48 protein-coding genes and 3 pseudogenes (2 of these 51 cut by a window edge) are annotated in these 57,671 nt (G+C 66.0%); 19 read left to right on the top strand and 32 right to left on the bottom strand.

Going from position 1 to position 57,671, the window contains the following annotated elements; translation table 11 throughout:
- From C6A86_RS15400 to C6A86_RS15380, 5 genes are all read right to left on the bottom strand, one after another.
- Positions 1–335 carry the 5' end (the start) of an acyl-CoA dehydrogenase family protein gene (locus C6A86_RS15400; protein WP_105363558.1) on the bottom strand. The gene continues 832 nt to the left of window position 1, outside the view, so only the first 335 of its 1,167 coding nucleotides appear in the window; it begins with the start codon at positions 333–335; its stop codon lies off the left edge, out of view.
- Positions 320–1,105, bottom strand: a complete 786-nt coding sequence (locus tag C6A86_RS15395) for a crotonase/enoyl-CoA hydratase family protein (protein ID WP_105363557.1) — start codon at positions 1,103–1,105, stop codon at positions 320–322. The genes C6A86_RS15400 and C6A86_RS15395 overlap by 16 nt, the downstream gene beginning before the upstream one ends.
- Positions 1,106–1,145: 40 nt before the next feature.
- Positions 1,146–2,567 (bottom strand): aldehyde dehydrogenase family protein, encoded by a 1,422-nt coding sequence (locus C6A86_RS15390; RefSeq protein ID WP_105363556.1) that lies wholly within the window; start codon positions 2,565–2,567, stop codon positions 1,146–1,148.
- A 24-nt stretch (positions 2,568–2,591) separates the two neighbouring features.
- Positions 2,592–3,710: a zinc-binding dehydrogenase gene (locus C6A86_RS15385; protein WP_105363555.1), complete on the bottom strand. Its 1,119-nt coding sequence runs from the start codon at positions 3,708–3,710 to the stop codon at positions 2,592–2,594.
- Positions 3,711–3,873: 163 nt separating this feature from the next.
- Positions 3,874–5,457, bottom strand: a complete 1,584-nt coding sequence (locus C6A86_RS15380; protein WP_105363554.1) for an acyl-CoA synthetase — start codon at positions 5,455–5,457, stop codon at positions 3,874–3,876.
- 118 nt (positions 5,458–5,575) lie between these two features.
- On the opposite strand from C6A86_RS15380, the gene C6A86_RS15375 reads away from it, so the two are divergent.
- Together C6A86_RS15375 and C6A86_RS15370 are read left to right on the top strand one after the other, a co-directional pair.
- Positions 5,576–7,495: an NAD(P)/FAD-dependent oxidoreductase gene (locus C6A86_RS15375; protein ID WP_105363553.1), complete on the top strand. Its 1,920-nt coding sequence runs from the start codon at positions 5,576–5,578 to the stop codon at positions 7,493–7,495.
- Complete coding sequence (locus C6A86_RS15370; protein WP_105363552.1) at positions 7,492–8,379, top strand: SDR family NAD(P)-dependent oxidoreductase; 888 nt, start codon at positions 7,492–7,494, stop codon at positions 8,377–8,379. The genes C6A86_RS15375 and C6A86_RS15370 overlap by 4 nt, the downstream gene beginning before the upstream one ends.
- Before the next feature lie 11 nt (positions 8,380–8,390).
- Here C6A86_RS15370 and C6A86_RS15365 read toward each other — a convergent pair whose 3' ends face one another.
- Together C6A86_RS15365 and C6A86_RS15360 are read right to left on the bottom strand one after the other, a co-directional pair.
- Entirely contained in the window at positions 8,391–9,020 is a 630-nt protein-coding gene (locus C6A86_RS15365; RefSeq protein ID WP_105363551.1) for a Dabb family protein, read from the bottom strand.
- Positions 9,013–9,360 carry a hypothetical protein gene (locus C6A86_RS15360; RefSeq protein ID WP_105363550.1) on the bottom strand — a complete coding sequence of 116 codons (348 nt, stop codon included), beginning with the start codon at positions 9,358–9,360 and terminating at the stop codon, positions 9,013–9,015. Before C6A86_RS15360 ends, C6A86_RS15365 begins: the two co-directional genes overlap by 8 nt.
- Positions 9,361–9,460: 100 nt before the next feature.
- On the opposite strand from C6A86_RS15360, the gene C6A86_RS15355 reads away from it, so the two are divergent.
- Positions 9,461–10,696, top strand: a complete 1,236-nt coding sequence (locus C6A86_RS15355) for an NADH:flavin oxidoreductase (protein WP_105363561.1) — start codon at positions 9,461–9,463, stop codon at positions 10,694–10,696.
- Here C6A86_RS15355 and C6A86_RS15350 read toward each other — a convergent pair.
- The 6 genes and pseudogenes from C6A86_RS15350 to C6A86_RS15325 form a co-directional block, all read right to left on the bottom strand.
- Positions 10,686–11,635, bottom strand: a pseudogene (locus tag C6A86_RS15350) (alpha/beta hydrolase). The gene C6A86_RS15355 and the pseudogene C6A86_RS15350 overlap by 11 nt on opposite strands.
- Positions 11,632–12,513 carry an IclR family transcriptional regulator gene (locus C6A86_RS15345; RefSeq protein ID WP_105363548.1) on the bottom strand — a complete coding sequence of 294 codons (882 nt, stop codon included), beginning with the start codon at positions 12,511–12,513 and terminating at the stop codon, positions 11,632–11,634. Before C6A86_RS15345 ends, C6A86_RS15350 begins: the two are co-directional and overlap by 4 nt.
- Before the next feature lie 207 nt (positions 12,514–12,720).
- The gene (locus tag C6A86_RS15340) at positions 12,721–14,181 is read right to left on the bottom strand and encodes an FAD-dependent oxidoreductase (RefSeq protein ID WP_105363547.1); all 1,461 of its coding nucleotides are present in this window, start codon (positions 14,179–14,181) and stop codon (positions 12,721–12,723) included.
- Positions 14,178–15,086, bottom strand: coding sequence for a biphenyl-2,3-diol 1,2-dioxygenase (gene bphC, locus C6A86_RS15335; RefSeq protein WP_105363546.1), 909 nt, complete (start codon positions 15,084–15,086; stop codon positions 14,178–14,180). Before bphC ends, C6A86_RS15340 begins: the two co-directional genes overlap by 4 nt.
- Before the next feature lie 11 nt (positions 15,087–15,097).
- Positions 15,098–16,279, bottom strand: a complete 1,182-nt coding sequence (locus C6A86_RS15330; protein ID WP_105363545.1) for an acyl-CoA dehydrogenase family protein — start codon at positions 16,277–16,279, stop codon at positions 15,098–15,100.
- An 82-nt stretch (positions 16,280–16,361) separates the two neighbouring features.
- On the bottom strand, positions 16,362–17,423 hold the full coding sequence (locus tag C6A86_RS15325) for a ferredoxin--NADP reductase (protein WP_105363544.1): 1,062 nt from the start codon (positions 17,421–17,423) through the stop codon (positions 16,362–16,364).
- A gap of 167 nt (positions 17,424–17,590) precedes the next feature.
- Here C6A86_RS15325 and C6A86_RS15320 point away from each other — a divergent pair, with 167 nt between their 5' ends.
- Together C6A86_RS15320 and C6A86_RS15315 are read left to right on the top strand one after the other, a co-directional pair.
- Positions 17,591–19,165, top strand: coding sequence for an NAD(P)/FAD-dependent oxidoreductase (locus C6A86_RS15320; RefSeq protein ID WP_233213017.1), 1,575 nt, complete (start codon positions 17,591–17,593; stop codon positions 19,163–19,165).
- A 102-nt stretch (positions 19,166–19,267) separates the two neighbouring features.
- Positions 19,268–20,083 (top strand): SDR family oxidoreductase, encoded by an 816-nt coding sequence (locus tag C6A86_RS15315; protein WP_396835328.1) that lies wholly within the window; start codon positions 19,268–19,270, stop codon positions 20,081–20,083.
- Here the strand turns inward: C6A86_RS15315 and C6A86_RS15310 are convergent.
- Positions 20,073–20,933 (bottom strand): alpha/beta fold hydrolase, encoded by an 861-nt coding sequence (locus C6A86_RS15310; protein WP_105363560.1) that lies wholly within the window; start codon positions 20,931–20,933, stop codon positions 20,073–20,075. The two genes, C6A86_RS15315 and C6A86_RS15310, sit on opposite strands and share 11 nt — an antisense overlap.
- Before the next feature lie 270 nt (positions 20,934–21,203).
- On the opposite strand from C6A86_RS15310, the gene C6A86_RS15305 reads away from it, so the two are divergent.
- A complete protein-coding gene (locus C6A86_RS15305; RefSeq protein ID WP_168143194.1) occupies positions 21,204–22,121 on the top strand; it encodes an acetaldehyde dehydrogenase (acetylating) in 918 nt (305 codons plus the stop codon).
- A complete protein-coding gene (gene dmpG, locus C6A86_RS15300) occupies positions 22,118–23,176 on the top strand; it encodes a 4-hydroxy-2-oxovalerate aldolase (RefSeq protein ID WP_311100730.1) in 1,059 nt (352 codons plus the stop codon). The genes C6A86_RS15305 and dmpG overlap by 4 nt, the downstream gene beginning before the upstream one ends.
- A 2-nt stretch (positions 23,177–23,178) precedes the next feature.
- Here the strand turns inward: dmpG and C6A86_RS15295 are convergent, their stop codons facing one another.
- The gene (locus tag C6A86_RS15295; RefSeq protein WP_158263220.1) at positions 23,179–23,835 is read right to left on the bottom strand and encodes a TetR/AcrR family transcriptional regulator; all 657 of its coding nucleotides are present in this window, start codon (positions 23,833–23,835) and stop codon (positions 23,179–23,181) included.
- Between the two features lie 165 nt (positions 23,836–24,000).
- On the opposite strand from C6A86_RS15295, the gene C6A86_RS15290 reads away from it, so the two are divergent.
- From C6A86_RS15290 to C6A86_RS15280, 3 genes are read left to right on the top strand one after another with little or no spacing between them, the layout of a single operon-like run.
- Positions 24,001–24,483, top strand: a complete 483-nt coding sequence (locus C6A86_RS15290; protein ID WP_233212825.1) for a nuclear transport factor 2 family protein — start codon at positions 24,001–24,003, stop codon at positions 24,481–24,483.
- Entirely contained in the window at positions 24,480–25,943 is a 1,464-nt protein-coding gene (locus C6A86_RS15285) for an NAD(P)H-binding protein (RefSeq protein ID WP_311100728.1), read from the top strand. Before C6A86_RS15290 ends, C6A86_RS15285 begins: the two co-directional genes overlap by 4 nt.
- Positions 25,944–25,956: 13 nt before the next feature.
- Positions 25,957–27,261: an MFS transporter gene (locus tag C6A86_RS15280; RefSeq protein WP_105362671.1), complete on the top strand. Its 1,305-nt coding sequence runs from the start codon at positions 25,957–25,959 to the stop codon at positions 27,259–27,261.
- A gap of 21 nt (positions 27,262–27,282) precedes the next feature.
- Here C6A86_RS15280 and C6A86_RS15275 read toward each other — a convergent pair whose 3' ends face one another.
- The 4 genes from C6A86_RS15275 to C6A86_RS15260 are packed head-to-tail and all read right to left on the bottom strand — an operon-like array spanning position 27,283 to position 31,396.
- Positions 27,283–28,266: an SIS domain-containing protein gene (locus C6A86_RS15275; protein ID WP_105362672.1), complete on the bottom strand. Its 984-nt coding sequence runs from the start codon at positions 28,264–28,266 to the stop codon at positions 27,283–27,285.
- Positions 28,263–29,465, bottom strand: a complete 1,203-nt coding sequence (locus C6A86_RS15270; protein ID WP_105362673.1) for a glucosamine kinase — start codon at positions 29,463–29,465, stop codon at positions 28,263–28,265. Before C6A86_RS15270 ends, C6A86_RS15275 begins: the two co-directional genes overlap by 4 nt.
- 3 nt (positions 29,466–29,468) lie before the next feature.
- Positions 29,469–30,782 carry a glycosyltransferase gene (locus tag C6A86_RS15265; RefSeq protein WP_105362674.1) on the bottom strand — a complete coding sequence of 438 codons (1,314 nt, stop codon included), beginning with the start codon at positions 30,780–30,782 and terminating at the stop codon, positions 29,469–29,471.
- Entirely contained in the window at positions 30,782–31,396 is a 615-nt protein-coding gene (locus tag C6A86_RS15260; RefSeq protein ID WP_233212946.1) for a TetR/AcrR family transcriptional regulator, read from the bottom strand. Before C6A86_RS15260 ends, C6A86_RS15265 begins: the two co-directional genes overlap by 1 nt.
- A 228-nt stretch (positions 31,397–31,624) precedes the next feature.
- Here C6A86_RS15260 and C6A86_RS15255 point away from each other — a divergent pair, with 228 nt between their 5' ends.
- From C6A86_RS15255 to C6A86_RS15245, 3 genes are all read left to right on the top strand, one after another.
- The gene (locus C6A86_RS15255) at positions 31,625–33,013 is read left to right on the top strand and encodes an FAD-binding oxidoreductase (RefSeq protein WP_233212947.1); all 1,389 of its coding nucleotides are present in this window, start codon (positions 31,625–31,627) and stop codon (positions 33,011–33,013) included.
- A 12-nt stretch (positions 33,014–33,025) separates the two neighbouring features.
- Positions 33,026–34,483 carry an aminobutyraldehyde dehydrogenase gene (locus tag C6A86_RS15250; RefSeq protein WP_105362677.1) on the top strand — a complete coding sequence of 486 codons (1,458 nt, stop codon included), beginning with the start codon at positions 33,026–33,028 and terminating at the stop codon, positions 34,481–34,483.
- A gap of 97 nt (positions 34,484–34,580) precedes the next feature.
- Complete coding sequence (locus C6A86_RS15245; protein WP_233212948.1) at positions 34,581–35,963, top strand: APC family permease; 1,383 nt, start codon at positions 34,581–34,583, stop codon at positions 35,961–35,963.
- 111 nt (positions 35,964–36,074) lie between these two features.
- On the opposite strand, the gene C6A86_RS15240 is transcribed toward C6A86_RS15245, so the two are convergent.
- Complete coding sequence (locus C6A86_RS15240) at positions 36,075–36,521, bottom strand: hypothetical protein (RefSeq protein WP_105362678.1); 447 nt, start codon at positions 36,519–36,521, stop codon at positions 36,075–36,077.
- A 344-nt stretch (positions 36,522–36,865) separates the two neighbouring features.
- On the opposite strand from C6A86_RS15240, the gene C6A86_RS15235 reads away from it, so the two are divergent.
- Together C6A86_RS15235 and C6A86_RS15230 are read left to right on the top strand one after the other, a co-directional pair.
- Positions 36,866–38,914 carry an adenylate/guanylate cyclase domain-containing protein gene (locus tag C6A86_RS15235; RefSeq protein WP_311100725.1) on the top strand — a complete coding sequence of 683 codons (2,049 nt, stop codon included), beginning with the start codon at positions 36,866–36,868 and terminating at the stop codon, positions 38,912–38,914.
- Positions 38,911–40,323, top strand: coding sequence for a mechanosensitive ion channel domain-containing protein (locus C6A86_RS15230; protein WP_105362680.1), 1,413 nt, complete (start codon positions 38,911–38,913; stop codon positions 40,321–40,323). Before C6A86_RS15235 ends, C6A86_RS15230 begins: the two co-directional genes overlap by 4 nt.
- A 103-nt stretch (positions 40,324–40,426) precedes the next feature.
- Here the strand turns inward: C6A86_RS15230 and C6A86_RS15225 are convergent, their stop codons facing one another.
- Positions 40,427–41,422: an esterase family protein gene (locus C6A86_RS15225; protein WP_105362681.1), complete on the bottom strand. Its 996-nt coding sequence runs from the start codon at positions 41,420–41,422 to the stop codon at positions 40,427–40,429.
- Positions 41,423–41,745: 323 nt separating this feature from the next.
- On the opposite strand from C6A86_RS15225, the gene C6A86_RS15220 reads away from it, so the two are divergent.
- Positions 41,746–43,077: an NAD(P)/FAD-dependent oxidoreductase gene (locus C6A86_RS15220; RefSeq protein ID WP_311100724.1), complete on the top strand. Its 1,332-nt coding sequence runs from the start codon at positions 41,746–41,748 to the stop codon at positions 43,075–43,077.
- A 10-nt stretch (positions 43,078–43,087) separates the two neighbouring features.
- On the opposite strand, the gene C6A86_RS15215 is transcribed toward C6A86_RS15220, so the two are convergent.
- The 6 genes and pseudogenes from C6A86_RS15215 to C6A86_RS15190 form a co-directional block, all read right to left on the bottom strand.
- Positions 43,088–44,368: an alpha-amylase family glycosyl hydrolase gene (locus tag C6A86_RS15215; RefSeq protein WP_105363345.1), complete on the bottom strand. Its 1,281-nt coding sequence runs from the start codon at positions 44,366–44,368 to the stop codon at positions 43,088–43,090.
- The gene (locus tag C6A86_RS15210; protein WP_105363344.1) at positions 44,365–44,844 is read right to left on the bottom strand and encodes a nucleoside deaminase; all 480 of its coding nucleotides are present in this window, start codon (positions 44,842–44,844) and stop codon (positions 44,365–44,367) included. The genes C6A86_RS15215 and C6A86_RS15210 overlap by 4 nt, the downstream gene beginning before the upstream one ends.
- A gap of 9 nt (positions 44,845–44,853) precedes the next feature.
- Positions 44,854–45,060, bottom strand: coding sequence for a hypothetical protein (locus tag C6A86_RS15205; protein WP_105363343.1), 207 nt, complete (start codon positions 45,058–45,060; stop codon positions 44,854–44,856).
- Positions 45,061–45,194: 134 nt separating this feature from the next.
- Positions 45,195–46,871 (bottom strand): tetratricopeptide repeat protein, encoded by a 1,677-nt coding sequence (locus C6A86_RS15200; protein ID WP_105363342.1) that lies wholly within the window; start codon positions 46,869–46,871, stop codon positions 45,195–45,197.
- Positions 46,828–47,934 (bottom strand): annotated as a pseudogene (locus tag C6A86_RS15195) (hypothetical protein); the annotation flags it as partial. The gene C6A86_RS15200 and the pseudogene C6A86_RS15195, both read right to left, overlap by 44 nt.
- Before the next feature lies 1 nt (position 47,935).
- Positions 47,936–48,526: a TetR/AcrR family transcriptional regulator gene (locus C6A86_RS15190; RefSeq protein ID WP_105363340.1), complete on the bottom strand. Its 591-nt coding sequence runs from the start codon at positions 48,524–48,526 to the stop codon at positions 47,936–47,938.
- A gap of 314 nt (positions 48,527–48,840) precedes the next feature.
- Here C6A86_RS15190 and C6A86_RS15185 point away from each other — a divergent pair.
- A pseudogene (locus C6A86_RS15185) lies at positions 48,841–49,971 on the top strand (IS30 family transposase).
- A gap of 44 nt (positions 49,972–50,015) precedes the next feature.
- On the opposite strand, the gene C6A86_RS15180 reads toward C6A86_RS15185, so the two are convergent.
- The 4 genes from C6A86_RS15180 to C6A86_RS15165 are packed head-to-tail and all read right to left on the bottom strand — an operon-like array spanning position 50,016 to position 54,439.
- Positions 50,016–51,611 (bottom strand): regulator, encoded by a 1,596-nt coding sequence (locus tag C6A86_RS15180; RefSeq protein WP_105363339.1) that lies wholly within the window; start codon positions 51,609–51,611, stop codon positions 50,016–50,018.
- Between the two features lie 12 nt (positions 51,612–51,623).
- Positions 51,624–52,313, bottom strand: a complete 690-nt coding sequence (locus C6A86_RS15175) for a cysteine hydrolase family protein (RefSeq protein ID WP_105363338.1) — start codon at positions 52,311–52,313, stop codon at positions 51,624–51,626.
- Positions 52,310–53,710 (bottom strand): allophanate hydrolase, encoded by a 1,401-nt coding sequence (locus tag C6A86_RS15170; RefSeq protein ID WP_105363337.1) that lies wholly within the window; start codon positions 53,708–53,710, stop codon positions 52,310–52,312. Before C6A86_RS15170 ends, C6A86_RS15175 begins: the two co-directional genes overlap by 4 nt.
- Positions 53,711–53,767: 57 nt before the next feature.
- Positions 53,768–54,439: a GntR family transcriptional regulator gene (locus C6A86_RS15165; RefSeq protein ID WP_199196187.1), complete on the bottom strand. Its 672-nt coding sequence runs from the start codon at positions 54,437–54,439 to the stop codon at positions 53,768–53,770.
- Positions 54,440–54,569: 130 nt separating this feature from the next.
- Here C6A86_RS15165 and C6A86_RS15160 point away from each other — a divergent pair, with 130 nt between their 5' ends.
- Positions 54,570–55,193, top strand: coding sequence for a PaaI family thioesterase (locus C6A86_RS15160; protein ID WP_105363335.1), 624 nt, complete (start codon positions 54,570–54,572; stop codon positions 55,191–55,193).
- Here the strand turns inward: C6A86_RS15160 and C6A86_RS15155 are convergent.
- Entirely contained in the window at positions 55,165–57,183 is a 2,019-nt protein-coding gene (locus C6A86_RS15155) for an FUSC family protein (RefSeq protein ID WP_105363334.1), read from the bottom strand. The two genes, C6A86_RS15160 and C6A86_RS15155, sit on opposite strands and share 29 nt — an antisense overlap.
- A gap of 61 nt (positions 57,184–57,244) precedes the next feature.
- Between C6A86_RS15155 and C6A86_RS15150 the strand changes: the two genes are divergently transcribed.
- Positions 57,245–57,671: the 5' portion of an EthD domain-containing protein gene (locus C6A86_RS15150; protein ID WP_105363333.1), read on the top strand. It continues 284 nt past the right edge of the window; 427 of the gene's 711 nt are visible here — the first part of the coding sequence; it begins with the start codon at positions 57,245–57,247; its stop codon lies beyond the right edge, outside the window.

The raw sequence follows: 57,671 nt of genomic DNA, 5'->3' as shown, positions 1-57,671 counted from the left end.
GACGGCACAATCTGCCGGTCGGCGATCCAGTGCGCTGCCACCGGTGCGCCGGCCGCGAGCAGTTCCTCGGCAACGACGAACCGTTCGACGAATGTCTTTCCGTGGCCGCCGTATTCGGTGGGCACGGTCATGCCCAACCAGCCTCGCTGCGCGAGTGCGGCGGTGAAGTCCTCGTCCCAACCGGACAGCCAGGCGTCTACCGACGGGGTGAAACCCCCGGCGGACAGTTGCTCGGCGACGAACTCGCGGACCTCGGTGCGCAGGGCGGCCGTCGCGGCAGCGTCGGTGGTGGCCGGCGGGAGGAGCCGGCGCAGTGCCGTCACGAGGTCCGCCATTGCGCGATGCGCTCATCGTGCTCGGGGTCGCGATGCGCAAGCGGCTGCATGGCTGCGGCCATGCCGAGGGTCGATTCGAGCATTCCGGTCCGCGATTCCTGCAGGAGTCGCTTGGCCATGCGCAGGGTATGCGACGGGTTCTTCGCGATCCGCGCGGCCAGTTCGCCTGCTGCGGTGAGCAGTTCGTCATGGGAGACGACACGGCTCACCAGCCCCCACTCCAGTGCGGTGCCGGCATCGATGCGGTCCCCGGTCAAGGTCATCTCGGCGGCGCGTTCGTATCCGACCGCGCGCTGGAGAAACCAGGTTCCCCCGTCACCGGGTACCAGGCCGATCTGCACGAAGCTCTCGGCGAAAGAGGCCCGCTCGGAGGCAATTCGGATATCGCACATCGCTGCCAGATCGCAACCTGCTCCGACCGCCGCGCCGTTGACCGCGGCGATGATGGGAACCTCCAGGCGTGCCAATGCCCGCGGGATACGCTGGATTCCGTCGACGTAGGCGTGCCGCTGGGCAATGGGGTCCAGCCCGAACATGCCCTGGCGATCGGCCATCTCCTTGACATTGCCGCCCGCCGAGAAGATCTTGCCCGCCCCGGTCAGGATCACGGCCTTCGCCGTGATCTCGGCATTGGCCGAATCGACAGCCGATTCGAAGGCGGAAATGAACTCCTTGCCGCTGACCGCGTTTCCGGCGTGCGGCAGATCGATCGTCCAGGTCTGCACCGCGCCCGTTGTCGTGACAACCAACGGACTGGGGGTTGTGCTCAAGAGGTGACCTCGCTTCTGTGATCTGGGTGGCGGCCGTGTGTCATGGCATCTGCAGGGATTTCACCTGGAGAAACTCCTCGAAGCCGATGCGCCCGAGTTCGCGACCGACACCTGATTTCTTGTAGCCGCCGAACGGGGCAGCGGGGTTGTACCTACCGCCGTTGATATCGAGTTGCCCGGTCTGCACCTGCCGGGCGAAGGCCACCGCAGTGTCATCGTCGGCGGCCCAGACGGCGCCGGAAAGCCCGTAGGGGGTGCCGTTCGCGATCGCCAGTGCGTCGTCGGTGTCGCGGAACGGAATGACGGCCAGTACCGGTCCGAACACTTCCTCCTGCCCCAGCTCGGAAGTCGGATCGACGTCGGCAAAGACCGTAGGGGCCACGTAGTAGCCGACGTCCGCGACCTTGTCGCCTCCGCCGGTCAGCAGACGGGCACCGTCCCGTCGGGCTCTCTCGACGAAGCCCAGCACGGTCCGGTACTGGCTTTCCGACGCCGACGGGCCGATCCGGGTAGCCGGATCGGTCGGGTCTCCCACGGTGTATCTGGAAACGGCGGCTTCGATGAGTTCGAGGGCCTCGCCGTAGCGAGATTCCGGAACCAGCATGCGCGTCCAGGCCATGCAGGTCTGTCCACCGTTCAGGAATGCGTTACCGACACCGGCCTTCACAGCCGTCTCGAGGTCGGCTCCGTCGAGGATGACGTTGGCAGATTTCCCGCCGAGTTCCAGCGCTACTTTCTTGATGGTCTTGCCGGCGAGTTCGCCGACCCGGCTGCCGACGCCGGTGGAGCCGGTGAAGGAGACGAAGTCGACGTCGGGGTGGGCCGCCATTCTCTCCCCGATCACGCGGCCGGGCCCGGACACCAGATTGACCACACCGGGTGGAAGACCGGAGTCGTGGAGGGTTTCGACGAACTTGAACACCGACAGAGGTGCCTCGTTGCTGGGTTTGAGCACGACGGTGCATCCCGCCGCGATCGCGGGAAGCACCTTTGCCACAACCTGATAGAGCGGGTAGTTCCACGGTGTGATGGCCGCGACGACGCCGTAGGGCTCGCGTGTCACGAGCGAGTTGCCGATGCGTTCGTCGAACTCGAAATGGGCCAGCGCATCGGCGAATGCGCGGGCCACCGCGAGCGGAACCTGAGTCTGCACGGACTGCGCGATCCTGATCGGCGCACCCATCTCGCTGGTGATGGTCTCGGCGATATCGGGGAGGCGCTTCTCCATCGCGGTGATCACCGCGTCGAGGCGCTCGCGACGTTCGCTGACACCGATCAGCGGATCAAATGCCTTCCTGGCGGCGACGACGGCGGCGTCGACATCGGCGTCGGTGCCCGCGGGAACGGTGCCCAGCACCTGCTCGGTCGCGGGGTTGATCACCTCGATGATCTCGGTGCTGCTGGGGGACACCCACTCACCGTCGATGTAGAGCTCGGTCCTGGCGTAATTGTGGTTGCTCATCAACGGCTTTCGGGATAGCAGGGGTCAGGGGACGATGCTCGTGCGGACGTCACGCCTGCCTTCGGCGGCGGCGAAGGCATCGTTAATGTCACTCAGTGGATAGCTGGCCGAGGCGAGCCGGTCGAAGGGGAGCCGGTCCTGATATTGCTCCAGGAATGCCAGCGCACGCGAGAGCACAGCGGGGTCATAGAGCGAGACGCCGACCATGGTCTTGTTGGAGAAGACAAACCGGGATGGATCGAATTCGAAAGTCCTGCCGATGTTGATGTTGCCGATCTCGACGTAGCGCCCGAACTGGCCCAGCAGTTTGAGGCCCTCGTCGATCGCCGAGGGATGCCCGACGACCTCCACCACGACGTCGGCGCCCTGCCCGTCGGTCAGCGTGCGGACGATCTTGGCGCGCTCCTTTTCGGTGGTGACCTCGGTGATGTCGATGACGGCATCGGCTCCGAAAGCGGTCGCCAACTCGAGGCGCTCGCGGACCCCGTCGATGGCGATGACTTTGGCGGCGCCACGGGCCTTGGCCACCGCGACGGCGTACAGCCCCAGAGCGCCGGCACCTTGGACCACGACGTACTCGCCGAGCTGCTGGTTCACCCGTTCCAGTCCATACATCACCTGGGACAGAGCGCAGTTGGCGCCGGCGGCAACATCGTCGGATACCGCATCGGGGACCGTGTACAGCACGGCGCCGGCAGGCAGCACGAAAAAGTCGGCATAACCGCCGACGAAATAGGGGGGCTCGTCGGCGCGACCGAGCATCGCCATCTTGAGGTTCACACACGCATTTCGACGGCCGGCCAGGCAGTTACGGCAGGTATGGCAGCAGAAGAAGTACGGGAACACCACCCGGGAACCGATATCGAGCGCCTTGTTGTCGGAATCGGAGGTCACGCCGGTGCCCATGGCGGCGATCGTCCCGACCATCTCATGTCCGAGCACGGTCGGCAGATGCCCACCCAGCCCGCGGGTCGCGAAGGTGCCGTGCCAGGCGTGGACGTCGGAACCGCAGATGTTGGCGCGGGTGACCTTGATCAGGATCTCGCCTGGACCGATGTCAGACAGGGTGACCGTCTGGATCTCGAACGGCTTGCCGGGCTCGTCGAAACGGGCGATGCGGCCCTTGAACGGGGCTGAAGTCACGGGGCTGAAATCCTCTCGCTCGTTGGCGGTCGAACGCGCGGTCCGCTCTCAGGAGCGCGCGCCGCCGACGTCTCTGCGCACGCTAGTGCCGTGCCGATGCCGGCTGTTCTGTGCTTCCCGCCCAGCGGTCATCACCCGAAGAGGGCCGAATCACATTGAGCTATCAGTCGGATACCGCCATCGAAGGGCTGAACGTGTCCCGCAATACGCGTTTGAGGAGCTTTCCGCTGGGATTCTTCGGTAGCGAGTCCACGAAGAACACCTGCTTGGGTGTCTTGAAACCGGCCAGGTGCGTCCTGCAGTGACTCACCACTTCCGCCTCGGAGAGCTGTCGACCGTCGCGTGCGACCACGGCGGCGACCACCGCTTCCACCCACACGGGATGCGGAAGACCGAATACCGCGACCTCTTCGACCCCGGGGTGGCGGTAGATGACCTCTTCGACCTCCCTGCTGGCGACGTTCTCGCCACCGGTCTTGATCATGTCCTTCTTGCGGTCGACGACATGCAGCAGCCCGTGCTCGTCGTAGTAGCCCAGGTCTCCGGAATGGAACCAGCCGCCGCGGAAGGATTCGGCGGTCTTGGTGTCATCGTCGAGGTAGCCGAGCATCAGATGCGGGCTGCGGTGGGCGATCTCTCCGACGACACCGCAAGCGACTTCGGCATTGTCATCGTCGATGACCGCCGTCTCCACATTGATCACCGGTCGTCCGGCCGAGCCGGCGTGTGCGTCCTGTTCGTCGGGCCCCAGCGCCGACGCCAACGGGCCCATCTCGGTTTGGCCATAGAAGTTCCACAACCTGAGGTTGGGGAGCCGCTCGCGCATTTCGGCCAGTATCTCGATCGGCATCGCCGAGGCCCCGTAGTACCCCTTGCGCAGGCTGGACAGGTCCACCTGGTCGAATACCGGCGAACGCAACAGCGAGATCCACACCGTGGGCGGGGCAAAGTAATTCGTCACGCCGTGCTGTTCGATGCTGCGCAGCACCAGTTCGGGGTCTGCTCTTGGCAAGATGACGCTGGTCGCACCGAGGTAGATGTCGGTGATCAGGAAGTTGTCGAGTTGTGCGCAGTGGTAGAGCGGCAATGAATGGATCTCGATATCGCTGCCCTCCATCGAGCCGGCGATGATCGAGCTGATGTAGTTGCCCATCAGGCTTCGGGTCGAGTGCCTGGCGCCCTTGGGATTCGATTCGGTTCCGCTGGTGTACATCAGTCGGATCAGCTGGTCATCAGCGACGCGCGGGGCGGGCGCCACCGAGGTGGTGAGCAGCCACCGGCCGAAATCGGCCCAGCCGGCAGGGGGAGTCTGACCGGGCTCCACGAACGTGGCCTTCGTCGTGACCTTTCCGGCGCGCTGCATGGCCGCCTCCGCGGTGGGAACGAGGCCCGCCTCGACCACGAAGCCGGTCACCTGGCTGTGCCCGAGAATGTAGGAGATCTCTTCGGCGGTGAGCATGTAATTGATCGGCACGAGGACGACCCCGGCGCGTGCAGTCGCGAACGCGAGGACGGCGTACTGCCAACAGTTGTGCGCCAGCACGGCCACCCGGTCACCGACCCCGAATCCGTTGTCGCTCAGTGCCGCTGTGGTGCGATCGACGAGGTGCTCGAACTCGGCGAACGTCAGGTTCACCTCACCGTCGATGATTGCGGTCTTGTCGGGCTCTCTGCGCGCCGACCGACGCGGAATATCGCCGAGCGCGTGGCTTCTTGCCGAGGCGAGGACGGCGTCCAGATCATTCATGGTCGGACTGTATGTGCGGATTCGCACGCCCGATCGGGTCGCGTCCCGCTCAGTAGAAAGCGGCCCGTCGGATTCGTCACCGGGATCGCATACTCGGGTTCGGAATCAAGGAGGATCGATGACGATCGCTGTGACGGTGGGAGCTGACGAGAAATCAGTGGACCCCGGGGAAATGCGGGACCACCTGCGTAGGGCCGACCCCGGAATCCTGGTGGCGGTACTGGCTCAGCTGACCGGAGACTCGGATGTCGTGGATCGGTTCGCGGCCAGAATCTCCTTCACACCCGATCCCCCCGAGCAGGTGGGTAGCACCGACCCCGACACGCTCGAGACGCTGGTCGACGCCGTTCTGACAGCGATGGAAGTGCCTCGCTCGCCTGACGCGCTGGCGTCCGACGATCCCGGCCTGTTCGCGCGCATCGCGCCGCTGGCGCTGGGTGCCGCGGTGGGCGCCGAGTACATCGGGATGCTGCTGGAGCAGGGTGGTTTTCACCCTTCCCAGCCGATACTGCCCCGCACGGCCAACCTCCCGCAGGGGTTCAAGGTGGTGATCATCGGTGCCGGGATCGCGGGCATGGCGCTCGCCTTGGAGTGCTCAGCGGCCGGTATCGATTACGAGATCATCGATCGTAACGACGAGGTCGGTGGCACCTGGTACACGACCGTCTACCCGGGCATCGGTGTCGATACCCCGTCGGCGTACTACTCGCTGTCCCGTGACATCAACGGTGCCTGGTCGAGCTACTACCCGCAGGGCGCGGAATACCAGCGCTATCTGGAGTCGGTTGCCGACAAGAACGCCCTGCGGGAGCACGCGCGGTTCACCACCGAGGTCGAGGAACTACGGTGGGACGAGAGCCGCGCGATGTGGGAGGTTCGGACCGTCGCCGCCGATGGCACCCGGGACGTGTCCTACGCCAATGTGGTGGTGCCGGCGGCCGGTTACCTCAACCGGCCGCGCTGGCCCGATCTGCCTGGTCGAGAGAACTTCGGCGGGGTGAGCGTTCATTCCGCTGAGTGGGATCCCGAACTGTCGCTTCGGGGAAAGAGAGTCGCGATCATCGGCGCCGGATGTACCGCCGTGCAGATTGTCGACGCATCGGTGGACGAGGTGGAGCACCTCACGGTGTTTCAACGTCAGCCACACTGGGTGGCTCCGCGTAAGCGGCTGAACGACGATGTGCCCGCGCACCGCCGTTGGCTCAATGCCCATGTCCCGTTCTACGCCAACTGGAACAGGCTGAAGTCCTTCTGGGGGGCGGGGGACAACAACTATCCCGTCATCGTGCGGGATCCGCAGTGGGCCGCCGAACACCTGTCGATCTCGCCGGCCAATGACGCGCTGATGCAGATGTGCCTCGACTACATCGACCGTGTCTTCGGTGCGGGTACCGAGCTGGCAGAGAAGGTCACGCCCGACTTCGCCCCGTACGGCAAGCGCATCATTCGGGATCCGGGCGGCTACTACGCAGCGCTGGCGCGCGAACATGTCGACGTCGAGGCCAGCGAGCCGGCCGGCGTCAACGAGCGTGGCATCGTCACCCAGGACGGACGCCAGATCGATCTCGACGTCATCATCTATGCCACCGGATATCACCTCGACTTTCTCTCCACGGTGGATATCGAGGGCCGCAATGGTGTCAAACTCGCCGAGGTGTGGGGCGAGAGCCCCAGCGCGTACCGCGGGGGGCTGGTACCCGGCTTCCCCAACCTGTTCATTTCCTCGGCTCCCAACTACAGCCCCGGGCACGGTGGCGGCCATAATTTCGGCGTCGAGGTGATGGTGCACTATGTGATGGAATGCCTGCAGTTGATGGCGGAGCGCAAGGCCAAGACGCTCGAGGTGACGCCGGCGGCGTTCGCCGAGTACGTCCAACAGATCGACGAGGCGATGCAGAAGACGGTGTGGTGTCACACGCCAACGGCACACACCTATTACCGCTCCGGTGGCCGTATCGTGACGGCGTTCCCATTCCGGTTGATCGAGGTGTGGCAGAGCCACCGCGTGCCGAAGGAAGAGGACCTCAGTCTCCAGTGAGCGGAATTCTCAGCGGTAAAACAGCTTTGGTCACCGGCAGCAGCCGTGGCATCGGCCGCGCGGTGGCGCAACGGCTCGCTGCCGAGGGGGCGACGGTGGCGGTCACAGCGAGGTCCTATCAACCGTCGGTGTCTACGCGGGCGGGCCGGGACGCCGAACTCCCGGGCACCATCGGCGAGACGATCGAGCTGATCGAAGCGGCTGGCGGCACGGCATTCGGCGTTGCGTGTGATCTCGAGAACACCCAGCAGCGCGCCGATCTGGTCGATCGGGTGGTGGAGCGCACCGGGCGGCTCGACATTCTCGTCAACAACGCCGGCTACGCCGACTATTCGATCGTCGAGGACATGCCGATGGACACATTCGATCGCACCATCGAGCACTATGTGCGAACCCCGTTTGTGCTGACCCAGCGGGCGGTGCCGCACATGCGACGCCAGGGCGCGGGGTGGATCGTCAACATCGGTTCGGTGACCGGCCTGCCGCCGGTGCGGCCCTACCGCGAGTACAACAAAAGCTCCGGCGATGTGGTCTATGCATCCATGAAGGCTGCACTGCACAGGTTTACCCAGGGAGTGGCTGCCGAACTTCTGGATGCGAATATCGCCGTCAACGTCGTCGGGCCCTCCAGCGCTGTTCGTACACCCGGTGCGGCGAGCCTCATCCCTGACACCTTCCCGACCGAGCCGGTCGAGTACCTGGCCGAGACGGTGCTGGCGATGTGCCATCTGCCTGCCCATGAACGCACCGGGCTGATCACGTTCAGCTTGCACTACCCGTGGGCGCAGAAGCTGACCGTGCACAGTCTGGACGGGAAGGTGACGCTACCGCCGTTGCAACCTCCGGCGAACACCAACCCGAACATCCTCGCGCTCGGCGTGTAACCGCGACCGCCTCAGCGCAGCACCTGGCCGGGGTCCGCACAGAAACTGTGGCAAACACGTTCGCGGACAATGACTTTGGGGCATTCAGGGTCGAACCACTGGTCGACGACGGCCCAGTGGATCGGGTGCATCAAATAGGCGCCCATGATGCCGTCGGCATCGCTGAACTCCTGTTCGAAGACATGGGTCCATGCCGAGGTGCCGACGACCTGATCGGGTCGACTCAATTGCCAGGCGCTGATCGTGGAGACGTGTCCCGGTAGCCGTTTCAGATCGGCTTCGAAGCGCAACAGCACCTCGGGTTCGATGTCTGACGCTGCGCGCAGCAGCAGGGTGCGGTACACGGTCCCGGCGGGACGGTCGGCGATCACGGAGGGGCGGCCGCGGTAGTTGACCCCGTTGATTCGGGTGATCGCCGGGTCGGCCAGCGCGGCGTCGACGTCGGCGGCGACTGTCATCCACTCATCGCGGTCACGGAATCGCATGTGGAACAGCATATCTCCACCGTTTCGGCTGCCCGCCAAGGTCGGGGACACCACATGTCGGACGGCGGGGCTGTTCTGCGCGATGCGCTCCAGGACGAGTCGCAGACGCTCGCGTTCGCTCTCGGGGACGTCGATGAGGCGGGTGACGTTAAACATCGCAGAGCCTCTCCACGTCGTCGTATGCGGCGGCAGCGCTGCGGTCACGTTCGATGATCAGTTCGTCGAGTTCGTCCCACCATGCACCAAGCCCAGGGTCCGGCCTGCCCTTCCATGTCATCTCCCACCAGGCCTGCGGGCTGGGAAGCGACCAGGTGATGGTGACGGTGTTGGACTCAGAGGCATACCAGATCGGGGGTGAGACAAGAATATTGCGCAGTGACATGCCACGCGCGCGAGCACCCGGGACATAGTCGGCCACATAGGCGTCGATGAACTCACGAGCGCGTCCAGGTTTGGTGACCACCCGATCGATGACGAAAACCTCACCGTTTGGCATGCACGTGAGAGTAGGGATTGGTCTTCGCGCTCACGCCCTCGATCCCGACCATCGGGAGACCACTGTTGACGCGGCCTGATGTGGGGCCGACGGTGTGCTGATGGTTGCTCTCAGCCCGGATCCTTTCAGCCCCGCCCAATTGGGTCCCGTTCAGCTCCGGAACAGGATCGTCAAAGCCGCCACCTCAGAGGGCCGCTCGCCGGACGGTCGGGTCACCCAGGACCTCCTCGATTTCCACCGGATCTTCGCCGAGGGCGGCGTCGGGATGACCACGGTCGCCTACTGCTGCGTCTCGCCCGAGGGCGCCAGCGCTCCGGGACAGATTGTGATGAACAGCGATGCACTTCCCGGCTTGCGTGCGCTCACCGATGCCGTGCACGGCGCGGGCGCGGGGATCTCCGCACAGCTCGGCCACGCCGGTGTCGTCGCGCCGAAGAAACTCACGGGTGTCACTGCGGTCGCGCCGAGCCGATTCGTCAATCCGACCTCGTTCGCCTATTGCCGCGAGATTCGTCGTGACGAGATCGCGGCCGTGATCGATCATTTCGGTGATGCGGCTCAGGTCGCCGTGGCAGCCGGCTTCGATGCCGTCGAACTACATTTCGGCCATTTGTATCTGCCCAGTTCGTTTCTCAGCCCGTTGATCAACCGTCGCAAGGACGAGTACGGCGGTGATATCGACGGCCGGTCGCGATTGGTGCGTGAGATCGCCCAGCGGGTGCGGGAGGTGGTCGGGCGCCGCATCGCGGTGGTCGCCAAGCTGGATATGGATGACGGGTTGCCGGGCAGCATCTGGATCGATGAGGCCCTGCGCACCGTGGCGCTTCTGGACGCCGATGCCACCCTCGACGCCATCGAACTGACGCAGGGATCCTCGGTCTACCGTCCGATGTACCTGTTCCGCGGGGATGTGCCGGTGCGCGAGTTCGCGAAGGTGATGCCGCCGATGATGCGTCCGGGGGTGCGCGTCCTGGGCAAACGTGTGATGGGTAGCTATCCCTACGAGGATCTGTACATGCTTTCTGCGGCGCGGCAGTTCGTGCCGATCATGAAGAACACCAAGCTGATCCTGCTCGGCGGGATCACCAACCGCGATCACGTCGAGACCGGGATGCGAGAGGGTTTCGAGTTCGTCGCGATGGGGCGGGCGCTGCTTCGTGAACCGGATCTGGTCAACAAGATGATGGCCGACGCAGGGGTGCGGAGCCGATGCAACCACAACAACAAGTGCATGGTGACCGTCTTCGCGCGCACGCATTGCGTGCTGGACACCGAGCAGCGCTACGGAGCGGCCGAACCGATGGAACTGCCCGCCAGGAGCGACGTCAGATCGTGACGGTCCGACCGAGGAGTGCCACGACGTCCGCGCTGACGCGTTCGCGTGCCCGCTGACAGATATCGAAGGCGGGCATGGTCATGAAGCCGTGCACGCCGCCCTCGAAATATCGGCACACCGTGGGGACCCCGGCGGACTCCAGTGCTTCGGCGTAGGCGAGACCCTCATCGCGCAGCGGATCGTGACCGGCCACCACCGTGATCGCCGGCGGCAAACCGGACAGATTCTCGGCCGAAAGCGGTGAGGCATAGGGGTTTGTCCGGTCGGTGACGGCAGGCACGTACTGATCCCAATACCATTGCAGCGCGGCGACCGGATTGTAGAACCCCGCACCGAACAACCGATACGACTCGGTGTCGAAGTCCGCCGCGATCACGGGGTAGAGCAGCACCTGGCCGGCCAGTGCCGGCCCGTTGCGGTCGCGCGCCATCAACGCCGTGACGGCGGCCAAATTGCCTCCGGCGCTGTCACCGCCGACGATCACCGCAGCAGGATCGCCGCCCACCTCGTTGATGTGGCCGGCGACCCACGCCGTGGCGGCATACATGTCCTCGGCCGCGGCCGGCCACTGCCCTTCCTCCGAGGCCCGGCGGTAGTGCACCGAGACGACCACGGCAGACATGCTGTTGGCGAATGCACGACAAAGTCCGTCATGGCTGTCCAGATCACAGAACACCCAGCCTCCGCCATGGGCGTAGACCAAGGTGGGAATGGCTTCTCCGGTAGTCGTGGATTCGGGACGGTAGATCCGTAGCGACACCGGGCCGCCCGGGCCGGAGATCTCAGATCCCGCACCGAAGCGACCCTTTCGGGGTTGGTCGCGGGGACGAAGCGCGAACGAATGGCGGCACGCGCCTGTTCGCCGGTCATCGTCTGCACCGGCGGGAAACCGGCGTCGAGTGTCTCGATGATGGCGGCGATCTGAGGGTCGAGGCTCATGCCGGCAGCAGGCCGGACGTGCGGCGGGCCGGATGGGCGACCGGGCCACCGCGCAGCGGACGCATCTGTTGCAGCGTCGGTGCCACTCGCTGCGGGCCGCCTTCGACGGCGCGCCAGATCCCCATGGCCGCCATCCGCACGGGTGCGACCAGTTGCTGGTCGAACTTCATCTGGCCCATCGGCCCACACACCGACACGGCGGCGACCGCTTCACCGGGCTCCCCGATGGGCGCGGCCACACACCCGAAGCCGGGCAGCGATTCTTCGCGGTCGAACGCAATGCCGTGTGCTTGGACCTTCAGCAGTTCGCTGCGCAGCTGAGCGGGTGTCGAGATCGAGTATTTGGTTCGCCGCGACAAGGGCGTCGTGTGCTGTTCGTCGTTGGTCTGGTTCTCGGCGAAGGCCAGCATGGCTTTGCCGACCGCGGCGCAGTGCGCAGGCTGGCGACCACCCACCCGGGTCGGGATGGCGGCAGCCAGCCGGTTGCCGACCTTTTCCATGTACACGACATCGGATCCCTCGAGGACTGCCAGATGCACGACCAGGCCGGTGGCTGCATGCAGCTCGTGCAGCATCGGGATCGCTGCCTTGTGGAGCCGGTCCTGATGGACGGCCAGCGAGCCCAGTTCGATGAGCCGCATCCCCAATTCATAGTCACGGCCGCTGCGGCGAAGCCAGCGCAGCTGGACCAGGCGTTCCAGCATCCGGTGGGCGGAGGACCGGGGAAGACCGGTGCGGCGGACGATCTGCGCGAGGGTGAGGCGCCCGGGACCGTCGAACGCATCCAACACCAGCGACACCCGGTCGATGACGGCACTGGGCGTCTCAGCAGTTGCCTTGTCGGCGGGCGGTGCGGGGCTGTCGATCGTCACGGTCATCGGATCCTCCGTACGTTCTATATTCCTAATAGGCATATGCCTATTGCGCATATAGAACTACCACATCAGTGTGGCTGCTGTCACATGACTCTGTGAGATTCACAGCTTCCGGGGACGCCCAAAGCCGGGCGCGCAACGGCGCGACCCGGCTTGAGGTCGAGAGATGTATCTGGCGCGGCACGCGAGTACCGGAACTCGGGGTGGGTGTCAGCCGCGAGCGGCACGGCCCCCGGCGCGGCGCCCGTAGAAACTGCCGTCACCCAGGGAGACGCCGCTGGCGTAACCCCACGCCGCGAGACCGGCTGAGCAGCGGCCCGCCGCGAACAACCCGGGAATGGGTGTGCCGCTGACGTGGAGGACCTCGCCGTCGAGGGTGGTGGCCAGCCCTCCGAGCGTGAACCCTCCGGTGCTGTCGCTCAGATCGATCGCGCCGAGCGGCGAGCCGATCGGCCTCAACCACTGGGCTTTCTTGTGCAGCAGCGGGTCCACGCCGCGGGCCGCACCCTCGTTGTAGGCCGCGACCGTGGCCTGCAGGGCGCCGGGGGCAACGCCGATCTGTGTCTCCAGATCGGCGACGGTATCGGCGACCCACGTCGGCGGCCGCAGCATGAGCTGGGGGGACAGCGAGGCCATCGCCTCTTCCTGGGCATCCCCGTCGATGATCAGGTATGCCGTGTTGTCCTGGTGGTAGAGGGTGAGCTGGCCGATGCGTCCCGGGTAGGTGTCCTCGGCCACGTAGCGTTGCCCGCGACCATTGACCAGGATGCCGCGCACCAGCTGCTGGGGGTCGGCGTAGATGGCGACCTCGGTGGCGTCCATGTGGGCGAGATCGGCGCCCAGCGCCTGAGCCATCTGGATCGCGCGCCCGTCGTGCTGTTCGATCGACGCCGCGGGCCGCCCGGCGATGCGCGGTGCATACTGCGCCACCATCGCATCGTTGTACGCGAAACTGCCTGTCGCCAGCACCACGCCCCGGCGAGCCCGGATGGCGATGTCATCGCCGTACCGACGTGCGACCACCCCGACGACCCGGCCGTCGGATGCGACGACGAGGCGTTGTGCGCGAACGTCGTACAAGGCTCGGGCCCCGGCCTCCGTCGCCGTGTCGACCAACGGCTTCATCAACATGAAGCCGGCGCTGAGTTCACCCTGCTTCTTATCGGACATCTGCGGGATGTGCCCGCGTGGCGCCGGAGTGGCAATGGTGTTGAACGGGAACGCATTCTCGCCGCCGGAATACATGAGACCCTGGTCGCCCATGGGCTCCCAACCGGGCTCGCCGAAGAACTCGGCCTTGAAGGGCACCCCGCATCCGACCAGCCAGTCATAGTGCGCGACGCTGCCCGCGCAGTAATCGGCGATCCGGGCCCCATCGGCACCGGGTCCCATCGCCGCATTGAGGAATGCCGCCATGTTGTCGACCGAATCGTCGAAACCACAGGCCTTCTGCAGAGCCGTACCGCCACCGAGGTAGATGAATCCACCGGCCATTGCGGCGGCTCCACCCCAGGAGCCGGTGCGCTCCAACACCAACACCTCGGCGTCGGCCCGCGCAGCCTCCACGGCCGCGGCCGCGCCCGCCACACCGTACCCGGCGATGACCACGTCGGCTTCGTGGTCCCAACCGGTGATCTCGGATTCCGCGACCGGGCTCACGTCGGCGGTCATGGGCGCATCGCGGCCGGCAGGTCGTCGACCCACTGGTGTCCCCAGTAGCTGTCGGCGGTGATTTCCTCTGCCGTGTAGTGGCTTTCGTCGACCCGCATGCCTTCGGTGCCGAACTCGATGTCCCAGTCGCCGGGAGCGCGCACATAGAACGAGACCATCTTGTCGTTGGTGTGCCTACCCAGGGTGGACGACAGCTGGAACCCGTCCCTGTTGACCCGATCGAGGGCCTGTCCGACCGCGTCCAGCGTGTCGACCTCGACCATCAAGTGGATCACGCCTGGATCGCGCAGAGTGGCGGCCGGGCACAACGCCAGGCTGTGGTGGCGTTCGTTGATGCCGAGAAAGCGCACCCGCACCGGCCCGAACTCCGGTGGGACCGGTACCCGGAACGCACCGCGGGACAGGAAGCCCAGCACCTCGGTGTAGAACTCGAAGAGCCCGTTGACATCCAGTGCCGGAAGCACCACGTGACCCAGGCCCTGCGCCCCGGTGACGAACTTCGCCCCGAACGGCGTGACGACCGGACTGTGATCGAGCACCGGGCCGTGGAAGACCTCCAGCGAGGTCCCGGCCGGATCTTCGAAGGCGATCACCTCCTCCACCCGGCGTGCGTCCGCCTCGGTCAGCGAGAGGTCCTTGTAGGGCACGCCTGCGGTCTCCAACGCACGCCTGATCCCGTCGAGGGCGCCATGATCGCGCACTTCCCATCCGACCGTGACGATCTTGTCGGTGTCGCCGGGCGTGACGATGATGCGTGCCGCGCGTTCGTCGATGCGCAGATACAGGGCATCGTGATCGGGGCCGGACCCCTCGGCGAAACCGAGCACTCCGAAAGCGAAGTGACGCCAGCGTTCGATATCGGTGGCCTGGATCGTGACGTAGCCCAGGCTCTTGACGAGGCTCATGAGGTTTCCTCCTAGATCATTGCCCGCAGCGGGCCCTGCGGGTCCACTCCGAGTGAGCTCAGCGCCGACGCGTGATACACGGTGCTCGGCACGTGAATGGCGTGCGCCTGGCCGACGTGAACGTCGCGCCAGTAGCGCTGCAACGGCTTGTCCATGCGGGTCGCGTTGCCGCCACACCGGGCGAACAACTCGTCGACCGCTGACACAGCTCGCCAGACCGCACGGACCTGGGTGCGCCGCCCGGCGGCGCGGTCCTCGAACGACACCTCCTTGCCGGCGTCGACCATGTCGTAGATGCGGTCGGCGTTGGCAAGCAGTTCCTGGCGCGCAGCGTTGATATCCGCAGCGGCCTCACCGATGGCGTACATGACGTAGGGGTCATCCTTGATGGCCACCCCGCTGGAATTGACGCGCTGGCGCTGGTAGTCGAGCGCCGCGGCGAGCGCACCCTCGGCGATGCCGATGGTGGCAGAGGAGATGCCCAGCGGGAACATCGTCGACCACGGCATCAGGTACAGCGTCTCGGTCATCCCGGCTTCGCGCTGTGCGGTGCCGTCCATCACCTTCATCGCGTCCATGGTGCGGTAGGCCGGCACGAACGCATCTTTGACGATGACATCCTTGGAACCGGTGCCCCGCAGCCCCACGACGTCCCAGGAGTCTTCGACGATCTCGTAATCCTTGCGCGGCAGGATCATATGCAGCATCTGCGGGGGCATCAGCGGCTTACCGTCGCTGTCGCCGATCATCGCACCCAGGAAGATCCAGTCGCAGTGGTCGGTGCCCGAGCTGAACTGCCAACGGCCATTGAAGAGGTAGCCGCCGTCGACCGGCACCGCGACACCCTGTGGGGCGTACGGCGACGCGACCCAGGTATCGACATCGTCGGCCCAGACCTCGGTGCCGACGCGCGGGTCGGCGTAGGCCAGCTGGTAGGGATGCACGCCGACCACGCCGTTGATCCATCCCGCCGAGGGGTCCAAAGCGGCCGTGGCCATGACCGTCTCGGCGAACTCGCGCGGGTGAACCTCAAGGCCCCCATGCAGTTTCGGCTGCAGCAGCCGGATACTGCCGATCTTCTTCATCGTCTTGACCGTGTCGTCGGTCAGTTTGCCGATCTTCTCCGCTTCGGCGGCTTGTTCGCGGAGCTGATCTGCATGCTCGGCGACGCTGTCGATCACCCTTTTCGTCATACCCTTGATGGTGGACGTGGTGGGGGCCGCATCGCCGGCCTCGTCCCGTTGAGCGGACCGGAATCCTGCCGCGGATTCGGGATCAGAACTCGACGATCACCTTGGCCGAGAGCGGGCACGCCTGACAGGCCAGGAACAAGCCGTCGGCGATGTCCTCCTCTTCCAGGATCGCGGTGTTGCCCAGGTCTACTTCGCCGTCCACCAGCGTTGCCGCACAAGACCCACAGTTGCCCTCGCGGCAGGAGAACGGGACGTCGATTCCGGCTGCCAGCATGACATCCACCAATTTGTGGGCCATCGGCCAGCGCAGCGAGTGCACCTCACCGTCGATCGAGATATCTGCCTCGGCCGCCTCGCCCGCTTGGGACATGTCTTCGACCGGGGTCTCGTCGAACGGATCACCCGACAGCGACTGGAACACCTCCAGATGGATGCACTCACGGGGGACGCCGACCTCGGTGAGAGAGTCCTTGACCACCGCCATGAACGGTGCGGGCCCACAGATGAACGATTGGAAGTCGGTGAACATCCGGGCGAACCCGGCCAATTGGGTTCGGGTGGGCAGGCCCTGGATGGACTCCAGCCAGTGCAATACGGTCAGCCGGCCGGCGAACTTCGCGGCCAGTTCGCGGAGCTCGGCCGCGAAAATCACCGAACGTTCGTCGCGGTTGGCATAACAGAGGACCACCCGGCCGGTGCCGGCCACCAGCACCGACTTCAGGATCGACATCACCGGGGTGATGCCACTGCCCGCCGCCCACAGCAGGAAATCGGAGTCCAGGTCCTTCGGCGTGAACAGCCCTGAGGGCGGTAACACCTCGATGGTGTCGCCCACGGAAGCGTTGTCACAGAGCCAGTTCGATCCGTAGCCGTCGAGCGTCCGCTTCACCGTCACTTTGGGTGCGTCATCGGTGTGTGGTGAACTGGCCAGGGAGTAGCAACGAGCGACCGAACCGGTGCGGTCGCTCGGAATCCGCAGGGTGAGGAACTGTCCCGGGCGGTAGTCGAACCGGTCCCGGTGCTCGTCGGGAACGGTGAACACCAGTGACTTCGCGTCATGGCTCTCGTCGATGATCTCGGTGACGGTCAGCAGTGCGGATCGGGTTCCGCTGGTGGTACGGGTGTCGGGGTCGACATCGGTCATGGCGCACATTCTGTTCATCACGGCCGCGATGCGGACCTGCGGTCACCGGTGGTTGGGATGAAATCCCGATGCCCGGTGACCGGGAAACGCCGCGGCGCGCCGAGTGCCCGCGCAATACGTTCTGGCTCGTGAGTACCTCGTCCCCAGATCCTGTCGATGTCGTTGTGGTGGGCGCCGGCTTCGGCGGGCTGTACGCGCTGCACAAGTTCCGCGGTCAGGGCCTGACCGTCCGTGTCTTCGAAGCTGCCCCCGAGGTGGGCGGCACCTGGTACTTCAATCGGTACCCCGGTGCCCGATGCGATGTGGAGAGCCTCGACTACTGCTACTCGTTCTCCGATGAGCTCCAACAGGAGTGGACGTGGACCGAGAAGTACGCCACCCAGCGCGAGATTCTCGAGTACATCAAATGGGTCGCCGACCGTCTCGATCTTCGATCGGGTATCACCTTCGATACGCGCGTCGTCTCCACTGTCCTCGACGAGGACACCCTGCGGTGGACGGTGCGTACCGACACCGGTGAGGTGATCACGGCCCGCTTCGTCGTGATGGCGACCGGGCCGCTGTCCTCGGCGCTCACGCCCGACATCCCCGGCCTGGATACCTTCGCCGGTGCGACCTATCACACCGCGCACTGGCCGCACGAGGGCGTGGATTTCACCGGTAAGCGAGTCGCGGTCATCGGGACCGGATCTTCAGGCGTCCAGTCGATTCCCCTGATCGCCGAGCAGGCATCGCAGCTTTACGTATTTCAGCGCACACCGAATTACAGTGTCCCGGCCGGGAATCGACCGCTTACCACCGACGAGATCGCCGAGGCGAAGGCCACCTACGACGAGCGGCGCCGCAAGTCCTGGCGAAGCGGTGGCGGATCACCGCACGTCGCGCACCCGAAACTCACCATGGAAGCCACGCCGCAGGAGCGTCGAGCGGCCTTCGAGAGGCGGTGGGAGCTCGGTGGCGTGCTGTTCTCCAAGACGTTCAGCGACCAGATGATCAACCTCGAAGCCAACGAGGAGGCGCGCAAGTTCTACGAGGGCAAGATTCGTGCCGTCATCGACGATCCCGCGGTCGCCGACCTGCTCATCCCGAACGACCACCCCATCGGGACAAAGCGAATCTGCACGGACACCGACTACTTCGAGACCTTCAATCGGTCCAACGTGGAATTGATCAGCGTCCGTGCCTCGCCGATAGAAACCATCGACGAAACCGGCATCGCCACCTCAGAACGTCACTACGACATCGACGCGCTGGTGCTCGCGACGGGGTTCGATGCGATGACCGGAACCCTGGCGAAGATCGAGATCGTGGGTCGCGACGGTGAGCGACTGGTGGACGACTGGGCAGCCGGACCCCGGACGTACCTGGGTTTGGGTGTTGACGGATTCCCGAACCTCTTCATGGTCTCGGGACCCGGTGCTCCCGCAGTGCTGGCGAACATGGTGCTGCACGCCGAGGCTCACATCAACTGGATCTCGGATGCGATCGCCTACCTGGACTCGCACGGTTATACGGCCATCGAGGCCACTGCCGATGCCGTGGACAACTGGATCGCCGAATGCAATCAGCGTGCCGCGGCGACGCTGTTCCCGCAAGCCAACTCGTGGTACATGGGCGCAAACGTGCCGGGCAAGCCGAGAGTTTTCATGCTCTTCATCGGGGGCTTCGCGACCTACCTCGGTATCTGCGCAGAAGTGGCGAACGCCGGCTACAAGGGCTTCAATCTGGTCAAGGCATCCTAGGACCGTGCGCCACCCCGTCAACGGCGCCTGCACCCGCGGGTGCCACGCAGACCGGAGGAGTGTCTCGTGCGCACCTACGCGGTGACAGGTTCGGCCTCCGGGATGGGCCGCGCGGTGACCGAGAAGTTGATGGCGGCAGGCCATTCCGTGATCGGGGTCGATCTCAAGGACGCCGATGTCATCGCCGATCTGTCGACTCCCGCAGGGAGGTGCGCCGCGGCTGATGCGGTGCTGGAACGCTGCGGCGGCGTTCTCGACGGTGCCGTGCTGGCCGCCGGACTGGGGCCGATACCGGGTCGCCAGCGACTGATCGCCCAGGTGAACTACTTCGGTGTGGTGGAGTTGCTGACCGCGCTGAGGCCGGCCCTGGCGCGTGTCGGCACCGCCAAGGTGGTCGTGGTCGCGAGCAACTCGACCACCACGACACCGTTGGTGCCGCGTCGGGCCGTGCGCGCGTTCGCCGCAGGCGACGCCGACAAGGCGCTGCGGGCGGTGCGCTTGTTCGGCAAGCACTCGGCCGCGATGATCTATGCGGCATCCAAAATTGCGGTGGCGCGATGGGTGCGCAGGCAGGCCGTGACCGGCGCGTGGGCCGGTGCGGGAATCCGTCTCAACGCCATCGCGCCCGGGGCCGTCATGACCCCACTGCTGGCCGAACAACTCGCCGATCCGACTGAAGCCAAGGCGATCAAGGCTTTTCCGGTCCCGGTCGGCGGTTACGGCGATCCCGGTCACCTGGCCGACTGGATGCTGTTCATGCTTTCCGCTTCTGCTGATTTCCTTTGTGGCAGCGTGATTTTCGTCGACGGCGGCTCGGACGCCTACTTCCGACCGGACTCCTGGCCGGCCGCGCTGCCGACCAGGAGCCTGCCACGTTATGCGCTGCGTTTTCTCTCACACGCCAGGTCTAGGCGCTGACCTCGGTCAGGAATGACAGCGCCGTTCGTTCGAACGCCTCCTTGGCTTCGATCATGACCCAGTGTCCGCAGTTGGGAAACACGTGGAACTCGGCATTGGGAATGGTGCGCAGGGGTATCAACGCCATGTCCAGCGGGCTGACCCTGTCATCGCGCCCCCAGGTCAGCAGGGTCGGCGCGGCCACCTTGTGCATGACGGCCCACGGCATCGGGAAATCGGCGCTGCGCATCATCGCCATCATCGCGGCGAACGCCGACTTGCCGTACATGCGCCGCGCCGCCTCCAGGGTCGGGGGATCCGTGGCCAGGGCATAGCGTTCCTCGATGAGTTCCTCGGTGACCAGAGCCGGGTCGTACACCATCGAGTTCAGCCAGTCCACGAGGCGCTGCCGGGTAGGGTCCTCGGTGAACTCCTGGAGCAGTCGAATCCCCTCACTCGGGCCTGGGGTGAAGATATTGGTGCCGATGCCGCCGATGGTCACCAGCTTGGAGATCCGGTCGGGGTGGTTGATGGCGAAGTTGATCCCGACACCGCCACCCATCGAATTGCCGATGATGTCAACCCGTTCCAGGTCCAGTGCATCGGCGAACTGCACCACCGATGACTGCGCGTCGATCATCGGGTGACCTCCGAAGTCATCGCTGACACCGAAGCCGGGGAACTCGAGTACCAGACAGCGGAAGTGCTCTGCGAAGACGGCAAGGTTGCCGCGGTAGTTGCGCCACCCCGTGACGCCGGGTCCCGAACCGTGCAACAGCAGCAGCGGGGGACCGTCTCCGGCCTCGTGGTAGCGCAGCACGCCGGAGGGAGTGCGGACTTCACGTTGGGTTTCGCGGTAATCGACAGTCATACCGCGATTCCACACGATGGCGTCCGGAAAGGTACTGGCGGTGCCAACGAGCGGGATACCCGACGACATCGGCATGTGGGCATGCGCAACCCGCTGTCGTGTGAATGATCCGACTTCCGTTGAGTGGACGTGGCGGTTTACCTGTGTGCGCAGCGAAGCAGAATGATGTGAACGCCGCCCGATCGGTGTCGACGGTCGTCTCGCGAGGCAGTGCCGAGACGGGTCGCCCGGTTCGGTTCGGTTCGTCTTTCTTTCGAATAGGAGCCGCATATGGCTGAGAAGTTGAGTGTTGCGATTGTGGGGTCGGGCAATATCAGCACCGATCTGCTGTACAAGTTGTTGCGTTCGGAGTGGCTGGAGCCGCGTTGGATGATCGGGATCGATCCGGCGTCTGAGGGTCTGGCCCGTGCCCGCAAGCTTGGGTTGGAGACCTCCCATGAGGGGGTGGATTGGCTGCTGGGCCAGTCCGAGCGTCCCGATATCGTGTTCGAGGCGACCAGTGCTTATGTGCATCGTGATGCCGCGCCGCGGTATGCCGAGGCGGGGATCACCGCGATCGATCTGACGCCTGCGGCGGTGGGGCCGGGGGTGATTCCGCCGGCGAATCTGCGGGCGCATCTGGATGCGCCGAATGTGAACATGGTGACCTGTGGTGGGCAGGCGACCATCCCGATGGTGTATGCGGTGTCTCGGGTGGTGGATGTGTCCTATGCCGAGATCGTGGCATCGGTGTCGAGTGCTTCGGCGGGTCCGGGGACGCGGGCCAATATCGATGAGTTCACCAAGACCACCAGTGCGGGTGTGCGCGATATCGGTGGGGCGCGCTCGGGTAAGGCGATCATCATCTTGAACCCGGCGGATCCGCCGATGATCATGCGCGACACCATTTTCTGCGCGATCCCCGAGGACGCCGATCATGACGCGATCACCGCGTCGATCAAGGAGGTCGTGGCCGAGGTGCAGACCTACGTGCCCGGCTACCGGCTGCTCAATGAGCCGCAGTTCGACGAGCCGACGGTGTTCAACGGCGGCAACCACCTGGTCACCACGTTCGTCGAGGTGGAGGGCGCCGGGGATTACCTGCCGCCCTATGCCGGCAATCTGGACATCATGACCGCGGCGGCGACCAAGGTGGGCGAGGAAATCGCCCGCGAACGAGTTTCAGCAGGGACAGGGGTGCAGGCATGAGCGGCACAGGCGAGATCTTCTTCAACCCGGTGTGGGATGTCCGGATGACCGACACGTCGTTGCGTGACGGGTCTCATCACAAGCGCCACCAGTTCAGCACCGATGAGGTGCGCTCGATCGTCGCGGCGCTGGATGCGGCGGGGGTGCCGGTCATCGAGGTGACCCATGGTGATGGGTTGGGTGGATCGAGCTTCAACTACGGGTTCTCGAAAACTCCTGAGCAGGAACTGATCAAGCTCGCGGCGCAGACGGCCAAGGACGCCAAGATCGCCTTTTTGATGCTGCCCGGTGTGGGCACCAAGGAGGACATCAAGGAGGCGCAGAACAATGGTGGTGAGATCTGCCGGATCGCCACGCATTGCACCGAGGCCGATGTGTCGATCCAGCATTTCGGGTTGGCCCGCGAGCTCGGGTTGGAGACGGTCGGGTTTTTGATGATGAGTCACACCATCTCCCCGGAGAAGCTGGCCGCGCAGGCTCGGATCATGGCCGATGCGGGTTGTCAGTGCGTGTATGTGGTGGATTCGGCGGGTGCGTTGGTGCTCGACCAGGTCGCTGATCGGGTGGCCGCGCTGGTCGCCGAGCTCGGTGATGACGCCCAGGTCGGTTTTCACGGGCACGAGAATCTCGGCCTGGGGGTGGCCAACAGCATCGAGGCGGTGCGTGCGGGGGCCAAGCAGATCGACGGCAGTACCCGCCGGTTCGGTGCTGGTGCGGGTAATGCGCCGGTGGAGGCGATGATCGGGGTGTTCGACAAGATCGGGGTGAAGACCGGTATCGATTTCTTCGAGATCGCCGATGCCGCCGAAGAGGTCGTGGCCCCGGCGATGCCCGCGGAATGCCTGTTGGACCGTAACGCGCTGATCATGGGGTATTCGGGGGTGTATTCCAGTTTCCTCAAGCACGCCATCCGCCAGTCCGAGCGCTACGGTGTGCCGGCGCATCAGTTGTTGCACCGCGCCGGGCAACGCAAACTGATCGGCGGCCAGGAAGACCAACTCATCGACATCGCCCTGGAGATCAAACGCGAACAAGAGGCCGCCGCCACAACATAGAGTCAGCCGCCGCGGCGGGCGCTCTCGCTCGCAGCCGCAGTGCTGACCATCAAGACCGACGCGGTGCGGGTCAACCGTCGATGTAGTTCCTCGACGGTGACTCGACCGTGGACAACCGAAAGGACGTTCATCACCCAGCAGTCGGCAAACAGACTACTGACGTCACGCGGTGACCTCGGTGTTCCATCCGAATTGTCGATGTCGGCAAAGACCCGACTGAGCGCATCGCGAGCCCGCTCGGCGTTGGCATTGGCTGCCTGATCGGCACACAGGTAGGCGCGAGACACGGCATCGGCAAATGCGCCTGCGGCACAAAGTGATTCGGTCATGCGGTGAACGACGCGATGCAATCGCGCGGCCGGGTCGGCAACGAGCGCCATTTCGTGATGGAACGCGAGTTCGCTCGTGACTATCCAGCGGTGAAAGCACGCCATCAGCAGATCATCTTTGGACGAAAAGTACTGATAAACGGTGCCAGTGGCGACTCCGGCTCGATCCGCGACCACCCGCAGTGCCACGGCGTCGTAGCCATCGACGGCAAGGGCAAGCGCAGCTGTCACGATACTGCTGCGGCGGCGATGCCGTATCGGGCTCAGCGCGCATACGTCGCCGGGGTCGGCAATTGCGCTGAGGATGGCGACATTGTTGGTGTTGGGCACGGTTCCTCCGCGAGATCGTGGGCGTCCCGAGGCTATGGGGGAGGGACCGTCGCGGCTCATCGTTGTTCCGTCCAGCGGACAATTGCCGCCCACGCCGCCGCAGGCTCACCCAAAATTGCCGATAAGGACACCGGGTAAACCGACAAGTGTCGTGAGGAGTATCGGATGACGGGCGCACACATGGACCAGTTCCGTGCTGAACGCGACATCGAACGGGCGTTGATCCAGTTCGCGCGTGCAATGGACTATCACGACTGGGATGGGATGTCGGAAATTCTGTCCGCCGATGCCGTCGGTGATTTCGGCACCGGTCCGCTGCAGGGCAGCAACACCATCATCGAGATGATTCGAGGATTCCTCGACAACTGTGGCCCTACCCAACACCTGATCGGGAACGTGCTCGTCGACGTCGACGTCGATGGTGACCGTGCCGTCAGTCGGGCGTATGTGCAGGATCTCCATGTTTCACGCAGCAATCCGGAATTGACGTTCCATACCCTTGGCGACTACCACGATCGCTGGGAGCGCCGGGACGGACGCTGGCGACTGGTGGAGCGCATCAAGGACAACCGCGCCACGGTGGGATCGCTTGACGTTTTTGCCGCCGAAGAGCTCACGGCCAAACGCAACACGAGGGTGGATCCGTGACTTCGAAGCGCACCCGGGTGTTCTTGACCGGTGCGGCAGGCAATTGGGGTCGATTTGCGCTGAATGAGTTCCGTTCCCGCGCCGATAGATTCGACGTCGTGGCGTTGGTGTTGCCGACGCCGGGCGATACCGCGTCGATACGGGACTACGAGGGCATGCCGAACCTTGAGGTGCGCTTCGGCGATCTGACCGACTACGCGGCGGTCGAATCCTGCGTACGTGGCGCGGACTTCGTCGTGCACCTGGGCGGCATCGTTTCGCCTGTCGGCGACGATGATCCCGAACTGGCCCAGCGGGTCAACGTGGGTAGTATGCGCAACATTGTGCGGGCTGTATACGCCCAACCAGACCCGTCGTCGATCGGTGTCATCGGCATAGGCACCGTGGCCCAGACCGGCGATCGCAATCCGCCCCATCACTGGGGACGCATCGGAGATCCGTTGCGGTGCGCGCATTTCGATGGCTACGGGCAAAGCAAGATCGAGGCCGAGAAGGTTCTGGTCGACTCCGGCCTGCAGAAATGGGTCTGGCTGCGCCAGACGGGCATCTTTCATCCCGGCATGCTGGCCATCCGTGATCCGATCATGACACATTCTCCCTTCGGCGGTGTGATGGAATGGGTTTCGGCCGAGGACTCCGCGCGTTTGGTGGCCAACCTCTGCGAGGACGAGGTGACTTCGCAGGTGTGGTGCGACATCTACAACATCGGCGGGGGCGTCGACTGGCGGCTGACGAACTGGGAGCTCCAGACCCGGATGACGGCAGCGATCGGTGTACGTGATGTCCGCAAGTGGTATGACCGCAACTGGTTTGCGACGCAGAACTTCCACGGTCAGTGGTACACGGACTCGGACGACCTTGAGAGGCTCGTGCCTTTCCGAGGGGGAACCTTCGATGCCGCCCTGGCGTGTGCGGTCGCCGGGAATCCGTCGTTGAAGATCGCCGGCAAGATGCCGCCGTGGGTGGTCAAGAACCTCTTTCTCAAACCGCTGACGGTGAAGCCGCGCGGTACCATGGCCTTCATCAGGTCCGATGACGAGGCGCATGTCAATGCCTACTTCGGATCGCGACGGCAATGGTCCGAGATCGGGGACTGGAGCACCTTCTGGCCGCCGCGACCCAGCCGGGTTCCGGCTCGGCTCGATCACGGTTACGACGAAACCAAAGACACCGCTGAGTGGAATGCCTCCGACTATGCCTCGGTGGCAGACTTCCGCGGCGGACAACTTGTCTCCACGGAGGTGGTGGTCGGCGATGTCACCACTGCGCTGAGTTGGCGGTGCGCCGAGGGGCACGAGTTCGACGGTAGTCCGAAGCTGGTGCTTCGAGGCGGGCATTGGTGTCCGCAATGCGTACGGGACACCCACAGCTATCGCCGGCAGGCCGAGCGCAATCATTTTCTGGCACAACTGGAGGTGTCACCGACACCCGCCATCGAACAGCAACCCAGCGCCAACTAGCAGGAGACTGTCGATGGGGGATGTCGTTGCGCCCGGCTCTGCCGGGCTTCGCCGGGTGGCGCTGTCCAGCTTGCTGGGAACGGCTATCGAGTATTACGACTTCTTGGTCTACGGCACCATGAGCGCGCTGGCTTTCGGCTTGGTGTTTTTTCCCGAGTCCAATCCCGCGGTGGCCACCATCGCCGCATTCGGCACGTTGGCGGCAGGATACGTGGCCAGACCGGTCGGCGGAATTCTGTTCGGGCACTTCGGTGATCGCCTGGGGCGCAAATCGATGCTGGTACTCACGATGGTGCTCATGGGTACGGCCAGCTTCCTCATCGGTCTACTGCCCACCTTCGCTGCGGTCGGCGTGGCGGCACCGATCCTGCTGGTGGTGCTGCGGGTCATCCAAGGGGTGGCGATCGGAGGGGAGTGGGCGGGGGCGACACTCATCGTGACCGAACACGCCGAGGCGCACCGACGCGGGTTCTGGAACGGCCTCATGCAGATGGGGTCGCCGATCGGGTCCCTGCTTTCGGTTGCCGTCGTCACGGTGATCACGTTGCTTCCCGACGACTCCTTTCTGTCCTGGGGTTGGCGTATTCCCTTTCTGGTCAGTGTGTTGTTGCTGGCGATCGGGATCTATGTGCGGATATCGATCAGTGAAAGCCCCGTGTTCGAGGCGGCGAGGAAGGACGTCGCCGAACGCGGACCACGGCTACCGGTTCTCGACATCCTGCGGAATCCGCGGACGCTCGTCCTTGCCTGTGCGGCGGGCATCGGCCCATTCGCACTGACGGCGTTGATCAGCACGTACATGATCAGCTATGCGACCGCGATCGGCTACGAACGCACCGATGTGATGACGGCGCTGATTTTCACATCGTTGACCGGGCTGGTAGCGATCCCGCTATGTTCGGCCCTGTCTGATCATGTGGGCCGCCGGCCGGTCATCCTGGCCGGCGCAGTCGCCATCATGCTGTACGCGTGGCCGTTCTACGTGTTGGTCGACACACGATCCCACGTGTATCTGACCACGGCGATGGTGATCGCTCAGCTGATCCAGTCCATGATGTTTGCCCCGCTGGGAGCCCTGTTGTCCGAGATGTTCGGAACTGAAGTCCGCTACACCGGAGCCTCTATGGGCTACCAGCTCGCCGCGCTGTTGGGGGCGGGGTTCACTCCGCTGGCCGCCAGCGCGCTACTCGCTGATGGGGTTACGCGCGTGCCCTTGGTCGTCCTGGCCGCGGGGTGCGGTCTGATCACCGCGGTCGCGATATGGCGTATCAGGGAGACCAGAGGATCTGATCTGACGGCCGTGGGCAGGGTGACGTGACCAATGGTCACGCGCACGACGTCAGATTTCAGACGGTGGCAGAGCCGCCGCCTGCCAGTCCCGGGCCGCGACCAGTTCGGCAATGAGCGTCTCGGTCAGCAGGCGCACATCGTCGACATCGTCCCCGGGGTAACGCACCGTGTGGGTGGCACTGGGCACGTCACCGCCCACGCCGACCACCGTGGTGCCGCGCGGCCCGGTCCATTCGGCCATCTGGGCTTCCCATTTCGACCCGGCGAAGACGAGCATCCGCAGATCGCTGTTCTTGGTGCGGTACACATCGACATGACTCCAGTCGCCGCTCTCGCAGCCGATCGCCGAGCGTCGGGGCCCTTCCCGAAACATCAAGGCGCCCTGCTGGGCAGAGCCGAAACGGTGGGCCGGGGCCACCAGATGCGTCTCCGCCTCCCCGAGCAGCAGGTCGGAAACTGGGGGTCGCCAGTCGCTTTCGGTGGACAGTAGCCAGTCGCTCGCGCGTGCCGCGGACTCCACGGCGGTGACCAGGTCGTCGGCGCGGGTTCCCGTGAGGTGACATTCGAGCGCCATCAACATTGCCAACGTGTGCTGGTAGCTGCGGCAGGCCACGCCACCCACTTCGGGTTCGGCCAACAACTCGACGGTCTCTTTGCAGCGCGTGGTGATGGTGGACCCGGGGGTGTTGGTCAACGCCACGGTATGCGCCGAACCATGGAGGCGTTCCAGGGCATCGAGGGTCTCGATCGATCCGCCGGTCGCCGAGGTGGCCACCACGAGGGTGCCCGGCCCCCACTGGGGTAGCAGCTCCGTGGACGCGATCTCGGAGACCGCACAGATCCCGCGGGCGCGCAGACGTGCGGCCGCGACCCCGCCGGCGTAGGCCGACGAGCCCATGCCGAGCAGCACGACACGGTTGACGTCGGCGGGAATGGCGTCGGCCCACGGGTTCCGGGTCGCCAGCGCACCGCCCAGCTTGGTCAGCACCTCGGGCTTGCGGGTGAGATCGGTGGCGAATCCGTCGGGTTTCATCGGCTCATTTCGGTGAGAAGGGCGGGTAGCGCCGCGTCTGGGACGTACATCCAACGCGGTAGATGGCGTCCCGCGTAGACGATCTCGCGGAGCACCTGTTGCAGGCGGAAGGGGTCGAGGGCGCTGTCGATGTGCAGGTCTGCGTGCCCGTCCTGCGTCAGCCTGTCGAGGTAGGCCCCGTACAACTCCGCCCGCGACACCCCGTCGACCTCGGTGAGCGTCTCGGGTTCGAGCTCACCGCGTGTGGCGGCGACGATGGCGACGTGTGACAGCGACTGCATGATGCCGGCGAGGTCGACGGCAGCCGGGACGGGCAGGACGCGTTCGGCCGGCGGGAGCACCGGATTGCCGTCGAAGTCGGTGATGACCAGCAGATCGTCGGCGCGCAGCACCTGACCGACGTGCAGGTCACCGTGTGCATCGAGCACCGGCACATCCACCAGCCCGGACAGACCGTCCAGGATGCGTTCGATGTCCTCGGCATGCTCGGTGAGCAGCAGCGCATTGGCCGGACCGGCCAGCAGGCGCGCCTGCGCCAACGTGTCGAACGCACCGTCGCGCCAGCGTTGTGCGTCGTGGGATGTGGATCGGCTCGACGTTCCGAGCAACGACGTGTGGAGGTCGGCGACCACGGCGCCCAGGGCGCGCGACGTGGCAGCCACCGCGGTCAGATCACCGCTGCGGGCCGCGTCGATGAACAGGTCCTTCGCCCAGGTCCAGCCGTCGACCGCGCCGGGGAGATAACCGTTCACCGTCGCGACCAGAGTTTCATCGCCGTGCTCCGGCGTCCAGGTGACCACCCCCCACGGGGTTGGCATGGCCGTGAACCCGGCGGCGGTCAGGGCCGCCAGCCTGCCCGGGGCGGGATGCGGCCCGGGCTGCAGGTGGGTCGCCCACTTCACCACAGCCTGCTCGCCGACGATGACCGACTCGTTGGTCTGGTCGACGGTGATCGGCCGTTCGCTGCCCGGCAGGTACCGGTCGGTCCACGACACCACCGAAAACCGGCCGTGCGACGAATGCCCGGGGGCCTGTGCGAGCAGGCGGACCAGCGCGTCGGCGGTGCCGTCGCCTGCCGTCGCGCGTTGCCAGTCGCCCGGTGTGCCGACCACGGGAACTGCCGACAAGGATCCGTCGAGCTCGATGATCGCCAGCGCGTGGCCCTCATCGAGTGTGAGGAGATCGACAGCGGACTGCACGAATCAGCCGGAGGTGCTCAGATGGGACACACCGGCGCGCTCGATGACGTCGGCGGCCACGCTGAGGCCGTCACGCTCGCGAACGGCCGCACCGATCGCGGACACCCTGTCGCGCAGTTCCTGATCGGCCAGGACCCGGTCCAGGGCACCGGTCAGCTCGGCATCGGCGAAATGGTAGGTGTCCAACCGCACGCCCAGCTTCAATTCGTCAATGCGCTGGGCATTCTCGTACTGATCCCAGAACAGCGGGAGCACGATCAGCGGCTTCCCGAAATGCAGCGCCTCGGTCGTGGTGTTGTTGCCGCCGTGCGAGATCACGGCGTCCACCAGTGGGATGATCCTGGTCTGCGGCAGCATCTGCGCGCCGACCATGTTGGCGGCCAGCGTGATCTTGTCCGCCTGTGGACCCTTGCTGACGATGAAGCGGTGCCGGGTGGTGCCGAGGATGTCGACCAGCCGCTGCATCAGCGACACATCCGCTGCGCCGAGCGAACCCAGCGACAGATAGACCAGTGCGCTGTCGTCCGGGCGGTCGGCCATTTCGGCGGGTAGTTCGTAGTCCTCATCGGTCTCGCGGATGCTGGAGTCCACCCGCGTCCACGACGCGTCGAGGGGTCGTCTGTCGACGTAGTCCGCCTCGGCCGGATAGATGTAGATGGTGGCCGCGTTGTCGCGCGGCATGAACTCCAGATCGGGCAGCGGGGCGCCGCCCTGTGCGCGCACCCAGGCGTCGAAGTCCTCCCACATCGGTCGCAGGGCACGGTCGAATTCGGCGCGGTAGGCCGCCCATTCGGATCGGTCATCGCTGGGCAATCCCGAAAACGGCGGCGGGACATCGGGTCCGGGTACTTCCAGCGGGCTGCACGAGATGAACCGCACGAACGGCGTACCCGCGGTCGACAGCGCGGGAAAGAGGACCACGTTGTCTTCGACGATGACGTCGGGTTGGTGCTTGTCGATGATCTCGCGCAACCGTGGTTCGCAGTACTTGGCGCCGTCGATGAGCGCCTGGTAGGTGGGGCCGATGAAGGTCGCCAGCTGGTCCGAGGTCGGTTTGGCGAATTCCGGTGCCGTCTCGGCGATGAAGTCGGTCCAGAACTGGCCGGCGTCACCGTCTTCGGCGCCCTCGACGGGCGCCGCCAGATCGACGAGTTCCTCGATGAACCCGTACTTGGCGATCTTTCCCGCCCATGAGGACTCGGCGGCGAAGACGATGGTGTGGCCGCGGTCGCGGAGCTTGGCTGCGACGCCGATGCATTGATTGGTGGGTCCGTAGGCGGACTCCGGCCAGAACATGATGGTCAACGCCTGGGACATCAGTCGGTCCGTTCGCCGTCGGCGCGGCGGGGTAGGGGATGGCCGGTGGCCACCCGCGCGTAGTCGAGGATCAGTTCGGTGGACGCGTCGGCGTCCAGGCTCGGATGGCGGGCGACCATGCGGTATCCGTAGGCGTCCTCGAGTGCCACGATGTTGCGGGCAATGGTCAGCGACGGTGAGGACAGCGTGAAAACACCTTGTGCGGCACCGGATTCCAGGATCACCTGGTACATCGCCACCTGCCGGTCGAACAGTGCGGTGAGCAGCACCGCGTAGGTCGGGTAGCGGCCGGCGGCCCCGCCCAGTTCACACAGCAGCTTGACTGCCGGGTCGTCGGAGTCGACGGGCAGACCGGACTCGATGGTGAGCACCAGTCGGCGGTCGGGTTCGCCGATACCCTCGATCCGGCGGAGGCGGTCATCGTAGAACCGCTCCATCCCCGCCCTGTTGGCCTCCACGAGGAGTGTCTGCACGTCGGGAAAGTGGTAGAGCACGGCGCCCGAGGTGAGCCCGGCCTCGGCCGCGACCTGATTGAGCTGGACGTCGGCGCCGTGCTTCATCACCGCGCGCTGGGCAGCGTGCAGCAGCTTCGCGCGTCGTTCCGTGCGGCTCACCGCCACCGGGCCCCTCCCATCGGACGATTCCCACCAAGTATGTCGTGTGTCACGGTGCCAGAAAAGTTGCCATCCGGGAAGTATTTCTTGAACAGATACTCAGGTTTTACATTCTTAACCCTGTTGACATGCTAATTCTGGTCTTGTGTTCTCTGAACAGCGATGCAACTATCGTGCTGCCATCGACCGAATCGCGATGGCTGGCACCGATCGACAACGGAGCAAGGCTTGAGAACGACCGACGAGTTGCGTGACGTGGAACCCCGTCCCGTGTGGTGGGAGGGCGCGCGCACCGGACCGCAGACCCAGCCGCTACGCGGCCGGGTCGCCGCCGACCTCGTCGTCGTGGGTGCGGGTTACACCGGTCTGTGGGCGGCGATCGAAGCTCTCACCGCGGACCCGGGCCGCCGGGTCGTCATTCTCGAACAGTCGTGGGTGGGTGCGGCGGCATCCGGGCGAAACGGCGGCTTCGTCTCCGAGTCGCTGACGCACGGCATCGCCCACGGGATGGCGACGTGGCCGGACGAACTCGACGAGCTGCAGCGCCAGGGCCGCCAGAACGTCGAGCAGATCTCAGATATTCTGCAGCGCAACGACGTCGACGCCGATCTGCGCTTGGTCGGAAAGACCACGCTGGCCAGAACTCCGCACGAGGTCGAGGCGCTGCGACGCGCCGCGCCGGTGTACGCCCGTTTCGGCGAGAACATCGAGTTTCTCGACCGTGATCAGGTTCGTGCCGATATCCACTCGGCCGCCTTCCACGGCGGGTTGCGGATCCACAGCGGCGGACTGGTGGAGCCGATGGCGCTTGTGCTCGGATTGCGCCGCATCGCAGGAGAATTGGGTGCCGTCATCTTCGAAGGATCGCCGGCCGCCGGGATCACCCGGTCCGGCGGCAACCTGACGGTGCGCAGCACACACGGCGAGGTCGACACCTCCCACGTCGTGCTCGCGTCCAACGCTTATCCGCCCCTGCTGCGGCGGCTGAAGTTCTGGATCCTCCCGGTCTACGACTATGTACTGGCGACGGCACCGCTGACCGCCGGTCAGCTGGACTCGATCGGCTGGACGCAGAACCAGGGCCTCACCGATGCCGGCAATCAGTTCCACTACTTCCGCCGCACCCGCGACGACCGCATCGTGTGGGGAGGCTATGACGCGATCTACCACTACGGCAACGCCATCGCGCCCGAACTCGAACTGCGCGACCGATCACACCGACTGCTGGCACGGCACTTTCGCCAGACTTTCCCGCAACTGGAAGATCTGCCGTTCACCCACCGCTGGGGTGGCGTCATCGACACCACGAGCAGGTTCACACCGATCTTCGGAACGGCCTTCGGCGGGCGCCTGGCCTACGCGGTCGGATTCACCGGCCTCGGGGTGGCATCGACGCGCTTCGGTGCGCGAGTGGCCCTGGACCTGCTGACCGGGCGGGAGACCGAACGCACCAGCCTGCGGGCCGTCACCAGTCGCGCTGTGCCGTTCCCGCCCGAGCCGTTGCGCTGGCCCGCGGTCGAGGTGACCCGCGCCGCCCTGGCTCGGGAAGACGAAACAGGCCGTAGGGGAGTGCTTTTGCGCACCATGGACCGCTTCGGTGTGGGCTTCAACAGCTAGAGGAGTATGCGCATGACCGCAGGGCTTTTCCATCGCGGTGTTCGGGTCGCCGGCTCCGGAGGCGAACGCACCCTCGTCGACCCGTCGACAGGGCAACCGACGGCGGACATCTCCGAGGCGTCGATCGAGGACGCCCGGCGTGCCGTCACCGCCGCGGCCGAAGCCTTCCCCGGGTGGTCTCGCCGGACCGCCGGCGAGCGAGCGCGGTCATTGCTGCGCTGGGCCGACCTGATCGATGCCCACGCCACCGAGATCACCGCCCTGGAGGTCGCCGAAACGGGCAAGCCGGAAGCGGTCTTTCGCGACGGTGAACTTCCCTTCGGCACCGACAATCTGCGATTCTTCGCAGGAGCGGGCCGGTCCCTGGAGGAGACCGGAGCCGGCCTGCTCAGCGAGGGCTACACCTCGATGATCGTGCGGCGGCCCGTGGGGCCCGTGGTGGGCATCGCCCCATGGAATTTCCCGATGATCATGGGGCTGTGGAAGATCGGGCCCGCGCTGGCTGCGGGCAACACGATCGTCGTCAAGCCGGCGCCCTCGACCCCGTCGAGCACGCTCTACATCGCCGAACTGGCGATCGAGGCCGGCATTCCACCAGGCGTTCTGGAAGTGGTGACCGGTGACCAGGCCGTCGGCGAGGCATTGGTCTCCGACGACCGCGTACACCTCGTCTCCATCACCGGATCCACCCGCGCCGGACGCCAGGTGATGTCGACAGCGGCGATGCGCGGTGCGCGGGTTCATCTCGAACTCGGTGGCAAGGCGCCGTGTCTGGTGTTCGAGGACGCCCATCTCGACGACGCGGCGCACGGTATCGCGATGGGCGCGACCTACAACTCGGGCCAGGACTGCACCGCAGCGACCCGCGTGTACGCACACGAGTCGATCATCGACGCACTCGTCGAACGCCTCATCGCGGCCTTCGGTGCGATCCGGGTCGGTGATCCACACCAGGCGTCCACCGACATCGGTCCACTGATCAGCGTCGAGCACCGTGCGCGGGTTCACGGTTTCGTCCAACGTGCGGTGGCGGCGGGGGCCACAGTGCACACCGGCGGTGTGCTGCCGGAGGGCCCCGGCGCCTTCTATCCGCCGACGCTGATCACCGGGGCGCCACAGACATCCGAGATCGTGCAGGACGAAGTCTTCGGGCCGGTGCTGGTGGTGCTGCCGTTCGGCGATGAGGAAGAAGCGATTCGGCTGGCCAACGACTGTCGGTACGGCCTGGCGTCCTCGGTGTGGACCACCGATGTGGCGCGCGCACTTCGCACCGCGCACGCGATCGAGGCCGGCGTGACGTGGGTCAACGACCACCTGCCGATCGCGTCCGAGGCGCCACACGGCGGCGTCAAGGCAAGTGGGTTCGGCAAGGACATGAGTCAGTCCGCTGTCGCCGAATACACCGTTGCCCGCCACATCATGGTCAAACACGCGCCGAGGGCGGCGCACGCGTCCTTCCGGCCATCCTGAATCACGTTTCTGCCGAACCGATCTGACACCCAAATACCAAGCGGAGGTACCCCCAATGACATTTGATCAAGCTGCAGAACTACATTCAGTGGACGAGGTGCTCCCTCGGAAGATGCGCTGGTTCGACGGCTTCGCGATGGCGATGACGATGCCCGCCGCGCTGGTCGCCACCCTGGGTGCCTCGATCGCCGGGCTCGGCGGCTGGGGCGCTGCGGTGCTGTGGGCCATCTCGATGGCGATATCGCTGGCCGTCAACTGGATCTATATCGAGTTGGCGGCGATGTTCCCCAACGCCTCGGGCGGCATCTCCGGCTACGCGGCCGAAGCATGGAAGAAGCGAGTGCCCTGGTTCGCGCCGCTGGCCGGGGTCGGGTATTGGCTGCCATGGGGATCCAACCTGGCGACTTACGGTTCCTTCACCGGTCTGCTGGTGCAATCCCAGTGGTTCCCCGACCAACAGTGGACCTTTGATCTGGGTCCGCTGCACTTCAGCTTCCCGATTCTCATCGGACTGATCGTCATCTTCGTGCTGTATGGCATCAACGTCATCGGCGTGCGGGTCACCATGGCGTTCGTCTATGTGACCGCAGCGATCCTGATGATCCCGCTTGCCGTGTTCATTTTCTTCCCGCTCTTCAACGCCGACTGGGCGCCGATGGACCTGACGTGGAACCTGCACGGCCTGGAGGGTCTGCACACCGCGATCGTCTGGCTGTATGTGATGGCGTGGACGACGCTGGGCATCGAGGTCTGCGCGACCTTCGCTTCCGAGTATCGCGATCCGGTCCGGGACACCTCACGGGCGATCCGTGCGTCGGCGCTGTTCTGCCTGGGTGTGTTCTTCCTCGTCCCGCTGACCCTCGGCGGTTTCGCCGGCGAGGAGGCGATCGCGGCGGACCCGTCCACCTTCTTCGTGGCCAGCTTCTCGCAGTTGACCGGTGCCGGCGCGGACGTCATGGTGTTGTGTCTCATCGCCTCCCTGGTGTTGGTGATGCTGACATCTGTCGCCGATGCCTCGCGCGTCTTGTTCAACATGGGCAAGGAGGGCATCACCGTGCGCTCCATGGGCAAGCTCAACCGCCGCGGTGTGCCCATTCGCGCGCTGAACGTCATGCTGGTGCTCAACATCGTGCTGCTGGTCGTGCTCCAACAACCGCTGGCGATCATCGTCACCGGCAACCTTGGCTACATCCTGGCGCACGTGCTGGCCGTGGCCGGCTTCGCGCTGCTGCGCAGGGACCGGCCCGCCGCGCCGCGTCCCATCCGTCTGCCACGGGTCTTCGTGCCGATATCGGTGGGCCTTGCGATTCTGCTGACCGTCATGCTGGTCGTCGGAGCCACAGGGTTCTCGGTGACCGGGTACGGCGGCGTACTCGAACTCGGCATCGCCCTGTCGATTCTGGCAGCGGGCGTGGTGCTCTGGTGGTTCGTTCAGCGCAGCGACCGACGCAACGAGGCGCGGGTGGACACGGCAGGCTGATCGGCGTCACGCGCCGGTTGGCGATGCGGGTCGCACAGATCCTCGAACAACGCCCACGGTGGCGCGGGCTGGCTGCGTCGGCGGGAGCCGAATTCCTTCATGGCCTGCCGCCTACCGGACCCGATCCAGCCAGCGCGCAATCCGCGGCTCGAACACCGCCAGCAGTGTCGCTGAGACGAGCCACACCCCGGATAGTGCGACCGTGGTGTTCCACGCGTCCATCGAGAAGCCCTCGTCATCCTCGGTGTGGAAGAACGGCGTGATGATGCCGTATTCGATCGCCGGGGCGACCGCGATGCCGAACGCGAGACCCGTTGTGGCGCCGAAGGCTCCGCGCAGCAGATAGGAGCGCGGGCTCCCGTTGGTCGGCGCGGCGTGATGGTGGGCGAGCAGGATGAGCAGCAGCATGAGGCCGATGACGACGGCCAGGACGTCCCAGTCCTCGCCGGCGAAGATGAAGGCGACAGCTCCGCCGACCGTGGCCAAGGCCAGCGCGCCGGGATCTACGCGGTGCTGCACGTGCAGAGTCGGCGGTGGGCCCGGGTCGTCGGCTGACATGCCTGAACTGTATGGCGGCGGTGCCGGTGAATCGTCGCGAATCGCCGCCGGACATCAATAAGGCATTGGGACACCTGCCGGGCCAAGTGTCCTGTGCGGTCAGGTCACGCAGATTTGGATGGATTTAGGGCAAGGCTGCCGCCTTCTGCGCCGGCGCGGCCTATCTTGAGCACGTAATCGGTGGTGCGGTGGCGCAATCGTTGCGGCTTGGCTTTGTATTCCGAATGGACAGATGGAAGAGGTCGCTTGTGGCATCCCGTTTCGCCCGTCCCGGTGGGCCGCGCCGGTCGTTGGGAATTCAATCCAAATTGCTGATCGTATTGCTGGTGGTCAGTGTCTTGTCCGTGCTCGTTGCCGGTGCGATCGGATATGTGTCCGGTACGGATTCGTTGCGCAACGCCGAATTCGAGAGAATGACGCAGCTACGAGAGTCCCGGGCGCGCGAAATCACCAGCTATTACCAAACGGTCGCCAATGCTGCCTCGATCGTCACGCACGGGACGACGACGGTGAACGCGGTCCGGGATTTCAGTGCGGCTTTTGCCGAACTCGAATCCACTGCGCCGCCACCGGGTGCCGAGGCCGCGGTGGCGAAGTACTACGAGACGGTCTTTGCGCCGGCGTTGAGCGAACGCACCGGTGAGCCGGCAGACCCGACGTTGTTCGAGCCCGTGGGTAACGCCGCGGTCTACCTGCAGAATGCGTACACGGTGCCGGCCGGCGGCGACTTCGAGAAATCCATTGCGGTGCGGACAGCCGGTGATCCCAGTGCCTGGTCGGCGGTCAATGCCCGCTATCAGGGCTTCTTCGCAGATCTGACCACCAGGTTCGGCTTCGAGGATGCGTTGGTGCTGGATACCAATGGCAATGCCGTCTACACCACCTACAAGGGTGCGGACCTCGGAACCAATCTCTTCACCGGGCCGTACCGGACATCGCTGTTGGCCGACAGTTACCGCGAAGCGCTGCAAGCCACCTCGGTCGACCAGACCTTCGTCACTGATTTCGAGCGGTACCCGCCCTCCTATGACAAGCCGACACCGTGGGTGTTGTCTCCGATCGGCAGCGGCGGCAGCATCGTGGGAGTTCTTGCCCTGCAGTTGTCGCTCGACGGGATCAACAATGTGATGACCGGGGGCAACGGCTGGGAGCAGGACGGTCTGGGGGCGACCGGCGAGACCTACCTTGCCGGCTCCGACACCTTGATGCGGTCGGCCTCCCGTGAGCTGATCACCAATCCCGAGGGCTTTGTCGACGCGGTGGTCGCCAACGGCACCCCCTTGGATGTGGCCGAACGCGAGGTGGCGGTCAACGGAAGCGTGCTCTTACAGCCCGTCGACACGGTGGCGGTCAACAGGGCGTTATCCGGTGAATCCGGTGTGGTCACCGATAACGACTACATCGGTCCGACATCGCTGGTGGCCTACATGCCGCTGGACATTCCGGGGCTCGATTGGGTGTTGATTGCCAAAATCGACGAGAACGAGGCGTTGGCTCCGGTCAACACGTTCGCCCGCAACATCGCGCTGTCGACCGCGGCCATCGTGCTGGTGGTCTGCATCGTGGCCCTGTTCCTCAGCCGGTTGTTGACACGTCCGTTGACGCGGTTGGCTTCGGCCGTGCGCCGAGTGACCGGTGGTGAGCTCGGAGTCAGCGTGCCGGTCACGACCCATGATGAGTTCGGCGATCTGGCAGTGGATTTCAACAACATGAGTGACAGCCTGCAAACGAAGCAGGCACTGATCGACGAACAACGCCGGGAGAACGACGAACTTCTGGCGTCGTTGATGCCAGAGTCGGTTGCCCGTCGGTACCGCGGGGGTGAGCAGACGATCAGCAGCGATCACCGTGACGTTTCGGTCATCTACGCGGAGTTGTTGAACTACCGGGATTTCAGCCGGTCGCTGGCGTCCGATGAATCGGTGCGGTTGCTCAATACCCTGGTCGAGTCGTTCGATGCCGCAGCCGAACATCACGGCATCGAACGGGTACGTGGCCTGCACAACGGATTTCTGGCCACCTGCGGCCTGGTCACTCCGCGCGTCGACCACGCCGGCCGGACCGTGGCTTTCGCGATCGAACTCGTCGAGGTGATCGAGCTGTTCAACAAGCAGCACGGCGCGGGGCTGACGGTGCGGGTCGGCATCGACAGCGGCCCGGTGTCCAGCGGCCTGATAGGCCAACGAACGAGGATCTATGACCTGTGGGGTGAAGCGGTAGACCTCGCTCACCGTGTACACGCCGCGGCTGATCGACCCGGCATCTTCGTCAGCGACCGGGTACACACCAGCCTCGACGCCTTTCATACATTCGAACGCGCCGGCACGGTGACCACTGGTGAAGGCACCGAAACCGTCTGGGCCCTGCGCATTCCGGACCGGGTGACCCGGTGAACGCGCTGATCTCGCAACCGTGGTTCTGGCCGACCACGATCATCACGGTCGCACTTCCGGTGGCGCTGCTCATCCTCAACGAGGTGCAGCAGTATCTGACCCGTCGGCAGAGCAGTTATGCGCGCCCGGTCGCGCTGCTGCGCAACGCGGTGCTGCCGGCGCTGGCGCTGCTCATCCTGGTCGATCAGCTCAACGACGCCGACGCCGAAGCGACCTGGCCCCGGCTCGCCGCGACGATGTTCGGTTTCCTGGTCATCCTGTTCGCTCTGTCCGGGGCCAACGCGGCACTGTTCGGGAATGCCCGCGCAGGTAGTTGGCGGGAACGGCTGCCCTCGATATTCATCGATCTCGGCCGGCTCATCGTCATCGCCATCGGACTGGGAATCCTGTTCTCCTGGGTGTGGGGAACCGATATCGGCGGCCTTTTCGCAGCGGTCGGTGTGACGTCGATCGTCATCGGCCTCGCGGTGCAGACGGCGGTCGGACCGGTCATCGCGGGTCTGTTCCTGCTCTTCGAGCAGCCCTTTCGTATCGGCGACTGGCTGGACACCCCATCGGGTAAAGGTCGTGTCCTGGAGGTCAATTGGCGCTCCATCCATATCGACACCGGCAACGGTATCCAGATCGTGCCGAACGCAACGCTGGCCGGCGCGTCGTTCACCAATCTGAGTCGCGTGCACGGGGCCGCGTTCTATACGACGGTGACGCTGGCATTCGCCGCCGATGACCGGCCGGGCTCCGTCGTCGACACCCTCAAGGCCGTTGCCGATGCCCTGCCCACCAAGCTCCCCGGCGTTGACTCGCGGGTCTCCGCCAAGGGGGGAGGTGAGTACCAGGTGTCGGTGCCGATCGGCTCGCCCGCCGACGATGGCTCGACGAAAAACTCACTGCTGCAACGAAGCTGGTACGCGTCGCGGCGCGCCGGATTGCACCTCGATGAGGCCGAGGGCGGATTCGGCGACGACACGGCGCACACCGCCACCCAACCACGGCGAATCGCATCAGCGCTGGGCCTGGACGAGGACACTGTTGCCGGCATGATCGCCGACAGTCGTCTTCTGATGTATTGCCAGGGGGAGATGGTCCAACAGCCCGGATCCGTACCCGAGGCGCTGGCGTTCATTGTCGCCGGGGAACTGGCGCTGACCGTGGTCACCGACAGTGGGGCCCAGGTTCCCGCCGGTCGACTCGACGTCGGCGACTTCATCGGCACCACCGCGCTGACACGCCAACCGGTCCTCACCGGCGCGGTCGCGCTGCGCGACACCACCCTGCTGGCCATTCCGCGCCGGACCATCAGGCCCGTGGTGCAGAGCAATCCACAATTGGCCAGGATGCTCGGCGAGACCATCGAGCTGCGTCGCCGCGCGGCAGAGGAAGCGCGCGGCGCGCAGGTGCCGACTACCTGACCGTCTGTGCCGGGCCCGGCGCCGGATCCGAGCGCACAAAAGCAGGGAGCCTGCCGTTCGGGGGGTACGGCAGGCTCCCTGGGTTTTGTGGATCAAGCCCTCATCAGGCGACGGCTTGAGCTCCCAGCACGCGCTGGATATCCGGCTTCATCATCTGGAGCTGCTGGCCCCAGTAGCCCCAGCTGTGGGTTCCGTTCGGCGGGAAGTTGAACACACCGTTTGTGCCACCGGCCGCGATGTACTTATCGCGGAAGGCGACGTTGGTGCGCAGCGTGAAGCCCTCCAGGAACTGGGCGGCCATCAGGTTGGCGGCGTTGCCGCCGGCGTCCAGGTCCGACGGGGTGCCGGTGCCGCAGTAGATCCAGACCCGGGTGTTGTTGGCCACCAGTTGGTTGATGTTGACCATCGGGTCGTTGCGCTTCCAGGCCGGATCAGAGGACGGGCCCCACATGCTCTCGGCGTTGAAGCCACCGGCGTCGTTCATGGCCAGACCGATCAGCATCGGCCACCAGCCCTCGGACGGATTGAGGAAGCCCGACAGGGTGGCCGCATAGATGAACTGCTGCGGGTGGTGGATCGCGTAGGTCAGCGCCGCACTGCCGGCCATCGAGATGCCGACCGCCGCGTTACCGGTGCGCGACACGCCCTTGGCGGCTTCCAGGTAGGTGGGCAGTTCCTGGGTCAGGAACGTCTCCCACTTGTAGGTATAGTTCTGCCCGTTGCCCTTCGAGGGCTGGTACCAGTCGGTGTAGAAGCTGGACTGACCGCCGACGGGCATGACCGTCGACAGGCCGGATTCGTAGTAGTACTCGAATGCGGCGGTGTTGATGTCCCAGCCGTTGTAGTCGTCCTGGGCGCGCAGACCGTCGAGCAGGTAGACCGCGTGCGGTCCGCCGCCCTGGAACTGCACCCGGATGTTGCGGTTCATGGACTGGGAGAACACGTCCAGGTACTCCACGGGCAGGCCCGGGCGCGAGAACGCTCCCGCTGTCGCCGAACCCCCGGCGAAGCCGATCAGCCCGGGCAGTACCAGGACTGAAGCGGCGACCACCGCCGCCCTGCGTAGCACTCCGCCTCGGATATTTCTGATGAACTTCATAACGGCAACCAACCCACCTTTCTTCACGTGTTAAGCAAGCGCCGCTGCTTTCTTCGTGAGGTAGTTGAACATGCGCCTCAACAGTCACACGCGTAACAGCGCGGCGTGGTGTGGTCGCGGTTGGGCAACGATTACGACTCGACGCTGAGACCGTCTGTGCACCGCGTGTTCGGTCTGCGTGCGGCGCCGAACATCCCTCCGCGTCGGCGGGTGCACTGTCTTCGTCGAAGGGCGATCGTCGGCTGACTCACTGATTCCTCACGGCAGCAGCGGATTTCGCACGACAGGTTCGCCCGGGCTGGCTGGGCGCTAGTGTCGTAGCGATGAGCGACGAACGCACCAGGGTGCTCATCATCGGTGGCGGATTCGGCGGGCTGTTCTGCGCGCGCAGGCTCGGCAGGCACGATGTCGATGTCACCCTGCTCGATCGGGGTGCCGGCCACATCTTCCAGCCGCTGCTCTACCAGTGCGCCACCGGAACCCTGAGCATCGGGCACATCAGTCGGTCGCTGCGTGAGGAGCTGGCGCGCCACCGCAATGTGACCACCCTGCTGGGTGAGGCGATCCGGCTGGACCCCGGCGCCCGGACCGTCACGGCGATGCGTCCCGACGAGACCACCTTCATGGTGGGCTACGACGTCCTGGTGGTCGCCGCGGGCATGAAGCAGTCCTACTTCGGCAAGGAGCATTTCGCCGAATGGGCGCCGGGGATGAAGACCCTCGATGACGCCCTGTGCATCCGTCAGCGGCTGTTCACCGCGTTCGAGATCGCCGAGACGCTGCCGCCGGGGCCCGAACGGGACGGCTGGCTGACGTTCGCCGTCGCCGGTGGCGGCCCGACCGGTGTGGAGATCGCCGGGCAGATCCGCGAGGTGGCCAGCCGGACGCTGGCCAACGAGTTCCACAGCATCGCCCCCGAGGACGCCAGGGTGTTGTTGTTCGACGGTGGTGACCGGGTGCTCAAGAGTTTCGCTCCGGGTCTGTCCGACAAGGCCGCCCGCACACTGACATCGCTCGGGGTCGAATTGCACATGGGTGTGCACGTGACCGATGTCGGCCGCGACGGGGTGACCGTTACCCCGAAGTCCGGTGGGGCGGCCGAACAGTACGTCGCGCGCACCGTGTTGTGGACCGCCGGTGTCGAGGCAGTGCCGTTTGCGCGGCATGTCGCCGAGGTGCTCGGGGCGGACACCGACCGCGCCGGCCGGATCAGCGTCGAGGACGATCTTTCGGTGCCTGGGCATCCCGAGGTCTTCATCGTCGGGGATCTGGTGGGTCGCGACGACCTGCCGGGGGTCGCCGAGAATGCCATGCAGGGCGGGCTGCACGTGGCCGCGTGCGTGCGCCGCGACCTCGACGGTAAACCGCGCCGGCGTTACCGCTACCGGGATCTGGGATCGGCGGCCTACATCAGCCGGGGCAACGCGCTGCTGCAGGTCGGGCCCGTCCGGGTGTCCGGTTTCGCCGGCTGGCTGGGGTGGGGGTTCATCCACATCGCGTTCCTCACCGGTCTGAGTAACCGGGTCAGCACCGTGTTCACCTGGATGGCGGCCATCGGCAGGGCCGATCGTCATCACCGGGCGTTCGTGCTCGGTGGCGCCACCGCGGCCGAGCAGCATTACACCTGGTCGGAGTGCGACGAAACGTCCGGCTGATCCCGCCCGATCATCCGGTGTCGACGATCACCCAACCGTGCGCAGGCACCACGAGCTGTTGCACGCGTTCGGCGGGCGGAGCCCCGGAGCCGGCGACGACCTGCCCGGCCTCGGGTAACTGCGCCGACAGCGGCTCGTCGTCGATGTTGAGCGCCACCAACAACGCCCGATCGCCGGCGCTGGTGCGGTAGACGTAGCCGGTATTGGTCAGCTGCACCGCCTCGGTGGTCGCGGTGTGCAACCACGGATTCCGGCGCCGCAGGCCGATCAGATACTGATGCAGCGACAGCATGTCGTGCGGACCCGGCTGGGGGTGTCCGAACTCGGGGCGCACCGCGTCATCGCCACCGGCGCGGTCCTCCTTGACACCGTGGGCCGCCCATTCGTCGCCGGCGTAGATGCTCGGCGTCCCGCCGGTGGTGAGCAGCAGCACCAGGGCGTGCTCGAGGTGGCGTACATCGGTCAGCTGGCTGGCGATCCTGCTGACATCGTGGTTGCCGATGAAGGTGAGCGGCACGAAGGTGTCCAGAAACTCGTTGTGTCGCTGCAGCGCCCAGTCGAGTTCGTGGAAGTTGCCGTCGTTGAGGCTGCTCCAGATCGCCTTCCACAGCTCGTACTGGGTGATCGAATCCAGCGTGCCCGCGCGCAGCTGAGCCGGGTAGTCGCCGTGGATGACCTCGCCGACGAACCACGCCTCGGGGTGCCGCCGGCGCACCTCGGGTAGCACCGCCGCCCAGAAGGACGGAGCCACCGCATAGGCCGCGTCCAGGCGCCAGCCGTCGGCTCCGCGCCCGAGCCAATGGTCCATGACCTCGATCACGTAGGCGATGACGTCGGGATTGTCGTGGTTCAGGGCGATCAGCTCACCGTGGCCCTCGAAGGTGGCAAAACCGTTGCGGTTCTTGCGGAACCAGTCGTCGGGTCCGTCGGCCAGCGCTTCGCGGTAGCGGCCGAAATCGGTGCCGACATGGTTGAACACGCCGTCCAGAAGCACCCGCAGTCCGCGCCGGTGGCAGGCGTCGACCAACGCATCGAAGTCGTCGTCATCGCCGAGGCGCGGGTCGATGCGCAGGTGGTCGGTCGTGTCGTAGCCGTGGGTCCGGGACGCGAACACCGGGCCCAGCGCGATACCGGAGGCGCCGAGTTCGACTGCGTGGTCCAGCCATTCGATGATGCGTCGCAGCCGGTGCTCGTCGGCCGCCGGTGGGTTCTCGGCGGGGAACGCTCCGACGAATCCGAGCGGGTAGATCTGCCACCAGATGACGTGTTGCACCCAGTCCGGATCGGTCATGGGCGGAACGTCGCTTCGTAGAGTGCGCGCATCTCGTCCTCCAGCTCCGGCGCCGGCCCATCGCAGCGGATGCCGGGCGCGACGGCGGTGACGGGGAGTGCGGCGACCGGAGCGGGTGGGGTGCCCCATTCGGTACACCACCGGCTCAGCTGCTCCGAGGAGGTGGCATAGACGATGCGGCCGAGCCCGACCCAGGCATGCGCGGCCGAGCACATGGGACAGTGCTCACCGGAGGTGTAGACGACGGCGGTGGCGCGCTGCTGCGGCGTCAGGCGCTCGACGGCCCACCGCGCGATGGCGAACTCGGGGTGCTGGGTGGCATCGCCGCCCTGGACACGGTTGTGATCTTCGAACAACACAGTGCCCGACTCGTCGACCAGGATGGATCCGAAGGGTTCGTCACCACCCTGATGCGCGGTGCGGGCAAGTCCTACACAGCGGCGCAGATACTGGAGGTCTTCGTCGCTGATCGGCACACCGGCAGTTTACGCGGGCATGCGCGCCATGCCCGGAGGCTCTGCGTCGGCGGTCGGGGCGGATCCCCAGCACCACGCCGCGTAGGCCGCCGCGACGGCGATCGCCTCAAGGTCATGATCGTCGCCGCCGGCCGAGCGAACCGGGTCCTCGACGGCCCCCCGAATCATCCGGACAAGGGCGAACAAGGGCTCTTCTGCATGGCGTTCGCACGTCATCGGGCGTCCTCTCCACAGCGGATGGCGGCACCGCATCCAGATGTGTGCACGCCCCCCGTATCGCTTCCGGGGCCAACATTAGCCCTCACCACCGCAAATGGTGGCATGACACGTTGAGAGGCAACCAAATTCATTCAATCGCAACATTGGGTCGGCTGGTTTGTGACATCCAACCGGCAGGCGCAGGACGCCAGCACCGGGACATCGGCCCGCGACCGCGCCACGTCGAGCTCCGCGGCAATGGCGTCGGCCTCCTCGTCGCGGCCCAGCCGGCGCAGGCTCTCGTGGTATCCGTGCAGGCTCCAGACGTTTCCGGGGTGCTGGCATGACCGGCGCAGGGTGTCGTCGAGCCCGAGGTCGGCGGCGTAGACGGCGGCGGCCTCCTCGACGAGCCCCTGTTCGAGCAGCAGGGCCCCGTAGGCGTGCCGGGTCGGCTGCATCCAGCCCCACGGTTCGTCGTAGGGCAGCGCGTCGTCCAGCGCGATGGCGTGCCGCAGGTGGGTGAAGGCTTCATCGAATCGTCGCTCCCGATAAGCGATCTCGCCGTCGAGCATGGCCACCGCCACCGCCAGGATGTCGCGGCTGGTGTTGTTGAACAGGTAGCGGGAATCGGGGATGCGCGCGTAGCTCGCAGCCAGCGCGTGCTGTTCGGCACGCGCCTGGGGTAGCTGGCCCTTGGCGGCGTGTGCGACACCGCGGCCGTAGTGAATGGTCGCCGTGGTGGTGCAGTAGAGGTCCGGGTCCGCGGGAAGGGGGAGAGCGATCAACTCGTCCCACCGCCCGAACCGCACCAGCACATGCACCCGCAGCGGCACGAACGCTTCCAGCCAGTCCGCCATCGGTGGCGATTCGATGGCCAGCAGCTCGGGTGTCAACTGGTCGGCCAGCTCGGCGGCGGCGTCCTCGGCGACCTGGAATCTTCCCTCGAACATCGCCGAATAGACCACGAAGTGCAGGTCGTGCGCGCGGTAGAGGGAGTAGAAGTTCAGCGGACCGGACCGCTCGACGAACTTCCGGTCCGCGGACACCGCGGCGTGGTTGGCGATCACCGACGCCCGGTAGTCGCCGCAGAGCACATCGATGTGGCTCGGCATGTGCTGCAGGTGTCCAGCGTCGGGCACCAGGCCGCGCAACAGATCGGCTGCGGGCAGCGCTTCCTCCGGGTGCGCCGACATCTCCATGGCGTGGATATAGAGGTGCAGCACGCCGGGGTGGGCGCGCCCGACCGGGGTGGCGAGGGCGGCGTCGAGAATGGCCTTGGCCTCGACCACTCTGGACCCTTCGGCGGGTTCCCCGGTTACGCTGTCCCACAACGCCCATGCGGTGACGTTCAGCAGGGCATCGGCGGTCAGAGCCTGGACGTCGACGTCATCGGGATGGCGCTGCGCCACCGCCGACATGGCCTCGGCGTAGGCCGGGTGGCCTTCGGTGAGCGCGGCCTCGTCGGTCGGGTCGTCGGTGCGAAAACGCAGCGCCAACGCGTCGATGAGCGCGCGCTCGGTGGCCGATGCCCGGCCGCCGGCCGCGGCGGCCAGTTCCGCTCGGGCCCGGGCCAGCGCACCGGCGAGTTCGACCGGATCGAAGGCTTCCCACGCCTTGTTGTAGTTCGGCCCGACGGCGTAGGCGATACCCCACCGGGCGATCGCCAGATCGGGGTCCAGTTCCAGCGCCCGCTCGAAACAGTGCACGGCTTCTTCGTGATTGAACGCGTAGGCCCACACCAATCCGCGGTCGAACCACACCTGAGCCTGCGGAGCGGAGGTTTCGATCGGCCGGTGATAGGACCCCAGGTCGTAGTACGGCTCGCTCATGGCGAGAACGATAGTTCGCTCAGGCACGTGTGGTGACGCGTTGCCACAACTGCCGGGTGCCGGGCATTCTCAAGGTCGTGGCGAACACCGCGAGGACACACCCGGTAGCAGCCCAAATCATCAGCGTGCCAAGCGGTGTCAGCGCACCGTTGCCGCCGAAGTACTCGATGCTGCGCAGCAGCGACACCCCGGATCCCTGCGGGACGACATGGTTGAACGCCGTGTAGAAACCGGACAGCAGCGGGCGCCCGATCGGTCCGGCGGCCGCGGCGTTGCCCACGATCACCAGGAACGCGGTCACCGCCATCGCCGCCACCGTCCCGAATGCGGCAGCCACCCCGGTGACCGCGCCCCCGACGGCCATCGCATAGAGCCATAACGCCCCGAACACCTGCCAGGGGTGGCCGGTCAGCGCGCCGAGTGCGGCGTCCACGTAGATGGTGACCACACCGGCCAGCAGCGCGGAGTAGGCCGAAAGCGTGAGAGTGCGCAGCGCCAGCGTCCAGGGCCGCCGCACCGGGCCGACCAACCGGCCGAATGCGGCGGCACCGACCGACGCGCCGATGGACACGAAGATGACCGCATAGAACTCGACGGTGCCGGACGGGTCGCCCGGCGACGTCGGCGCGATATCGGTCACCGCCGGTGTCAGTCCTGCTTCGGCGGCTGTCGTACGGCCGACGGCCTCGGCGGCGGTCGCGACGCTGCGCCCGCCGCCGCCGGCGACATAGATGTCGAGGCGACCCGACGGGTCCACCACGAAGGCCGCGTCGGCCCGTCGCTCGAGGACCTGGGTGCGGGCCGCACCGTCGTCGCCGACCGCGGTGACATCGAGTTCGGTACGGGCGTCGAGGGTGTCGAGCATCTGCTGAGGTGCGGAGACCGCGACGTCGAGATGGTGCAGGGTGGGCTTGGCGAAGGCGCCGGCGTAACTGGCGATCATCGCGAGGACGAGCAGGGTGAAGGTCACCATCGCCAGCACCACATGGCGGACCTGGGTCCGGGTGATCCCGTGTCCCTTCGGGACCGACGGTGTGACCGTCTGGCCATTGTGCTTGCCCATGTCATGGCCTCCCAGCGGTCTCGGGCAGCGTGAGGAGCGCGTTGACGGTATCGAAGGCGGCGGAGACGCGGTCTCGGAGGTCGCGGGCGTCGCGCGCCTCGGGCTCCTCCATCCACGACCGCAGTACCTCCATGAAGCCGCCCACCAGGAAGCGGGTCACGGCTTCGACGGTCAGACCGGCGATCGGCGTCACCACGGCCATGCCCTGGGACGCGATCTCGGCGCAGGCGGGGGCGAGTTCGGCGCGGAAGGCGCTGACCACGCGCTGGGTGACCGAACTGGGCACCACATTGCGGTACATCGCGCGGTGCTCACCGGCGAAATCGAACAGCCGCATGATGCGTACCCGGGCGTCGCCGCCGATATCGGCGGTGGCCTGTCCGAAGGCGACCGAGAAGGCCGCGGCGACGGCGTCGTCACGGTCACGGAAATGTTGGTAGAAGACCTGCCTGCTGACACCCGCCCGGCCCACGATGACGGCCACGGTGAGTTCGTCGACCGGATGTTCGTGGGCGAGCGCGAATGCCGCCTCGTGCAGAAGCGTGCGGACCCGCTCGGCGCGCGGGTCGGCGCTGTGTGTGCGTGCAGCCATGAGTCACAGCGTAGGCGGCTTCGTAGACACGTGACTACGAAAAATTAGGTTAACTATGACACCTGCCGCGGCCCGGTGTGACCGGCGCCGCAAACCTGGCGAAACTCGCGTACCGGGGGTTGTGAGCCCCCTTGGCTTCAAGGGGTGGTTGCAACAGCACTACGTGAGGAGTGCTGTTGTCTCGAAGATCGCTCAATGCTGTGCGCGAAGCATTCTGGAGCCATATCAGTGCGGGTTTCACCGTATGTCAGGCCGCGGAGGTCGCCGGCGTGTCGGAAACCACCGGGACGTGTTGGTTCACTAACGCTGGCGGGGTGAAACCCCAGTTCAATTGCCCGAAGAAGAACGGTCCACGACGGCGCCTGGATCTGGCTGATCGGATCCGGATCCAGATTGGCGTGCACAACTATGAATCGCTGAACTCGATCGGACGCAGCTTGGGCCGACCGGCCTCGACGATCAAGTACGAACTCGACGTCAACGGTGTACTGCCCGGTCGTAACGGCGGCAAGTCCGGCTATCGGCGCAAGGAACGCTTCGGGGCCCGACGCAGCGGGCGCATCACCGAGCTGAACTACGACGCGCTACTGGCCCAGGTTCGCTCCGAGCAACGGGCACGGCGCCCCAAAGCAGGCAAGCTGGCCACCAACCAGCGACTGCATGACCTCGTGCAACACCGGTTGGGCAAGCAGCAGCACAGCCCCGCCCAAATCGCGCACCGGCTACGGTGAGACTTTCCCGACGATCCGGAGATGTGGGTGTCTCACGAGACGATCTACCAGGCAATCTACGTACAGGGCAAGGGGAATCTGCGCCGCGATCTGCACACCTGTCTGCGGACCGGTCGGGCGTTGCGTAAACCGCAGCGCCGCTCTGAGCAACGTCGCCCCCGGATCCGGGACATGGTCAGCATCAGCGATCGTCCCGCCGAGGCCGACGATCGGGCCATCCCGGGCCATTGGGAAGGCGACCTCATCGTCGGCGCCCACAGCAAGTCCGCGATTGGCACTCTCGTCGAACGCAACACCCGGTTCGTGATCCTGCTGCACCTACCCGACAACCACGGTGCGCTGGCAGTCCAAGAAGCGATTGTGGCCAAAGTTGCACAGCTACCCGCGATCATGATCCGCACGCTCACCTGGGACCAAGGCATCGAAATGGCCAACCACGCCAAAATCGCCGAAGCCACCGACCTGGACATCTACTTCTGCGATCCGCACTCACCCTGGCAACGCGGCACGAACGAGAACACCAACGGCCTACTACGCCAATACTTTCCCAAAGGCACTGACCTATCGGTCTATCCCGCCGACTACCTCGACTACGTCGCAGCCAAACTCAACAACCGACCCCGCCAAACCCTGGGCTGGCGAACACCCGCCGAAACCCTCGACGCACTACTGTCAGACCCACCTAAACCACCCGCTGTTGCAACCACGACTTGAAACCGCCCCCCTTTCAACCCCAGGTACGCGAGTTTCGCCCGGCGTCAGTGGCCGGCGACGATATCGGACTCGTCGACGACCACCGGATCTTTCGCGCCGGGCAGCAGCGAGTACGCCAGGCAGACCACGGCGAAGAACAGATAGCCGAGGGCCACCGCGGGACTCGCCGCCCAGGAGACCTCGGGAGCGTGGATCAGCCCGATGAAGCTCAGCACCGCACCGACAGTCGCCGCGATCGCGGCATAGTGGAACTTCTTGTCCAGGATGAAGGTCACCATGGTGCCGAGGATCAGACCGACGAGCACCGCGCCTTCGCCGAGGGTCTTGAGCCCCTCGTAGACCACGCCGGCGCCGTTGAGCGCCTCCATGCCGACCTCGGAGGCCGAGGTGCCGGCGGCGTTGAGCGCGTTGTCCACCTGTGTCTTGGCCCATTCGGCGAGGTTGGGTAGCAGCGCGGCAACCACCGCGATGGCGTGCAGGCGCGGGACCGCCTGGAATGCCTGCGCCCCGATGAGCAGCCCGATGTAGAGCAGGATCGGCACGATCGCGGGCACCGGCAGTAGCGCGTCCAAGATGCCGAACAGGCCGACGAAACAGAAGATTCCGATCATCAGTCCGCTGGCCAGTGAGTAGCTCGCCCGGCCGCCGGCGTCTTTCCAGCCGGGGTGGCCGATGTACACCGCAGGCGGGAACGGCGAGCCGAACGCCGATCCGACGACCGCCCCGGCGCCGTCGGCCAGCAGCACGCTGCGCAGGTTGTAGTTGTCACCGGCGGCCGCTGCGCTCTCGACGTTGCTCATCGCCTCGGTGAAGTTGTACACACCCAAGGGAATTGCGGTGCCCAGCAGTGGCGCCAGGTTGGACAGCCCGGAGAACAACAGGTCCAGGCGCAGGTCGGGGACGCCGATGGCGATATCGGAGAAGGCCTGCCCGACATCGGGAGCCGACATGTAGCCGCCGATCCAGCCGATCGCGGTGCCCACCAGCAGCGCCGCCAACCCGACCGGGATGCCGAACGGCAGTTTCACGTCGGTGAAGAACCCGATCAGGATGATGGCCAGCACCGGCAGGCCGATCCACGCCGCCTCCCACATCTGTGCGGCCGGTCGCATCGAGATGAAGGTGATCGAGATGCCCGCCAGGGTCCCGAGCATGGCCGCCCGCGGGGTCAGCTTGCGGATGTACGGACCGACGAAGGCGCCGATCATCACGATCACGCCGATCATGAAGGCCCACGCCAACCCGGCAGACCAGGCCTGCACCGCATCGTCGGTGTTGAGGTACACCGGCAGCATGACGACGAACACCACGATGAACATGTGCGGTACCGAGGGCCCGTACGGCAGCGCGGTGACATCGGACCGGTTCTCCCGCTTGGCAAGTCGGCGGGCCAGGAAGGTGTAGTACAGGTTGCCCAGGATCAGCGCCACGCCGAGCGCGGGCAGCACGGTGCCGAGCACGTCCCCGGCCGGCACGGCGATGACGCCGATCATCAGGCCGGTCAGCGTCAGGACGTTGACCAGGATGTTGAAACCCAGGCCGAAGAAGGCGTTGGTGTCACCCCGGGTCCACCACGCGACGGTCGGCGCGGGTTTCTCGGCGGGGGGATCGACGGGGGGATCGGAGATCTCGGTGCTCATGAGCAGGTCCTTTCAGGCAGCGGACAACGCGAGGGTTTTCAGAGCGGGAATGACGGCAGAGGTGTCGGCGACCCAGCCGAAGATGCCCCCCTGGGCTTTGATCATGTCCAGCCCCACCCGCTGGAACTCCGGGAAATACGAACCCACACAGTCGGATACCACCAGGCACTCGTATCCGCGATCGTTGGCCTCGCGGGTGGTGGTGTGCACGCACACCTCGGTGGTGACGCCGGTGACGAGCAACTGTGTGATGCCGGCGCCGGTGAGCACGTCCTGTAGTTCGGTGGCGTAGAAGGCGCCCTTGCCCGGTTTGTCGATCACCACTTCACCGTCGATGGGGCTGAGCTCGTCGACGATGTCGTGGCCGTACTCGCCGCGGATCAGGATGCGGCCGTACTTTCCCGGATCGCCGATGCGTTTCGACGGCGCGCCGCGGCTGAGTTTGGCCGGCGGGCAGTCCGACAGGTCGGGCACATGGCCTTCCCGGGTGTGGATCACCAGGATCCCGGCCTCGCGGGCCGCGGCGATCAACGCGGCCAGCGGTGGCACCACCTTGAGCAACTGGTCGACATCGTTGCCGAGGCTCTCGCCGAAACCGCCGGGCAGCAGGAAGTCCCGCTGCATGTCGATGACGATCAACGCGGTCTTGCCGCTGATGAGGGGGAACGCCGACGGTTCGGCGGGCACCGCGATGGGACTCATACCTGCTCCTTGTGACGGGTGGTGGCTGGTGTTGTGCTGAGGGTGCGGGGTTCGTCGAGGATCTGTGCGGCCAAAGCCAGTGCGGTGTCGTCGGATCCGGCGTCGGCCAGCAGCATGGCGCTGTGCGGCCTGCCGTCGGTGGTGGTGCCTGCCGGGACCGCTACGCCCAGCAGATCGAGCAGGTTGCCGAAGTGGGTGTAGTGCCCGAGCATCGTGTTCGTCTCGATGGGGCGTGCCAGCACCTCGTCGACGGTGAAGGTGGTGCCGATCGTCGGGAGCACCAGCACATCCATGCTCTGCCATATCCTGGCGACCTGCGCCTTGAGTTCCTGCAGACGCTGCAGCGCGGCGAACGCATCGACGGCGGTGTAGTCCAGACCGCTGCGGAAGATGTCGCGCACCACCGGATGTATCGAATCGGGTTGGCTGGCCAGGAATTCGCCGAACTCGACCAGGCGTTCGGCGACCCATGGCCCCTGGTAGAGCAGTGCGCCCGCGGCCAAGAACGGCTCCAACGACACCTCGACCACACTCACCTGGCGGCTCAGCTGTGCGCGGAAGTTCAGGTGCGCCGCCCGCACCGCCTCGTCGCCGAAGAACTCCAGGTCGGCCACCGGCGGCAGGCCGACCCGGATCGTCCGGCCATCGTGACGTGCGCCGCGGTCACGCGACCAGGCGTCGTCGTCATCACGGCCGGCCATCACGTCGAAGACGCGGTCGACGTCGGCGATGCAGCCGGCCATCACACTGATGCAGTCCAGCGACTTGCACGCGGGCACGAGGCCCACGGTGCTGATCACGCCGCGCGACGGCTTGAACCCGACCACACCGTTGAGCGCGGCCGGCACCCGTCCCGACCCGGCGGTATCGGTCGCGACGGCGAACGGAACCTGTCCGAGTGCGACCGCCAGCGCCGAGCCAGAGCTGGAGCCACCGGAGATCATCTCGCCGCCATAGACGCTGCGCGGCACCGGATACGGGGTCCGTGTGCCGTTGAGGCCGGTGGCGAACTGGTCCAGATTGGTCTTGCCGACGTAGAGTGCGCCGGCGTCGAGCAACCGTTGCACGGCCGGTGCGGTGCGCTCGGCGACATAGGCGTAGTCCGGGCAGGACAGCGTTGTCGGCACCCCGGCGACGTCGATGCTGTCCTTGACGCCGAAAGGGACACCGTAGAGCGGCAGCGTGCGCGCCGCCGGGCGGCTCTCTATCTCGGCGGCGGCCGCCAGCAGTTCGTCGCGAGGCACCGTGGAAAGCCACGTCCCGTCGTCCCCGCGCGCGGCGATGGCATCGGCGACCCGCGCGGCCGTCTTCGTCGGTGAACCCGTGCCGCCCGCATGTGAGGCGAGTATCTCCGCGACCGACGGTCCGACGGACGGCCCGCGTGTGTCAAAACCCATAAATGGAAATTGTCGACAAAATGATGGCGTTCGCGGAACGCCCGTGTGTCGATCGTGTTAGCGATTCGGCGGCAGATCCAGGTATTGCAGGTGTCCGTGATCGGCCAGCGCGGTGATCACGGTGTCGGAGTCGTTGCTCTCCAGGGCGGTGAGGATCGCCAGGTGCCGGTCGATCCCGTCACCTGCGCGATGGTGCCGGGCCTCCTCGCGCAGGTTCATCGCCATCGGTAGCTGCAGTTTGAGCAGTATCGGCTCCAGCGCGATGTCGAGCTGACGCTGGCCGGCCAGTCCGACGACTGCGGCATGAAACCGCCGGTGGGCATCGTCGCGTTCCAGGTCGTCTGTGGCACTGCTCATTTCATCGAGAACCCGGCGCACCGGTTGCAGCGCGGTCTGCGGATCGGCCAGCGGCAACGCCGTTTCGATCGCATGGCGTTCCAGTACGTGCCGCAGCGCGAACAACTGCAGGATCTCCTCCGGGGACCAGGCGGCCACCCGTGACCCGCGCCGGGGGAGCCGCTCGACGAGTCCCTGCTGGGTCAGCAGTCGCAGCGCCTCCCGCAGCGGTGCCCGGCCGATGCCGAAATCAGCGCACAGCTGTTCCTCGACGAGCTTGTCTCCGGGCCCGAGGGTGCCGCTGAGGATGGCGGCACGCAGCCTGCTGCCTGCGACATCGACGAGCGTCGCGGGCGACCCGTGCCGCGATCCGTCCATCCTGGGTGCCGCCATGGCGGATTCGGTGCCCCCTCATGTCGGCGCGTGCCGACTCAGTGGCCATCGTAGGAACTTTTGCGGTGCGCCGCCGCGTCGGCGCGGGCGATGACTCGACAGCGTCGATAGAACGTGTTCTAGTTCTTGGATGCTGGACTTCACCCTTGAGGACCTCAGTGCCGAGGACGTCGAGCGCCTACGTGACATTTACCGCCCGCTCACCGAATCGGTGCGTGAACTCATCGACGCCACCATCCGCACGGCGGCGGACGCGGACACGGTGGCCGCCGCGAAGGCCCAGATCGACGCCGCGACGACGGCCCTGCGCGCCGTCCAACTCGACGGCCCGTTCGGTGTGCGGTTCACCGCGCACGGAGACCGGATGCCCTGGGGCAACGCCGTCATAGGACTGCGTAACCCGATCGCGCCGCCGCTGCAGGTCCAGCACAAACCCGACGGTGGGGTGTTCGCCGATTTCACGCTCGGCGCCGCGTACGAGGGACCACCCGGGCATGTGCACGGGGGAGTGGCCGCGCTGATCCTGGACCATGTGCTCGGAGAATCGGCCAGCCCGGCTGCCAGCCCGCGGTTGACCGGCACGATCAGCATGCGCTACCTGCGTCCGACGCCGCTGGGTGCGCTGCACGTCGAGGCCGCGATTGTCCGCACCGAGGGTGTGAAAACCTATGCGGCCGGCGTCATCTCGGATGCCGAGGGTCCCACGGTCCAGGCCGAAGGGGTATTCATCCGGCCGAAGTGGGCCCGGGACTAGAGAGCCCGATATCGCGGGTCGCAACCTCGGTGACCACCCCCGTGATGGTGGCGATCTCGCCGACCAGCAGCCGCTCGGCGGCGTGCGCATCGGTCAGCGTCGCCGCGGCATCGCGCACACCCGCGCTGGCCGCCAGCAGTGCATCGGTGTCGACACTCCATGGTGCGGCGGGGGTGGCCGGATCGCCGCACAGCGCCTTGACGTAATCGTCGACGGCGGCCACGAATTCGCGGTTCAAGTTGGGCGGCGGGTGCGCGGGCAGATGCGCCTCGAGAGTGGCACACGATGTGGTCACCGAGTTCAGTGCGGCACGATACGCGCGCATCCACCGCCGCAGCTGTGCGGACTCCGTGCCGGTGGCACCCGCGGTGGCCTCGAACGCAGCGCGTGCGCTGACCGCACGTCCCCACGCCGATTCCAGCTGTTCCTTCGGATGATCGAGATCGTGTACGAAGGCCTTCACCACTGCTGCGGCATAGTCGATTTCGGTCTTCAGCAGTTCGCCGGCGCGTTGCCGCAGGCGGACCAGCGCGTTGTCCGGCACCAGCACATGGACAGCGACGGCCAGCCCGCCACCGGTCACCACCGCCAACAGCTGATCGCCGATCGCCTCCGCCCCGCCTGCGCCTGCGGTGTCGATCAGAAAGACGAGCGCGCCCGCGATGGCCGTATTCACCCCGACATAGCTGAATTCGGCGGTCAGGTAGCCCATGGCCAGGAAGCTCACCGCCAGCACCGCCGACACCAGCGCGGACGGGTCGGTCAGGGACGTCAGTAGCGCGGCAACGGCCACCCCGACGGTGGTGCCTGCGATCCGCCCCACGCACCGGGTATAGGTGTGCGCGGTCTCGGGGCGCAGCACCATCAGCACAGTGAGGGGCACCCACACGCCGTGCGGCATGCTGCCGAAACGCCACAACGCCACGCCGACGGCGGTCGCGGCGGTCAGTCGCACCGTGTGACGCAGGATCGGGGAGCTGCCGGTGAGTTGGGCGCGCACCAGCCCGGCGATCGCGGTCAGCGCGTGGGGCACACCGCCGTGCCCCAGGGCCACCACCTGTTCGGGTTCGAACTGCCCGAACCTCAGTTCAACGGCCTCGCGGAGTTGTGTCGACAACCGCAGCGCGGCCTCGCGGGCCCCGCCTTGGACGCCGTCGGCCGCACCGTCCAATTGGCCGGTCGCATAGCCGAGTTCGCCGCGGGACCGGCGCCGGGCATGGGCGACGATGACCAACAACTCGGAGGCACTGTGCAAGACCCGCACGACGGCGTCGTCGTCGTTGTGCACACCGAGCACGGCCAGCGATTCGGCGATGCGTTCGGGCAGGCTGTACCAGCCCCGGTAGATCGGCGGTCGACGTTTGGCCAGCGCCTCGCTCACGGTGAAGGCCTCGCGCAGCCGGATCAACGGTTCCGTTTCGACACCGGTGGCCGAGTCGACGGCGATCCGGTCGGCGTCGGCGGCCAGTGACAGGTAGGCGCGGGTGAGTGCGCTGCGCTGGGTGCGCCAGCGGCGCTGCGGCCAGATCGCGATCAGGACGGCCTGCGACAGTCCGCCCGTCAGGGCGAGTGCGACGGTGGCCGCCACCGATGCCACGGTGTGCGATGTGGGCGCCGTCGTCAGGATGAGCGCCGCGCCCGCGGCCGCCACCAGACCCGCGTTGGCGCTGATCGACCAATGCAGACCGGCCGCCACACACCACAGCGCCGCCACGATGACGAACGCGATGCTGTTGCCCTCGCTCAATGAGCCCAGCAGGACGGCGAGGGCCATCTCCAGCGACACCACCACGACGGTGAGGAACCGGCTGCGTGGACTGTCTTGCAGGGCGCTCGCCCCCGCGACAATGGCGGCGGCGCCGGCGCTGACTGCGGCGGCCGGTGTGCTCACCCACGCGGCCACCAGCACGATGGCCAGCACACCGGCCAGGCTGCGCGCGACTGCGCCGGCGTCATACAACGTCAGTCGCAGTTGACGGCCGATGGTCACCCCGCCATTGTGACCCCGCGGACGGGTGTGGCAGGTGCGATCGTCTTGTTAGGTTCAGCGGGTGGAAAAGGTCATGGTCACATTGCGCTCGACGACTGCCGACGAACAATGGTGCACACGGTTGCGGACCCGGGTTGCCACCCAATTGTCCGAACTCGATCTCGCCGGCCTGACGGTGAACGTGCGCGACGCGGTGGTCAGCGCGTCGATGATGACGCTCACCACGCTGGATCCGCCGGTGTCGGCGGTGGTCAGCATCTGGACGCAGCAGTACTACGGCGCGGCGCTGCTCAAGGCGCTGGATCTGCTTGCGGCCGAATCCCAGGAATCGGCCGCCTATCTGGTGACCGAGTCGGTCCCCGTGGCCGGGCCGGACGTCGCGCCGAGCGCCAGGACCCCGGGACTGGCCAATGTCGCGTTGCTGCGCCGACCGCAGGACATGGACATGGCGACCTGGCTGCAGCGTTGGCATGTCGACCACACCCCGG

It is taken from the genome of Mycobacterium sp. ITM-2016-00316, assembly GCF_002968335.2.
Classification (GTDB): Bacteria; Actinomycetota; Actinomycetes; order Mycobacteriales; family Mycobacteriaceae; genus Mycobacterium.
Note: the sequence above shows the minus strand (reverse complement) of the source record. Positions and strands in the feature narration are given on the sequence as shown.

Bases quoted from the DNA above. Each gene is read 5' to 3' on its own strand.
- C6A86_RS15340 (WP_105363547.1), bottom strand. From the start codon at position 14,181: ATGACCGCCGACGTGAGCCCGGTCGCGGAATCCGAGATCACCGGTTGG.
- C6A86_RS15175 (WP_105363338.1), bottom strand. From the start codon at position 52,313: ATGAGTCCCATCGCGGTGCCCGCCGAACCGTCGGCGTTCCCCCTCATC.
- C6A86_RS15290 (WP_233212825.1), top strand. From the start codon at position 24,001: ATGACGGGCGCACACATGGACCAGTTCCGTGCTGAACGCGACATCGAA.
- C6A86_RS15205 (WP_105363343.1), bottom strand. From the start codon at position 45,060: ATGACGTGCGAACGCCATGCAGAAGAGCCCTTGTTCGCCCTTGTCCGG.
- C6A86_RS15250 (WP_105362677.1), top strand. From the start codon at position 33,026: ATGACCGCAGGGCTTTTCCATCGCGGTGTTCGGGTCGCCGGCTCCGGA.
- C6A86_RS15365 (WP_105363551.1), bottom strand. From the start codon at position 9,020: ATGTTTAACGTCACCCGCCTCATCGACGTCCCCGAGAGCGAACGCGAG.
- C6A86_RS15170 (WP_105363337.1), bottom strand. From the start codon at position 53,710: ATGGGTTTTGACACACGCGGGCCGTCCGTCGGACCGTCGGTCGCGGAG.
- C6A86_RS15330 (WP_105363545.1), bottom strand. From the start codon at position 16,279: ATGACGAAAAGGGTGATCGACAGCGTCGCCGAGCATGCAGATCAGCTC.
- C6A86_RS15220 (WP_311100724.1), top strand. From the start codon at position 41,746: ATGAGCGACGAACGCACCAGGGTGCTCATCATCGGTGGCGGATTCGGC.
- dmpG (WP_311100730.1), top strand. From the start codon at position 22,118: ATGAGCGGCACAGGCGAGATCTTCTTCAACCCGGTGTGGGATGTCCGG.
- bphC (WP_105363546.1), bottom strand. From the start codon at position 15,086: ATGAGCCTCGTCAAGAGCCTGGGCTACGTCACGATCCAGGCCACCGAT.
- C6A86_RS15180 (WP_105363339.1), bottom strand. From the start codon at position 51,611: ATGAGCACCGAGATCTCCGATCCCCCCGTCGATCCCCCCGCCGAGAAA.
- C6A86_RS15200 (WP_105363342.1), bottom strand. From the start codon at position 46,871: ATGAGCGAGCCGTACTACGACCTGGGGTCCTATCACCGGCCGATCGAA.
- C6A86_RS15315 (WP_396835328.1), top strand. From the start codon at position 19,268: ATGGGCCGCGCGGTGACCGAGAAGTTGATGGCGGCAGGCCATTCCGTG.
- C6A86_RS15190 (WP_105363340.1), bottom strand. From the start codon at position 48,526: ATGGCTGCACGCACACACAGCGCCGACCCGCGCGCCGAGCGGGTCCGC.
- C6A86_RS15380 (WP_105363554.1), bottom strand. From the start codon at position 5,457: ATGAATGATCTGGACGCCGTCCTCGCCTCGGCAAGAAGCCACGCGCTC.
- C6A86_RS15275 (WP_105362672.1), bottom strand. From the start codon at position 28,266: ATGAAACCCGACGGATTCGCCACCGATCTCACCCGCAAGCCCGAGGTG.
- C6A86_RS15280 (WP_105362671.1), top strand. From the start codon at position 25,957: ATGGGGGATGTCGTTGCGCCCGGCTCTGCCGGGCTTCGCCGGGTGGCG.
- C6A86_RS15240 (WP_105362678.1), bottom strand. From the start codon at position 36,521: ATGTCAGCCGACGACCCGGGCCCACCGCCGACTCTGCACGTGCAGCAC.
- C6A86_RS15355 (WP_105363561.1), top strand. From the start codon at position 9,461: ATGGTTGCTCTCAGCCCGGATCCTTTCAGCCCCGCCCAATTGGGTCCC.
- C6A86_RS15375 (WP_105363553.1), top strand. From the start codon at position 5,576: ATGACGATCGCTGTGACGGTGGGAGCTGACGAGAAATCAGTGGACCCC.
- C6A86_RS15325 (WP_105363544.1), bottom strand. From the start codon at position 17,423: ATGACCGATGTCGACCCCGACACCCGTACCACCAGCGGAACCCGATCC.
- C6A86_RS15345 (WP_105363548.1), bottom strand. From the start codon at position 12,513: ATGACCGTGACGATCGACAGCCCCGCACCGCCCGCCGACAAGGCAACT.
- C6A86_RS15310 (WP_105363560.1), bottom strand. From the start codon at position 20,933: ATGACTGTCGATTACCGCGAAACCCAACGTGAAGTCCGCACTCCCTCC.
- C6A86_RS15225 (WP_105362681.1), bottom strand. From the start codon at position 41,422: ATGAAGTTCATCAGAAATATCCGAGGCGGAGTGCTACGCAGGGCGGCG.
- C6A86_RS15360 (WP_105363550.1), bottom strand. From the start codon at position 9,360: ATGCCAAACGGTGAGGTTTTCGTCATCGATCGGGTGGTCACCAAACCT.
- C6A86_RS15160 (WP_105363335.1), top strand. From the start codon at position 54,570: ATGCTGGACTTCACCCTTGAGGACCTCAGTGCCGAGGACGTCGAGCGC.
- C6A86_RS15215 (WP_105363345.1), bottom strand. From the start codon at position 44,368: ATGACCGATCCGGACTGGGTGCAACACGTCATCTGGTGGCAGATCTAC.
- C6A86_RS15165 (WP_199196187.1), bottom strand. From the start codon at position 54,439: ATGGCGGCACCCAGGATGGACGGATCGCGGCACGGGTCGCCCGCGACG.
- C6A86_RS15390 (WP_105363556.1), bottom strand. From the start codon at position 2,567: ATGAGCAACCACAATTACGCCAGGACCGAGCTCTACATCGACGGTGAG.
- C6A86_RS15265 (WP_105362674.1), bottom strand. From the start codon at position 30,782: ATGTCCCAGGCGTTGACCATCATGTTCTGGCCGGAGTCCGCCTACGGA.
- C6A86_RS15305 (WP_168143194.1), top strand. From the start codon at position 21,204: ATGGCTGAGAAGTTGAGTGTTGCGATTGTGGGGTCGGGCAATATCAGC.